We start from the raw sequence: 57,671 nt of genomic DNA on the forward strand, positions 1-57,671 counted from the left end.
GTGGATCCTCGGGGGCGTGGAGCGGAGGCTGGGCGGGGCGTACAACCTGGTCAGTCCGCGGGGGCATACGACGATGGGGGAACTCCTCGACGCGTGCGTCCAGGTCACCGGGGGTGAGGGGGATCTGCGGTGGACCGATGCCGAGGTGATTCTCGGGGCCGGGATCGAGCCGTGGACGCAGTTGCCGGTGTGGGTGCCGGGTGGGAGCGAGCTCCATGGGGCTCTTCATGGGGTCGGTGTGGGTCGGGCGGTCGGTGCCGGGCTGCGGTGCCGGCCCGTTCTGGAGACCGTCGCCGATACCTGGAGCTGGCTCCAGGGGCTCGGCGGGGTTGCGCCCGTGCGGGCCGACCGGCCTGCGGTGGGGCTTGATCCTGGGGTGGAGGCGAAGGTGCTCGGGTTGTGAGGAGTGTTCTCGCCCCCTCCGCCCCTACCCGTCCCTTGACCCTGGGGGCTGCCGCCCCCAGACCCCCGCTGTCGCGCTGAACGCGCTCGTCCTCAAACGCCGGACGGGCTGGAGTTGACCCCTCCGGCGTTTGAGGAGCGGGGTCTGGGGCGGAGCCCCAGGAACAAGGGACGGGTAGGGGCGGAGGGGGCGAAAGACAAAGAGGTGCACCCACCACCACCCCCCGCCCGGGGGCCCGGCCCAGTGACCGGCACCGGCGGGTCCGTGAGACTGAGCTCATGGAGACAGAGAACAGCAGCCCGGTGCGGGCGCGGGCGCAGGACGTTGTCGTGGCGGGGGCGCGGGGGCTTCTGGTCAGTGTGGTCGGGATCGTCGGGTCGGTGGTGCTGTTCGTGCTGACGGTCGTGTCGATCGCGCTGGTGCCGGTCGGCATCGGGATCGTCACGACGCCGTGGGTACTCAGCGGCGTACGCGCCTTCGCGAACTGGCGGCGGATCGTCGCGGCCCAGTGGTGCGGGGTGCGCATTCCGGCCAGGTACCGGCCGGTACCCGAGGGTGCCAACCCGTGGGAGCGGTGTTTCCGGATGCTCCGGGACCCGGCGACCTGGCGGGACCTGGCGTGGCTGCCGGTCGACATGACCGCCGGATTCGTCACCGCGCTGCTGCCGGCCGCCCTGCTGCTCTACCCCCTGGAGGGGTTCGCGCTCGCGCTCGGCCTGTGGCGCGTCCTGACGGACGGCACGAGCACCGGCTGGTGGTACGGGTTCGTGCCGGTCTCCGGGCAGGGCACGGCGCTCCTCGCGGGCGCGCTGGGCGTCGCCTTCCTCGGCGCCGCCTACCGCCTCACCCCGCCCCTGCTGCGCGTCCACTTCCTGCTCACCCGGGCCGTGCTCAGCCCGGGCGAGGGCGAACTCGCCGAGCGGGTACGCGTACTGACCGAGACACGGCGCGACGCGGTCGACACCTCGGCAGCCGAACTCCGGCGTATTGAACGGGACTTGCACGACGGGGCACAGGCGAGGCTGGTTGCCATGGGGATGGACCTGGGGACCATCGAGGCGCTGGTCGAGAAGGACCCGGCGAAGGCGAAGGAGTTGCTGGCGCAGGCCCGCAGGTCCTCCGCCGACGCGCTCACCGAGCTGCGGGACCTCGTCCGGGGCATCCATCCGCCCGTGCTCGCCGAGCGCGGACTCGGCGACGCCGTACGGGCGTTGGCGCTGCGGCTGCCACTCGTGAGCGAGGTGGAGGTCGAGCTCGACGGCCGGCCGGGCGAGCCGGTGGAGGCGGCCGCGTACTTCGCCGTCAGTGAGGTGCTGACCAACGCGGTCAAGCACTCGGGCGCCGAGCGCGTCTGGGTGGACGTCCATCACGCGGACGGCATGCTGCGCATCACGGTCACCGACAACGGCACGGGCGGCGCCCGGCTCGACGCGGGCTCCGGACTCACCGGGGTCGACCGGCGACTGGGTACATTCGACGGCGTCCTGGCCGTCAGCAGCCCCGCGGGCGGTCCCACCATGGTCACCATGGAGATCCCTTGCGAGTTGTCCTAGCCGAAGACCTGTTCCTGCTGCGCGACGGACTGGTCCGGATGCTCCAGGCGTACGACTTCGAGATCGCCGCGGCGGTCGAGACCGGGCCCGAACTGAGCCGGGCGCTGGCCGAGTTGGAGCCGGATGTCGCGGTGGTCGACGTACGGCTGCCGCCCTCGCACACCGACGAGGGGCTTCAGTGTGCGCTGGAGGCCCGCCGGAACCGGCCCGGGTTGCCGGTGCTCGTCCTCTCGCAGCACGTGGAGCAGTTGTACGCGCGGGAGTTGCTCGCCGACGGCACCGGCGGGGTCGGCTATCTACTCAAGGACCGGGTGTTCGATGCAGACCAGTTCATCGATGCCGTGCGCAGGGTCGCGGGAGGGGGTACGGCCATGGATCCGCAGGTGATCCAGCAGCTGCTGTCCCGGCGCTCGACCACCGACCAGCCGCTCGGGCGACTCACCCCGCGCGAGCGGGAGGTGCTCGAACTGATGGCACAGGGGCGTACGAACGCAGCGATCGCGGGTCAACTCGTGGTCACGGAACGGGCGATCGCCAAACACACCTCCAATATCTTCGCCAAGCTGGGACTGGAGGTCTCGGATGACGACAACCGGCGCGTACTCGCGGTGCTCGCCTATCTGGACCAAGGGCAGCGTTGACCCGTACTGACACCTGTTCAGCGGCGCTGAATAGCATTCAGGCCCGTCACCAAACCTGTTTTTCGAGATCAACTGCCGGAGAATCGCGGGGTTCTGTGCCCATTGTGCCGGAATCGACTTCACGAGGTTCTAAGATTTTCCGAGGTTTCTGAACACCACCCACGCCCCACGCGTATGAAATGGAGCCGCTTCACTCCTGTCGGGCGCCTCCTGCCCCGCAAGGAAGTCAGAGGAGTTCCATGGGACGCAACGTACGAAAACGCCGTTCGCCACTGGCCGTTCGCGCCGTGGCCGCATCCGCGGCCCTCGCGATCGGTGGAGGCGGTCTTGTCTGGGCGAACTTTTACGCCTCGGCTCACGAGGAGAACTCAGGGCAGAACAGCACCAAGGCCGCCACCGCTCAGGTGGCCACCATTTACTGCCCGGATGTCGGTCAGCAGCTCACCGATGTGCCCGACCCGGCGCGCGGGGAGGTCGACGGCGAGCTGGCCACGCTGGACCAGCAGATCACCGACGCCTACCAGCGGTTGGCGACCACCCGCGACGCGCAGGCCCAGGACGCGAGCTTCGTCCAGAACTCCGTTCTCCAGCCGCTCAAGGACAACCGAGCGGTGATCATCGACCGGATCCAGCTGGAGATATCCCGCGTCGGCGGCAACGCCCCGGGCACGCTGGACGGTCTCGCCTCCTGCACCGGGGAGGCCGTGGAACAGCCGCAGACCAACGACGGTCAGGCGGGGGACGGCCAGAACCAGAACGGTGGCGACCAGAACACCGAGAGTCCCGCTCCTGGTGGGGACGCCGCTGAGCCCGCTCCTCCGGCAGCAGGCGGCGGTCAGGGTGGCAACGGCCCGGTGGCGGCCGACTTCCAGGACATCACCACCGCCCAGGCCAACAACCAAAAGGGCGTGGGCGCGAACGGGCTCAGCGCGAGCGGGAAGACCGGTTCGACGGGCACCTTCACCACGAAGTGCGGCACCAACGGGAACGACAACCACAACACGGACAACGTGATCGTCGCCCCCGGTGTCACCAACGGCGCACACCACCTGCACGACTATGTCGGCAACCAGAACAACGACGCTTTCGCGAGCGACGCGGACCTGGCGGCGGCCGACACCACCTGCCAGAACCAGGGTGACAAGTCTTCGTACTTCTGGCCGGTGCTGCGTGTGCAGGACGGTACGCAGGACTTCGACCAGAACAACGCCGGTGGCGGCACCGAGGGCAACGTGGGCAAGATCCTCGAGCCCGTCGAGGCACAGATCAAGTTCCTCGGGAACAAGACGGGCGACGTCGTCGCGATGCCGACGGCCCTGCGCATCATCACCGGTGACGCCAAGGCCTTCATCAACGGCAATGCCAACGCCAACGCCAACTGGAGCTGCACCGGCTTCGAGAACAAGGTGCAGCTGGAGGACAAGTACCCGATCTGCCCCGAGGGCAGCAACGTGGTACGGACGACCCTCTTCCAGAGCTGCTGGGACGGCCAGAACATCGACAGCGCCAACCACCGCACACACGTGGCGTTCGTCCAGGCCGACGGCACCTGCGCCAACGGTTTCAAGGCGATCCCCCAGCTCCGGGTCCGTCTGGTCTATGACGTGCCGGCTCCGACCATCGAGAACGGCCAGGTCGTGAACCCGTTCGCGGTCGACTCCTTCCCGGAGAACCTGCACAAGCCGATCACCGACCACAACGACTTCATCAACTTCTTCGACACGAACACGATGAACAAGGTGGTCAGTTGCATTAACACGGGCAAGAAGTGCACGTGAGTGGCGATAGTGGCTCGCTGAGCAGGTGACCCACTGAGAAAGCCGGTGGCGGGAATCCCCGCCACCGGCTTTCTCTTGCCCCACCAGCTTTCGCTTGCCTCGGATTCTGATCGGCTCCGATCCGAGGCGGTCGCCCGGACCCGCGCGGTCAGCCCGTGTGACTGGCGTGCGAGGCCCCCACCTCCATGGTGCCGCCGAGCTGGTCGCGCAGCGCGGTGACCACCTTCTGCTCGCCGACGGCCACCCACTTGCGGCCGACGAGGTAGAACCCGCCGTAGTCCTTGGCTCCGTTGATCCACTCGCGCTGGCCGCGGTCGGTGGCGAAGGTCGCGAGGATGAACTGGCCGTCGGTGTTCTTGCAGGTGGCCTGGCGGATCTCGTCCGCGTCCGTCTGGAGCTCGGGGGCGCAGCCCGCCTCACTCGCGATGTGTTCCAGGCTGCCGGTCGCGGTGACGGGCACCGCGTCGGACGTGGCCGAGGTGTCCTCGGCCGCGCAGCCCGTGAGCGCCAGCACCGCCACGGCTCCGGCCACCGTGAGCTTCGGTCGCGTCAACCTCATACCTACGTACCTCCGGTCTGTGTCGGCGCCCATACCGCCGGGAGCCCCGTCGAGCGAGGGCCCTTGCCCTGGATACGGCTCCCAGGGGCCCAGCGCTCAATCAGCGGCCCCGGTGGGCCCCAATAGGCACACCTGTGCGAGGGTGAGCCTGTGAACGAAGACTGGGAAGAGCGTACGGCGGCGGCCTGGGCCACGTTCGACGACTATGACGAAGCCGACGCTGCGGATTTCCGGGCGGTGATCGACAAGCTGGTCGCCGAGCTGCCCGCCGCCAGCCCGCTCGGCCCCTTCGAGCAGGCGTGCGCCTGGGACTCGACGGGCCACTCGGACAAGGCCATACCGCTGTACCGGGAGGCGCTGGCCCGCGGCCTGGGCGGCTACCGGGGGCGCCGCACCAAGATCCAGCTCGCCAGTTCCCTGCGGAACCTCGGGAAACCGGAGGAGGGCGTGGACCTTCTCGGTCCGGAACTCGAAGCTCCGTCGGACGAGTTGGACGACGCGGTACGCGCCTGCCTCGCCCTCTGCCTGGCCGACCTGGGCCGCGAACGCGAGGGCCTGGCCCTGGTGATCGGCGCCCTCGCACCCCATCTGCCGCGCTATCAGCGGTCGATGGCGAACTACGCGAGGCTCCTGGTCGAACCCGAGTAGCGCGCGACGGGTGACGGGAGGCGGGTGACGCGCGATGGGTGACGGGTGACCATCCGACGGCTCGCTCGTTTTTCGCTGTGTGCAGTCACAGGATGTAGCCCCGCGCTCCGCACCCTCCTCAGGCCCGGTCGTCGATGTCGAGCAGGCCGAGGCGGCGCTCGTCGAGCACTATCCGCGACTGGTCCGGCTCGCCTATCTGGTGCTGCCGCCCAGCCTCGGCCGCAACCGCCGGGTGCTGACCGCGCACGCCCTCACCCAGCGCGCGCTGCCCCGGAGCCGCACGTCCGGTGACGCGACGGTCATCCCGGCCCAGCAGACGGGCGGCGGCCGCGACGGCGACCCCGGCTACGCCTTCGTACGCCTCCAAGTGGTGCGTACGGCGTTGGAGGCGGGCCTGCCGCTGACCCTGCGGGCGTGGCCCAAGCGGTCCCAGCTGCCGCCGCTGCTGCCCCAGGTGTGGGGCCTCAGGCTCTTCCCGCGGTCCGGCGGCGCCGACGAACTCGCCCTGGACCAGCGGCTGTCCGCGCTCTCCGGGCCGGCCCGTGCCGCGTATGTGCTGCGCGGTCTGGAGAAGCTGTCCGAGGCGGACGTACGGAAGGTCCTGACGGCGGCGGGTGTCGACGATCCGGGCGCGGCACTCGCGGTGGCCGCCGGTATGGAGGCGCAGGACTCCCTGCTCGGCTCCGCCGAGTTCGACCCCTGTTCGCTGCATGCCCGGCCCACCGACCTGATGCGGCGCAGGCAGCACGTCAAGGCCGCGATCGCCGCCACCGCGGCCGTCGTGGTGTGCGGTGCGCTGCTCGGTCTGCCCGGCGACGGGTGGGGGCCCGACGGCGCCGCGGCGCCACCGTACGCGCAGAACCCGGCGGCCCAGGCCGCGCTGGACCCGGCACAGCTGACGAAGGTGGCGGCAGGGGCCTGGCAGGCGTCCGCGCGTACCGACTTCTCCGTGTGGCCCGCGCGCGGAACCCTCACCGGGGACAGCGCCCTGCTGCGGCGGGCGCTCGCCGTGTGGGCGCGGCCCGGCGAGTCGGTGGCGGTGTCGGCGACCCCCGGCACCCCGTCCGGTGCCCCGCCCGGGCCGCCGCAGCTCCTGTACGCGGGCGTGGTCGACCAGGCCCGTGTGGTGCTGCTCTACGACGGTCTGCGCATCGCGCGGTATGCCGAGCCGATCGACGGCACGAACGGCGCGGCCCTCGACTTCGCGCGGGTCGACGGCGCGAAGGGGGCGGAGTCGGAGGCGGTGGTCCTCGGCCGGACCGACGGCAACGTCCGCTACCTGACGGCCCCTTGGGTGACGAAGGCCACCGAGCGGGACCTGATGAAGCCGTCCTCCGGCGCGATGGACCTCGCTCTCGCGGCCGACGGTGTCACCTCCCCGCTGGCCAGCCCGGCCCAGCGGTCCGGCGCGTGCACCTCGTGGAACGTACTGGAGCTGACGGACAACTCGGGCACCCGCCTGCTGACCGACCTCGGCGAGCTGACCCCGGCGCACCTCACCTCGGGACAGCCCTCGGGCCCCGGCGAGGTGTCCGGTGCCGAAGCGCTGCGGAACTGGGCGCCGTTCGCCTGCTCGCTGGCTTCCGTGCGCTCGCAGGGTGTGCGGTCCGTGAACGCCTGGCAGTACGCCCGGCAGGACCTGCCCGACGCCGGCGGCAGCGCGACCTGGGTGTGCACGCGGGCCGACACCTGGCGGGGCGGCGGCACCCGCGTGCTCGCGCAGTTCCGGACGCCGGGCGGTACGTACGGTGCGGTCGCCGCGAAGGCCGAGAACTCGCCCGCGTGCGGATCCCGCGACCCGCATGTGCTGGCGGGTGTGTTGTGGAAGTCGGGCACCGGAAGCTGGTACCTCATCGCGGCCGGCAGCAGGGACACGGCGTCTGTCGGCGCGACCGGCGGGGTCACCGGGTCGGCGCAGGGCTCTCTGCTCACCGTACGGGCCGAGCAGGGAGCACAGGCCGAGCTGAAGGGGAGCCTGGAGGACGGGCGGGAGATCAGCGGGCTGCGCTGAGCCGAGCCACAGGACCTAGCTGACATCTGCGTCAACAAGTCGCTGCGCGGGGGTTCTCCCCGCATCTACCCGTCAGTACATTGACGGCATGTCTCACACGCGTGCCGAGCTGCCCGAACCGGTCGACTCCGAGCGGATACCCCTCAAGGCGCGGAAGGTGTCGTTCTCCTGGGAGGACACGCCCCTGCACTGGGTGCCGGGCGAGCCGTTCGCCACGCACACCATCAATGTGCTGCATCTGCTGCTGCCGGCCGGTGAGCGCTGGTTCGTGCACGTGTACAAGCAGGTGCTGCCGTACATCCGGGACGAGCGGCTGCGCGAGGACGTCATCGGGTTCATCGGCCAGGAGGCCATGCACGCGCAGGCGCACGACGAGGTACTCCCCCACCTCAGGGAACTCGGGCTCGACCCGACGCCGTACACCGCCCAGGTCGACTGGCTCTTCGAGAAGCTGCTCGGCGACCGCACGCTGCCGCCGGGCAAGGCCCGCAAGTGGTGGCTGATGGAGCGGGTCGCGATCATCGCGGCGATCGAGCACTACACCGCGTTTCTCGGCAACTGGGTGCTGAACGCCGAGGAGTTGGACCGGCGTGGTGCCGATCCGACCATGCTGGATCTGCTGCGCTGGCACGGCGCGGAGGAGGTCGAGCACCGGTCCGTGGCGTTCGAGCTGTTCCTGCACGTCGACGGGGGCTACCGGCGCCGCGCGCGGACCTGGGCGACCGCGTTCACGGCCCTGGTCTTCCTGTGGCAGCGCGGGGCGCGGTTCTTCATGGAGAACGATCCGACGCTCACTGCGGGCCGGGCGAGCTTCAAGGACTTCCATCGGGCCGGGAAGGCGGGGGTACTGCCGTCGACCGGGGACATGCTCAGGTCCATTCCGCGCTATCTCAGCCGGGCCTATCACCCGTCCCAGGAGGGGTCGACCGCACAGGCCGTGGCCTATCTCGCCGCCTCGCCCGCGGCGACGGCCGCGGAGAAGGCCACGAAGGGGGTCGCGGAGAAGGCGACCGACGCTGCCGCGGAAAGGGGCGTGGCCTGATGCCCGGGCGACTGCGGACCTTCGTGGCCGTCGCCGGTACGGCCCTGCTCGTCAGGCGCGCGATGCGCCGCCGGATCGGGGCCTCGCCGCTGTGGCCGTTGCCCGCGCTGGAGAACCCGGTCTCCGGCCGGCCGCGCTCCCGGGCGCTACGGCTGTCGGTCGCCCGGCATGAGCGGGTCGCCGACGGTGTCGTACGACTCCGCCTGGTAGGGCGGAACCTGCCGCGCTGGGAGCCTGGCGCGCATCTCGACCTGGTGCTGCCCTCGGGGCTCGTACGGCAGTACTCGCTGTGCGGGGACCCGGAGGACACCTCGTCGTACACCGTCGCGACCCGGCTCGTCGGCGAGACGGCGGGCGGGCGCGGGGGTTCGCGCGAGGTGCACGAGGGGCTCCGGGAAGGCATGGAGGTCGAGGTGCGCGGGCCGCGCAACCGCTTCCCGCTCGTGGCCGCTCCCGCGTACGTCTTCGTGGTCGGCGGTATCGGGATCACGCCGATCCTGCCGATGCTGCGTTCGCTCCAACAGGGCGCCGAATGGCGGCTGTTGTACTGCGGACGTACGCGGGCCTCGATGCCGTTCCTGGAGGAGGTCGGGAAGCTGCGGGGCGGGCAGATCACCGTTGTCGCCGAGGACGAGGACGGACTGCCCTGCCTCGACGCGCTGTTGGCCGATGCTCCCGAGGACGCGGCGGTCTACTGCTGCGGTCCGGAGGGACTGATGGCCGCGGTCGAGGCCCGGCTCCCGGAGGGGGCGACGCTGCATCTGGAGCGCTTCGCGCCGCGTACGTCCAGTGCGGGGAACGGCGCCTTCGAGGTCGAACTGCGGCGCAGCGGACGTACGTTGGCCGTGTCCGCCGACTCCACGGTGCTCGCCGCGGTCCGCGCGGAGCTGCCGAACACCCCCTACTCCTGTGCGCAGGGATTCTGCGGAACCTGCCAACAGCGGGTACTGGAAGGGGAGATCGAGCATCGGGACGAACTGCTGACGGACGCGGAGCGTGGTGACTCGATGCTGATCTGTGTATCGCGGGCGCGTGGTGGGAGGATCGTCCTGGATATGTGAACCGCCGTGGCCGGACGGGGCCGTTCAGGCCGGATCCGATCGGTAAGGTGTTCGTATGACAACCGGGGTACGCCGCAGGATGGGTGTCGATGAACGGCGGCAGCAGCTGATCGGCGTCGCCCTCGAACTCTTCAGCAGACGCTCGCCCGACGAGGTCTCCATCGACGAGATAGCCGCGGCCGCGGGCATCTCGCGACCGCTGGTGTACCACTACTTTCCCGGCAAACTCAGCCTGTACGAGGCCGCGTTGCAGCGCGCTTCGGACGATCTCGCGGGGCGGTTCATGGTCTCCGCGGAAGGCTCGCTGGGGTCGCGGCTGCTGCGGGTGATGCGCCGGTTCTTCGACTTCGTCGACGACCACGGACCGGGTTTCGCGGCGCTGATGCGGGGCGGCCCGGCGGTCGGTTCGTCCACCACCAACGCGCTGGTCGACGGCGTACGGCAGGCGGCGTACCTCCAGATCCTCTCGCACATGAATGTCCAAAACCCGCCCGCCCGGCTGGAGTTGGTGATCCGCTCATGGATCTCGCTCGTCGAGTCGACGGCGTTGATCTGGCTCGACGGACGGCGCATCCCGCGCGGCGAGCTGGAGCGACAGCTGGTGCACGACTTCGCGGCGCTGGCGGCGGTGAGTGCCGCGTACGACGAGGAGTTGAGTGAACTGCTGCGCCGGTCGCTCAGGAACGAGCCGGGCGACGGGCCGTTCAGCGACCTCGTCGTCCGGCTGATCGCGTTGGCCTCGCCGCCGGCGTCGTAGAAACCACGGGTCCTACTTCTCGAACCTGTCGTACGACGGGTCGAGTTCGCGCACCTCCGCGGAGGCGTGCAGGGTGAGTCCGTCGGTGGGCTTGATGTGTGCGCTCAGTAGGTCCAGGACAGCCGCCGTGAGCGCGGCCTTGGTCTCGTCGGTGCGGCCCGGGAGCAGGGCGAGCGTGATGTACACGATGGCGTGCCCGTCCGCCTCGGCTCCCACCACGTTGTCCTCGGTCCGCCGGAACCGCGTCTTGCACGCCCCGAGGCGCGCGGCGGCCGTCTCGACGACCACCGGGTGCAGCGCGAGTGCGAAGCCGGGCCGGTCGAAGGTGCCGTCGAGTGACTCGGAGTATTCAACGGTGATCTGTGGCATGGGCACTCCTGTTCTAGGCGTATCCCGATCACCCTAGCCGCAGCGCGAGGAGCGCGATGTCGTCCTCCCGGTCGCGGCCGAAGTGCTCGAGGAGGGTGTCGCACAGGGCGTCCAGGCCGGGCAGGGCGCCGGCGGCGGCCGCGCGGAGCTGCTCCATCGACACCGAGAGGTCCGTGCCCCGGGTCTCGATCAGGCCGTCGGTGACCATGAGGAGCCGGTCGGTGGGTTCGAGGAACAGTTCGGTGGGCGGCGGGTGGGGCAGGCCCACGCCGAGCAGCGGGCCTGCGGCCTTGGCGTAGTCGGCGCTGCCGGTGTCCCGGATGATCAGTGGCGGGATGTGACCGGCGTTGGCGATGCGGGTGCGTCCGGTGGCGGGGTCGGTCAGGGTCAGGCAGACGGTGGCGGTGACGTCGGGGTGGTAGCGCCGGAGCATCCGGTCGAGGCGCTCGGCGAGGACGGCCGGGTCGCTCTCGTCGACGCAGTAGGCGCGCAGCGCGTGCCGGATCTCGACCATGACGGTGGCCGCCTCCAGCGAGTGCCCGACGACATCGCCGACCGCGGCGAGCACGCCCTCGTCGGTGCGCAGGGCCGCGTAGAAGTCGCCGCCGATCTCGGTCTCCTCCGACGCCGGCACGTACCGGACCACGACGTCCAGGCCCGGCAGTTCGGGCAGTCGGTGCGGCTGGGGCAGGAAGCTGTGCTGGAGGGTGAGGGCGACGTGCCGCTCGACCTGGTACATGAGCAGCGGCTCGGCGGCGAGCGCGGTGGCCTCGGCGAGGCGGGCCACCAGAGCCTCGCCCTCGGGGTTCACCCGGCGCACCCCGCGGGTGGGGGTGGCGAGGCACACCGCGGCCCTGCCGTCCTGGATGGGGATCAGCGCCATCCGGGCGTCGTGCTGCACTTCCGGCCGGAAGAACCCGGCGGGCCACAGCGGTGCGGGCACCGTGGTGATCCGCACCCCGGCCTGCCCGCGGGTGAGCCGCCGGAGCAGACCGGCCACGGTCCGGTGGGCGCCCTCGTCGGGCATCGCGAGCGAGGTGCGGTCGCGTGAGGTGGCGCGGTACAGCCTGTCGTCCGGGCCGAGGACGAAGACGGCCGCGGGACCGCCGGTGAGCCGGGCGGTGCCCTCGACGGCGGCGTCGGCGAGTTCCTGCGGGGAGCGCGCCGTCTGGATCTCGACGATCGTCTCCGAAACCTGCGTCAGCCGTCGGGCCACCGCCTGGTCGTCGGCCCGCAGCCGCGCGGCGCGCACCGCGGCCCGGATCACCGCGTCGATCTCCTCGGGCTCGGCGGGCACTGTCAGATAGGCCTCGCCGCCGGCGTCAAGGCCCTCGCTGCGGTCACCTGGCGCCACGGCTGCGGCCGAGAAGTGCACGACGGGCAGGCCGGCCATGTGCGGCCGGGCCTTGAGCCGACGGCACAGTTCGAAGCCGCTCATGTCCGGCAGGTGCACATCGATGAGCGCCACGTCGGGCAGGGTTCCCTTGCGCAGCCGTACGTCGAGTTCGACGAGGGCGTCGTGACCGGTGCCGGCCACGACGACCTGGTAACCGGCGCGGCGCAGCATGGCGCCGATCGCGTACCTGCTGGCCGCCACGTCGTCCACGACCAGCACGGTCGTGTCTGTCCGCTTGCCGTTGACGTCCATCTGCCAGCCCTTGGACACACCGATGGGGCAGACCGGAGTTCGAGGTCTGCCCCACCAAGGTAATGCCCTTTTCAGGAAGTCCGGAAGAATACCGCCACGGTGCGCCCCGGAACGGCGAACGTGCCCGTCTTCTCCGTATACGAGGAGGACTTGACGGTGGAGTCCGCGCCCGCCGCCTGCACCGGGTGCAGCGCGTACGCCGTCCCGGCCGACGCGTCGATCGTCTGCTCCTGCTTCTCGGGCGTCGCGTTGAAGACGACGACGAGATCACCGCGGTCGCCGAGTTCCATCGTGATCACACCGGGCGTCTCGTCCGTCCCCGACAGCGGGAAGGCCAGCTTCGACTGCACCTGGCCGGCCGTGGCGAGCGAGAACACGCTCTCGGTCCTGCGGATCCGCTGCAGATCCTGGTATGCCGCCGAACTGCCCTCGATCTGCCCGCAGCCCACTTTGACGGTCGTCAACAGCGGTGTGGCGTACGGCCACTTGGACGCGTTGTCGGACGCCATCGGCAGTCCGCGTCCGAAGCCGTTGCCGTCCCGGCAGTTCCAGTGGATCGCGTTGAACCAGTCGCCGCTGTCGAAGGAGTTGCGGTCGAGGGACTTGGAGCGCAGCAGGTCGGAGCCGGCCTGGGAGAGGGACGGGCCCTGCGAGAGGGTGGCTGTCGCCAGGGCCAGGACCTGCATACGGGCCCGGTCGCTCGCGCTCGTCGCGGCGGGCAGCTTGAAGGTGAGGGCGTCGTACAGCGACTCGTTGTCGTGGGCGTCGGCGTACGCGAGGGCGTCTCCGGGCGCGTCCGCGTATCCCGCCGCCTGGCCGTTGTAGTCGACCTCGGAGCCCTTGACCTCCTTGCCGCTGGTGTCGGTGAAGCTGTACTTCGCGAGGTTGCCGCTCAGCCCGACCTTGATGAGGTCCTGGTAGTGCAGCAGGCGGGTCTTCTGCTCGGCCGAAGTGCCGTTGCTGGTGGAGGAGTTGGGGTCGGTGTAGAGGCCGGATGCGAAGCCCTGGACGCCGGGGTCCTCGTCGAAGGGGCCACCGCCGCGTACGGCGTCACGCGCGCGGTCGGAGAAGGTCGCGATGCCGGTCCCCGCCATGTTCTTCTGGGTGGCCTGCGTGAAGCGGGCGTCGTCGGCGACCTCGCCGAAGTTCCAGCCCTCGCCGTACAGGATGATCTTCTTGCCGTCGACGCCGTCCTTCTTGAGGGTGAGCGCGTCGAGGGCCTTGCGGACCGCGAGGATGTTGGCCTTGGGGTGGTGCCCCATCAGGTCGAAGCGGAAGCCGTCGACCTTGTACTCCCTGGCCCAGGTGACGATCGAGTCCACCACCAGTTTGCCCATCATGGCGTTCTCGGTCGCGGTGTTGGCGCAGCAGGTGCTCGTCGCCACGGACCCGTCAGCGAGGAGCCGCTGATAGTAGCCGGGGACGACCTTGTCGAGCACGGAGGTGTCGGCCTGGCCGCTGGCGGCGGTGTGGTTGTAGACGACGTCCATGACGACCCGCAGGCCGTCCTCATTCAGCGACTTGACCATCTCGCGGAACTCGACCGTACGGTCCGTGCCGTCCGGGTCGGTCGCGTACGAACCCTCGGGGACCGTGTAGTGGTACGGGTCGTAGCCCCAGTTGTAGGCGTCCTTCGCGGCGGTCTTCGCCACGCACTCCTGCTGCTTGTCGGAGTCGGCCGGGTAGGAGGCGAGGTCGCAGTCGGTGGTCGACTGGTCCGACTTTTTCTCGGGGATGGTGGCGATGTCGAACGCGGGCAGCAAGTGCACATACGAAGTACCGGACTTGGCCAGTTCTCGCAGGTGCTTGGAGCCGTCGCTGTCCTTGTCGGCGAAGGCGAGGTAGGTGCCGGGGTTCTGGGCCGTGGGGTCCGCCACGGAGAAGTCCCGGATGTGCAGCTCCTGGATCTGGGCGTCCTTCAGCGCCACCGCCGCAGGCTTCTTGAGGGTCGACCAGCCGCTCGGAGCAAGGGACTTGGCGTCCAGGTCGACGACGAGGCTCTGCTGGGAGTCGGCGGTCAGGGCCACCGAGTACGGGTCGGTGACCGTGTTGCTGACGACCTTCTGGACGCTCGGCGCCCATACCTTGACGACGTACCGGTAGGGCTTGTTCGCCCAGGACTTCTTACCGGTGACGGACCAGACGCCGGTGGTGCTGTTCCGCTTCATGGCGACGGTCGAGCCGTCGAGGTCCAGGGACACGTTCTGCGCGGTAGGCGCCCAAACGGCAAGCGTGGGAACGCCGTTGCGGAACGTCGGACCGAGGTCCGCCTTCGTGGCGTCGTACAGATCGTCGAGTACGCCGGCGATCTGGACGCCGGTCGCCGCCAACACCGCTCCGTTCACGGCGCGTTGCGAGGCGACGACCTGGGCTCGCAGCGCTTCACGCACCCGGTCCCGGTCGCGCGGGTCGACGGTCCAGGCGGTGTAGTCCTTGAGGTGCGGGAAGGCGGCCTTCTGGGCGTCGGTGAGGACGGACTTCGACAGGCGAAGCCACTTGGCGTCACCGGTCAGCGCTCCGTCCTTCACCTCGATCGAGCCGTCGCGCGAGTAGAGCAGTTGCGTGGATACGGCCGCGTCGGAGCCGTTCCAGGCGACCGTGTTCCGGTCGATCCAGACCGCCTTGGAGGTGGTCAGGTCGAGCGCGGCGGCGCTGCCCGCCGGCTGCGGGAGCAGGTACTTCTCCTGGCCGTTCAACATCCACACCTCGTGGCCGTTGGCCGTGAGGTCGAGCGACTGGTCGGTGGGGAGGTCCTTCTCGTCGCCCTTGTGGAGGATGTAACTGAGGCTGGTGGCACCCTCGGCGAGCGGCACCTCGTACACAGCCCCATAGGCGTCGGTGTCCACCGGCTCCAGGGGCTTCGACCAGTCGGTGCCGGTCGCGGCGCCCGTCCAGACGTGCAGGCCCCAGCCGGTGTAGTCGCCGTCGGCGCGGTGGTAGTGCAGGACCGCCTTGGTCCTGTCCTGGGCCGGATAGTCGGGCTTTTCGGTGAGGACGGCTTCCTTGCCCTGTTCGACCCAGATCTCGCCTGTCCTGGTGACATCGATCGTGCGGTCGGCGGAGACGTCCTTGTTGCCGTCCTTGTCGATCACCAGATAGCCGACACTGGAGGCGCCGGGCTTCAACTTGACGTAGGCGAAGGCTCCGTAGGCGTCGCGGCCGATGAAGTCGTGGCCCTCGGGCCAGTTCGTCGCCTCGCCGTCGGCGAGGTCGCCCCAGGCGTAGAGCCGCCAGTCGGTGTAGTCGCCGTCGGTGCGCTTGTAGTGGACGATCGCGTAGTCGCGTGAGGAGGCGGTCGGGACCTCCTCGGCGGGCGGGGTGCCTGTGCTGCCGGTGGCCGGGGCGCTTGACGTGCGTCCGGCCGAGTCGATGACAACTGCCTTGTAGCGCAGGGTGGTTCCGGCCGGTACGTCCTTGGCGATGGCCTGGGTGACCTGGTACGGGGCGTGGTCGACGGAGCCGAGGGTCTGCCACTTGGCGTTGCCGACCTGGGCGGCGAAGACGACACGGTTGAGCTGACCGCCGGCGACGTCGGCGGAGAGCTCGACGGTGCCGGTGGCACCCGCCTCCGGTGCCTTCAGGGTGAGCGTCGGCTTCGAGACCGGTGCGGCGAGCTTGCCCGCCGCCTTGAGGACGACCGAGGAACCGGCCGGGACGGTGACGGTGACCTTGCTGTCGGCTCCGCTGGTGAGGCTGTCCTGCGTGCCGTAGATCCCGTGGAAGCTCATGTCCGCCGAGCCGGTCGCGAAGGTCGCGGTCTTCGCCTCGCCCGCGTTGTTCACGGCGACGACGTACTCGGTGCCGGTGGACGGATCCGTGCGGGAGAAGGCGTAGATGCCGGCGCCGTCGGCGGCGTAGCGCTCCGTCTGGACGCCGTCCGCGAGGGCGGGGTTGGCCTTGCGGAACTTCGCGAGAGCACTGATCTGTCGGTAGAGCGGTGCACTCGTGTCGTAGGCGTCGCTCGCGTGGGTGCGGTCGGTGCCGAGCTCGTCGTCGTCGAGGTAGTCGGCGGTCTTGGAGGCGAACATCGTCTGGCGGGCGTCCTTGTCGCCGCCCGCGCCGGTGAAGCCCTGTTCGTCGCCGTAGTAGACGACCGGGTTGCCGCGGCTGAGGAACATCAGCTCGTTGGCGAGTTTGTCCTTCTTGAGGAGCTCGGCGTCGCTCGCGCCGGGGTTGTCATGGTTCAGGAAGTACCCGAAACGGCCCATGTCGTGGTTGCCGAGGAAGGTGACCTGCTCGTACGCGTTGGCCTTGTCCGTCGTGTACTTGTAGTCGTCGCCGAAGACCGAGGCCAGCTTCTGCGCGCTGCCGCCCTGGGAGGCGTACTGGCGGGCCGCTTCCTGGAAGGGGAAGTCGAGCGTGGAGTCGAGGCGGCCCTCGGTGACGTACGGCGAAGTGATCGACGTGTCGGCGGAGTAGACCTCGCCGAACATGAAGAAGTCGTCGCGGCCCTGCTTCTTCGCGTACGCGTCGAGGGCGGTGGCCCACTGCGTCCAGAACTCCATGTTGACGTGCTTCACGGTGTCGATCCGGAAGCCGTCGATGTCGAAGTCCCGAACCCACTTCTCGTAGATCTTCTCCATACCGCTGACGACCTCGGGACGCTCGGTCCACAGGTCGTCGAGGCCGGAGAAGTCACCGTTCTCGGAGCTTTCCCCGGCGAAGGTGGAGTCGCCGCGGTTGTGGTACATCGTCGTGTCGTTGAGCCAGGAGGGGACCTTGGCGTTCTGCTTCGCGACCGGCACGGTCGGCGTGCGCGGGAAGGAGTCGGCGTCGACCTCGGGGAAGTCCTCGGCCCCGTCCGCGTAGTCCGCGTCGTCGAAGGGCTCTCCGTCCTTCGTCAGATACGGGAAGGCACCCTTGGAGAGGTAGCCGTAGGACTTCTCCTCGTAGTCGACGACGTCGGCGGTGTGGTTGGTGATGACGTCGAAGAAGACCTTCATGCCCTTGGCGTGGGCCTTGGAGATCAGCGTCTGAAGGTCCTTGTTGGTGCCGAAGTGCGGGTCGACCTGCGTGAAGTCGGTGATCCAGTAGCCGTGGTAGCCGGCCGAGGCGTTGTCGCCGGTGCCCTGCACGGGCTGGTTCTTGAAGATCGGCGCCATCCAGATGGCGGTGGTGCCGAGGTCCTTGATGTAGTCGAGCTTCTTCGTCAGGCCCTTGAGGTCGCCGCCCTGGTAGAAGCCCTTGTCGGTGGGGTCGTAGCCGGTCGACAGGCGTGAACCGGTCAGACCGCCCTCGTCGTTGGAGGTGTCACCGTTGGCGAAACGGTCCGGGAGGACGAAGTAGAACTGCTCGCGCGTCGCGTCGTTGCGTGCGGCCGTCTTCGCGAGGGCCGCGTCGGACGGGGGCGCGGGCGGGGTCGCGGCGCGGGCCGCCAGGGGCTGGACGAGCGCTGCCGCGAGGGCGACCACGGCGACGGCCGCGATTCTGCTGCGTTGCGTGGTGCGGCGCACCCGGGGCGCCGGCCATCTCGGTATCAGGGCCACAGACGTGAACTCCTTGCGATTACGGCTCATTTGGGTCCGACCCCACGCCGCGGCTCGGCCTCTTTGCCGGGCGCCGGCGTGACCGTATCGCTTACGCAAGGTTTACAGCAAGAGCCCTGAAACCGATGGCAAGAACTTTCACATCTGCTCGAAACCGCGGGCCCGTTCACCGGGGGATCGGTGAACGGGCCTTCCGCTGCGGCCACTCAGCAGCTGGACTTGCCCGAGTAGATCGCCAGCGCCGTGTTGGCGCCGAGGGTCGCCGTGAACTGGCCCGAACTGTTCACCGTGACGGTCGTGTTGCTCTGGACATTGCAGTAGGTACCCGCCGCGAGGGAGGTCTGGTAGGTGCGGGCCAGCGAGGACGACTCGTGGTTGATGGCCACGAAGCCCTTGGAACCGCGGCCGAACGCGATGGCGTCGGCGCCGTTGTCCCACCAGTTGGTGACCGACTCACCGCGGGTGGTGTTACGGAAGGCGACCATCCGCTGGATCTCCGGCCAGGCGTGCTGGCACTTCCAGCCGTCCTGCCAACAGGCGTTGACCGTACCGTCGTTGGGCGGTCCGGCGTCGGTGGAGGAGAACTCGTAGCCGGAGTTGATGTCGGGCGCGCCGTATGGCCAGGCCAGCATGAAGACGTTGGCGAGCGTGTAGTTCGCCCCGTCCTTGTAGCTGAGCGTCGAGCCGTTGCGCTCGGTGTCGTGGTTGTCGACGAAGACACCGGAGACGCCACTGCTCATGTAGCCCCAGCCCTCGCCGTAGTTCTTCAGGTAGGCGAGGTTCTCGTTGTTGAAGACCCGCTTGAGGTCGTATGCGTACCGGAACTCCTGGACATCGCCGTTGCCGGTGTACTCGGTCGGCTGAACGGCCTCGCCCGATCCGTAGATGACCTCCTGCTTCCAGTACACGCTCGGGCTGCTCAGCCGGGACTTGATGTTGGCGAGGTCGGCCGCCGGCATGTGCTTGGCCGCGTCGATGCGGAAGCCGTCGACGCCGTAGCCGAGGAGGCTGTTCAGGTAGCCGGCGATGGCGGAACGGACGTACGACTCACCCGTGTCCAGGTCCGCGAGACCGACCAGTTCGCAGTTCTGGACGTTGGTGCGGTTCGTGTAGTCGCTGATGGAGGCGGTGCAGTCGTCGAAGTCGTACGAGGAGTACAGGCCCGGGTAGTTGTACTTCGTGTACGAGGAGCCACCGGTGCCGGTGCCGCTGCCCGCCGACATGTGGTTGATGACCGTGTCGACGACCACCTTCACGCCCGCGTTGTGGCAGGCCGTGACCATGTCACGGAAGTCGGTGGCATTGCCGAGCCGCCCGGCTATCTGATAGCTGACCGGTTGGTACGAGGTCCACCACTGCGAGCCCTGGATGTGCTCGGCGGGCGGGGAGACCTGGACGAAGCCGTACCCTGCGGGGCCAAGGCGGCTCGCGCACTCCGTCGCCACGGAGTCGAAGTCCCACTCGAAGAGGACGGCGGTGACGTCCTTGGTGCCGGGTGGAGACGCCTGCGCCGTGCCCGCGGGGACGGCGAGCGCGACCGACGCGGCCGCCGTGAGAGCAAGGGCACCGGAGAGAGTTCTGCTGGCCATGTGTGGTTCCTTCTCCATTGAAGGTCCATTGAAGGTTCTTGCTGAAAGATTGCAAGATGTGCGGTGCCGCAGATAGTAGAGGCCCGCCTCCCGAAGCGGAAGGCGGGCTTCTGAAAGTGCCGGAAACTCCTTGTGGAGCCTCTCAATTGACGAGACGTCAGTTAGTGGGCTCTCAGCCGGTGGTCCACCACACGGTGACGTCCGCCGGCAGCTTCGCCTCGCCACCGTCCTGCGAGAGGGTCACCTCGCCACTGGCAAGCAGCACCCGGCCGTACGCCGGGACGGTCACCGCCTCGGTGCCGGTGTTCGCGGTGCAGGTGAACTCGCCGCGGCGGAAGGCGAGTACACCTTCCGGAGCCTTCAGCCAGCCGACGGAGTCACCGGCGCCCAGGTCGGGCTGCTCGCGGCGGACGGCGAGCGCGTCACGGTACAACTCCAGGGTGGAGCCCTCCGCGCCGGTCTGTGCCTCGATGCTCAGCTCGGCCCACTCGGCGGGCTGCGGCAGCCAACTGCCCCCGCCGCCGAAGCCGTACGACGAGCCCTCGCGGGTCCACGGGATCGGCACCCGGCAGCCGTCGCGGAAGCCGTCCTGGCCCGCGCCCCGGAAGTAGGCGGGGTCCTGGCGCACCTCGTCCGGCAGGTCCACGACGTCCGGCAGGCCGAGCTCCTCGCCCTGGTAGAGGTACGCGGAGCCGGGCAGCGCCAGCATCAGCAGGGTCGCGGCCCGTGCCCGGCGCAGGCCGAGGGCGCGGTCACCCGCGGTGCGGATCTGCGTACCGAGCCCGGCCTCGTTGGCGAAGCGGGTGGCGTGCCGGGTCACGTCGTGGTTGGACAGCACCCAGGTGGCGGGGGCGCCCACCGGGCGCATCGCGTCCAGCGTGCGGTTGATGCAGTCGCGCAGCTCGGCCGCTTCCCAATGGGTGCTCAGATACTGGAAGTTGAAGGCCTGGTGCAGCTCGTCGGGGCGCACGTAGTTGGCGGTGCGCTCGATGGTCGGGGTCCACGCCTCCGCCACGAAAATGCGCTCTCCGGAATACTCGTCGAGGATCGTGCGCCACTGGCGATAGACGTCGTGCACACCGTCCTGGTCGAAGAACGGCATGACATCGTTGCCCAACAGCTTCAGCTGCTCGTGGGATCCAAGGTCCGGCAGGCCCGCCGCCTTCACCAGACCGTGCGCCACGTCGATGCGGAAACCGTCGACGCCCATGTCGAGCCAGAACCGCAGGATGGAGCGGAACTCGTCGCCGACGGCCGGGTGTTCCCAGTTGAAGTCGGGCTGCTCGGGCGCGAAGAGGTGCAGGTACCACTCACCGTCCGGCACGCGCGTCCAGGCGGGCCCGCCGAAGATGGACTCCCAGTCGTTGGGCGGCAGTTCGCCGTTCTCCCCCTTGCCGGGCCGGAAGTAGTAGCGCTCACGCAGCGGCGAACCCGGCCCCTCCGCGAGGGCGCGCCTGAACCACTCGTACTGGTCGGAGGAGTGGTTGGGGACGAGGTCGACGATGATCCGCAGGCCCAGCCCGTGGGCGTCGCGGATCAGGGCGTCGGCGTCCAGCAGACTGCCGAACATGGGGTCGACAGCCCGGTAGTCGGCGACGTCGTAGCCGGCGTCGGCCTGCGGCGAGGCGTAGAAGGGGCTCAGCCAGACGGCGTCCACGCCGAGGTCGCGCAGATACGGAAGTCGGGAACGTACGCCCTCCAGGTCGCCCATGCCGTCGCCGTTGCTGTCGGCGAAGCTGCGCGGATAGACCTGGTAGATCACCGCGTCGCGCCACCAGTCGCGGTGCGTGGCGACGGTGGCGAGAGCGGAGGTCGGTGCCTGGTCGGCGGAGTGCTGGCTCATGGCGTCCTTGATGCGATGGGAGTCCCCCCGGTCGAGCGAAGCCGAGTGTGGGGGAAGGGTCGGGTCGTGGGAGCAGGGTTCGGGTCGTGGGCGTAGGCGGAGTGGCGGAGTGGTTGGACGAGGCGGCCGCGGTGACAGCGGGGTCGGACGGCCACCGCGGCCGCCACCCGCGCGACAGAGCGCGCGGGAGTCACTGGGCGGGCGTCAGCCCTTCGTGCCACCGGCGGTGAGGCCGGCCACCAGGTTCTTCTGTACAAGGTAGAAGAACGCGGAGACGGGTATCGCCACCAGCACGGCGGTGGCGGCCATCAGGTTGCGCTGTGCGTCGTGCTCGCTGACGAAGCTCTGCAGACCGACGGCGAAGGTGTACTTCGTGTCGGACAGCATGAACGTCGAGGCGAAGGCGACCTCGCCGAACGCGGTGATGAAGCTGTAGAAGGCGGCAACTGCCAGGCCCGGCTTGGCAAGTGGCAGGATCAGCCGCGCGAACGTGCCGAAGGGGTTCAGCCCGTCGACGCGCCCCGCCTCGTCGATCTCGAACGGGATCGTGTCGAAGTAGCCCTTGAGCAGCCAGGCGCAGTACGGCACGGCGGTCGAGCAGTAGACGAGGATGAGGCCGAAGTAGTTGTCGATGAGCCGGAGTTCGGAAAGGATCTCGTACATCGGCACCATCAGGACGGCGACCGGGAACATCTGGGTGACCAGCAGGACCCACATGAACTTCCGGTAGCCGGGGAAACGCATGCGGGAGACCGCGTAGCCCGTGGTGGCGGCGACGAGCACACCGATGAAGGTGGTGCCGAGCGACACGACGAGTGTGCTCCACAGCCAGTCGAAGAACCGCGTGTGCTGCAACACGAACGAGTAGTTGTCGAGCGTCATCTTGCCGAAGATGCGCCCGGGGTGCAGATAGTCGTCCTTGTCCGGGCCGAGGGACAGATAGACCAGCCAGGCGATCGGGAACAGCGCGACGAGGCTGGCGACGCTCAGGATGCCGTGCGAGGTGATCGTCCCGGCGAGGCTGTTCTCGCCACGCCGCCGCGGCCTGCGTACCGGCTCGGTGTCCGTGGGGACCTCGTCCGCCGAGGCGGAACTCTGCAGTGTGGTGGTGCTCATGGGGGCTCCTGCCTCAGTTCGCGAGCTGCTGCTCATTGCGGGCCAGCCAGCGGCGGTAGACGGAGGTGAAGACGATCAGGATGGAGAGGAGCAGGACGCCGTACGCGGCCGACTGGGCGTAGTCGCGCGGTTGTTGGCCGAAGCCCAGGTAGTAGGCCCAGGTGACGAGGATCTGCGCGTCGGGGGCGGTGTCGCCGAAGAGCAGGAAGATGACGGCGAACTGGTTGAAGGTCCAGATGACACCGAGGAGTACGACGGTGGAGCTGACGGGCCGCAGTCCGGGCAGCGTGACGTGTCTGAAGCGCTGCCAGGCGTTGGCGCCGTCCATCTCGGAGGCCTCGTACAGCGTCGAGTCGATGGACTGTAGACCGCCGAGCAGCGAGACCATCATGAACGGCACACCGCACCAGGTGTTGACCATGATGGCGGAGGTGCGCTGCCAGAAGGTCTCCTCCAGCCACAGCGGCGACGGCAGATGCAGCGCGTCGAGGGCGGAGTTGATGATGCCGGAGTCGGCGAGCATGAAGCGCCAGCCGAAGACGGTGACGAAGGTGGGCACGGCCCACGGCAGGACCAGGATGAGCCGGTAGAAGGTGCGGCCGCGCAGCTTCTGGTTGAGCAGCAGGGCGAGGCCGAGCCCGATGGCGTAGTGGAGCAGCACGCACAGCGCCGTCCATACGATCGTCCAGATGAAGTGCGACCAGAAGCGGTCGTAGGAGGTCGGGCCCCACAGGATGTCGGCGTAGTTGTCCAGGCCGATGAACTTGTAGGTGGCGTCGATGTGGTTGACGCCGATCTGGCGGGCCGAGTTGAGGCTGTTGGCGTCCGTGAACGTCAGGTAGATGCCCCGCACCAGCGGGTAGAGCACCAGCGCGCCGAGCACGACGACCACCGGGGCGATCATCGCGTACGCGTACCAGTACTTCTGGTACCCGTGCTTGAGGCGCTGGAGCGGCCCGGGGCGCGGCCCCCGGTCACCGCGGCGCTTGCCGGTCGCGCGGTCGATGACGACTGTCATGGTTCGACACCTTCTGGAAGATCAGGGGTGGGGCGCTCGCAGGCCGATGGCCGCCGGATCTGTCCCCCCAATTCAGGCAGATCCGGCGGCCACGACGGTCACTTGCTGAAGTCGGGGACCAGCTTGGCGATCGCGGTTTCCGCGTTGCCCAGCCCCTTGTCCAGCGATTCGTTGCCGGCGGCGACCTTGTTCAGCTCGGTGTCGAGCGGGCCCCACAACGAGCTGTACTCGGGCAGCGCCGGGCGCGGCTGGGCGGCGGCGAGCACCGTCTGGTAGCCGGCGATGCCCGGGTCGGCCTTGACCTCCGCGGTGTAGGCGTCGTCGCGGGTCGGCAGCGTGGAGTTCTTGAGGGCGATCGTCTCCTGGGACTTCGCCGAGGTCATGAACTTCAGGAACTTCAGCGACGCTTCCTGGTGGGCCTTGTCCGAGCCCGCGTAGACGGACAGGTTGTGGCCGCCGGTCGGGGCGCCCGCCTTGCCGGTGGAACCGGCCGGGACGCTGACGATGCCGAGGTTGGCCTTGTCCTTGAAGGCCGAGCCCTGGTAGAAGTTCGTGATCTCCCAGGGTCCCTGGATGATCGAGGCGACCTTGCCGCTGACGAACGCCTCCTGGATGTGGGCGTACGCGTCGACGGTGGTGTCGGCCTTGTGCAGACCGTCGCCGTCGAACAGGCCTTCCCAGGTCTCGTAACCCTTGACCGCGGCGGCGGAGTTGACGGTGATCTTCTTGGCGGCGGCGTCGACCGTGTCGGTGCCCTCGCCGTAGAGGAAGGACTGGGCGTAGTACGCCTGGGTGGAGCCCCAGTAGCCGTCGACGCCGGTCTTCTTCTTGATCGTGGCGGCGGCGGCCTTGAGCTCGTCCCACGTCGTGGGTGCCGCAACGCCGGCCTGCTCGAAGATCGCCTTGTTGTAGACAAGGGCGAGCGTGTCGGTCACCAGCGGTACGCCGTACGTCTTGCCGTCGTACTTGGCCTGCTCGATCAGGCTGGGCTGGAACTTGCTCTCGTCCGCGAGGGCCTCGGTGCCGTCCAGCGGCAGGAAGAAGCCCTTCTTCGCGAAGGCGGGGGTCCAGCCGACCTCGGAGCGCAGGATGTCGGGGGCGCCACTGGCACCGGCCGCCGTGTCGAACTTGTTCTGCGCCTGGTCGAAGGGGACGTTGACGTAACTGACCTTGACGTCGGGGTTGGCCGTCTCGAATTCCTTGACCAGGGCCTGGTACGTCGGTGCCTCATTGGTGGCGTTGGAGGTGTCCCACCAGGTGATGGTGGTGGGTCCTTCCGACTTGTCGCTGCCGCTGTCACTGCCGCCGCAGGCCGTCGCCGCGAGGGCGAGGGAAGCCACCAGAGCGGTGGCCGCTATGCCACGCCGCATGAGATCTCCTTGAGGGTGAAAGCCCGAGTGGGTGAGGCAGCGGTCCCGCCCGCTCCCCCTGCCGACTTGCCGACTGCGCCGTTGCGTCCGCCGGGCGACGTGAACGTAACAGCGTTGTAAGCGCCGCGAAAGACCTTGCAGCAAAAAAGTGCAAGGACTGCCCGGAGTTACGTGCCCGTGACCTCTCATCGACCCCCGGAAGCCCCCGAACAAGGCCGCTCAGCAGACACGGGACCCCTGTGCAAGACTCTGCAAGCTCTTGCCACACCTGCCGGGTACGAGGATCATCGCCCCGTCAGCGCCTTGCAGAAGCCACCCCTTCCCGCGGCGCAGGCCCGGGACGCCGAGCCGACCACTACACGAGGGAGCGCGATGACGCAGCAGCCCGGAGCGGGCCGTTCAACCGCCCGCACACGGCGTCTGGTTGGTGGGCACGGCGAGAACCGGCCGGTACAGTCCACTCCCGTGACCACACGGCTTGCCGACATCGCAGCCCAGGCGGGCGTCAGCGAGGCGACCGTCAGCCGCGTCCTGAACGGGAAGCCGGGCGTCGCCGCGACCACCCGCCAGACCGTCCTGGCCGCACTCGACGTCCTCGGCTACGAGCGCCCCGTACGACTGCGACAGCGCAGCGAGGGCCTGGTCGGTTTGATCACGCCGGAGCTCGAGAACCCGATATTTCCCGCGCTTGCGCAGGTCATCGGCCAGGCACTGACACGGCAGGGCTACACGCCGGTCCTCGCGACCCAGACCCCGGGCGGCTCCACCGAGGACGAGCTGACGGAGATGCTGGTGGACCGCGGCGTCGCCGGCATCATCTTCGTCTCGGGCCTGCACGCGGACACCTCGGCGGACATGCAGCGCTACGACCAGTTGCGCGCCCAGGGCGTCCCGTTCGTCCTCGTGGACGGTTTCTCGCCGAAGGTCCAGGCGCCGTTCATCTCACCGGACGACCGCGCGGCGATGGCTCTGGCCGTCACCCACCTCGTCTCGCTCGGCCACACCCACATCGGGCTCGCGCTGGGCCCCAAGCGGTTCGTGCCCGTGCAGCGCAAGATCGAGGGCTTCATACGCACGATGCAGGACCTGTTGGGGCTGACCGCCGCCGACATCGAGGAGCGACTGGTCCAGCACTCGCTGTACACGCTGGAGGGCGGCCAGGCCGCGGCCTCCGCGCTGATGGACCGCGACTGTACGGCCGTCGTGTGTGCCAGCGACATGATGGCGCTGGGCGCGATAAGGGCGGCGCGGCAGCGTGGTCTGGACGTCCCGAAGGACGTCTCGGTCGTCGGCTTCGACGACTCCCCCCTCATCGCCTTCACCGACCCGCCGCTCACGACGGTCCGCAAGCCGGTGCCCGCCATGGGACAGGCGGCGGTTCGGACACTGCTGGAGGAGATCGGCGGGACGCCCGCGCCGCACAGCGAGTTCGTGTTCATGCCGGAGCTGGTGGTGCGCGGTTCGACGGCTTCGGCCCCCGGGGACCGAAATCGTGCCTAATCCTCCCTAGGGAGGAGCCCGTACGGCACCCGCCGGAGTCCTCTCGCCGTAGAACATGCGGCCCGGACCCGACCAGGGGATGATCTGTGAGGCAAGGCTTTTCTGGCAGACTCTGTGCCTATGGGTGAGACAACCGTGACGACACTGGAAGGCCGGGAGCAGAGCGCTTCGGGGCCCGTCGCGGAGGAGAAAGCGGGGCGGCGTTTCCTGCGTCGGCTGCGGACCCCGCGTCGCCCCCGCCTCTGGTTCGAGATCCTGCTCATCGCGGTCAGTTACTGGACGTATTCGCTGATCCGGAACGCGGTCCCGGAGCAGCGAGGCCAAGCCCTGCGCAACGCCGACTGGATCTGGCACACGGAACACCAACTCGGCATCGCCTTCGAGGAATCCGTCAACCACGCCGTGAACTCGGTGACTTGGCTGATCATCGGCATGAACTACTACTACGCGACGCTGCACTTCGTGGTGACGCTGGGTGTTCTGGTGTGGCTGTACCGCAGTCACCCCGGCCGCTACGCGGCGACACGTCTGGCCCTCTTCGCCACCACGGCGGTGGCCCTCGTCGGCTACTACTTCTACCCGCTGGCGCCGCCCCGCCTGATGAACGGCGGCACCTTCGTCGACACCGTGCTGGTCCACCAGACCTGGGGCTCCATGGCCTCCGGCGACCTGAAGCACATGTCGAACCAGTACGCCGCGATGCCGTCCATGCACATCGGCTGGTCCCTGTGGTGCGGCCTCACCATCTTCGCCCTGGCCTCCGTCCCCTGGGCCCGCATCCTCGGCCTCCTCTACCCGGCGGCCACCCTGCTCGTCATCGTCGCCACGGCGAACCACTTCTGGCTCGACGCGGTGGGCGGCATGCTCTGCCTGGCCTTCGGCTTCACGGTGGCACGGCTCTGGTACGGGGCACTGCCGTACGCACTGCCGCGGTGGGTACCGAGCTCACGCAAGGCACCACTGCTGCCCGTCAAAGCCTGAGGCGCCGCTGCCCCTTCGGTCACATGTCCGCACGGGCCGCTTCCCGCAGGGCGTCGATCAGCCCCCGCAGCGCCGGCTGCTGCGGCGCCGTCTCCCGCACCGCCAGGTAGATCGCCCGCTGCGGCTCGGGAGAACGCACCTTGCGGATGACGACGTCCGGATGGAGCCCCCCGAGCCCGAGACGCGGAATGAGGCTGACACCCAGCCCGGCCGCCACGAAGCCCTGGGCGGTCACATAGTCCTCGCTCTCGACCACGAACCCGGGCCTGAACCCGGCCGCGGCGCAGGCGTCGAGCTGGGCGTCGAGACAGGACCCCGGCCACTCGCTCCCGACCCACGGCTCATCGGCGAGGTCGGCCAGTTCGAGCGAGCGCCTCCCGGCGAGCCGGTGCCCCTTGGGCAGCACGGCGCGGTAGGGATCGTCGAGCAGATGCAGCAGCTGTACGCCCTCGGGGCCGCCCGAGTCATGGGGCGGCCGCACGACGAGCGCCAGGTCGGCCCGCCCCTCCTTCACGTCGGGCAGCGGATCCTCGGGATCGACGAGCTTCAACTCGACCTCGACATCGGGATGTCCGACCCGGAACCGGGCAATGGCAGGAGCCACCAGCGAAGCCCCCGCCGTGGCGAAGTACCGCACCGCGAGCCGCCCCGTACGCCCGGCACGCAGATCGCCGAGGGCGGTCTCCGCCTCGGCGACCTGCCGCCCGATGACATCGGCGTACTCGGACAGCAACCGCCCCGCCGCGGTCGGCCGCACACCACGCCCCACCCGCTCCAACAGCTCGACCCCGGCCTGCTTCTCCAGGGCGGCGATCTGCTGACTGACCGCGGACGGCGTGTACCCCAGATCCGCCGCGGCAGCGGTAACCGACCCGCACCCCACCACGGCCGACAGAACCTGCATACGCCTCACATCAAGCATGTAGCTCAGCTTAACAGTGCATGCAACACTCTTCACTTGTCCTCACGAGTCACTTCCAGGACCGTGGACCCATGCCAAGCTCCCGCTCCCTCGCCTCCTCCCTCCGCATGGGCGCCCTGGCCCTCCTGTGGGGCTCGGGCTTCCTCTGGATCAAACTGGCCCTGAACCACGGCCTGTCCCCCACCCACATCACGGTCACGCGCTGCGCCCTGGGCACAGCGGTCCTCCTGCTCCTGGCCCGCAGGGCGAAACAGCACCTCCCCCGCTCCCGCAGGCTCTGGGCCCACCTCGCCGTCGCGGCACTCTTCTGCAACGCCATCCCCTTCGCCCTCTTCGCCATCGGCGAGCAGACGGTGGACTCCGGCATCGCGGGCGTCCTGAACGCGACGACCCCCCTCTGGTCCCTCCTCATCGGCTTCTTCCTCGGCACCGACCGGGGCCTCCACCCGCTACGCCTGACCGGCCTCTTCCTGGGCTTCGCCGGCGTACTCCTGATCTTCGCCCCCTGGCACCAGGAGGGCCTCGCCAGCTGGGGAGCCCTGACCCTCCTGGCCGCCGCGGCAAGCTACGCGATCGCCTTCGCGTACATGGCCCGCCACCTCACCACCCACGGGGCCCCCTTGGCCGTCTCGGCGGCCCAACTCCTCACCGCCACGGCCTGGAGCACCCTGGCCCTCCCCGCCGGGGGCTCCCTCGGCGACATCGACGCCACAGCCGTACTCGCCGTCACCACCCTGGGCATCTTCGCCACCGGCATCACCTTCTACCTCAACTACCGCATGATCGCCGAAGAGGGCCCCACCAGCGCCGCCACAGTCGGCTACCTCCTCCCCGTCGTCTCCGTAGCCCTCGGCGCCCTGATCCTCGACGAACAGATCGGCCTCCGCGTGATCGTCGGCATGGCCGTAGTCCTGACGGGCGTAGCCCTGTCCCGCAAAAAGCCGCAGCCAAAGCCGGAACAACAAGCAACGGCCCCCGTCGCACCCGCACCGGCAACCGGCCGATAGGGCCCGGGGCCGACCCGCAGCCGCAAACGGCGGCAAAGGACCCGGGGACCGACACGCACCCGCAGCCGCAAACGGCGGGAAGGGGCCGGGGGCCGGTACATCACATGCCCGTCGCGTACGTCCGCGTCACCGGACGCCCGCTTCCTGCCCAAGGTCTGATCCGTCGGCGACGGGCGGATGTACCGGCCCCCGGCCCCGACCCACCACCGGACCGCAGGCGCGTGCTGGCGCGTGCAGGCGCGTGCAGGCGCGTGCAGGCGCGTGCAGGCGCGTGCAGGCGCGTGCAGGCGCGTGCAGGTGTGGCTCACGCCCCGTAGAACAACTCGTCCACCAGCCCCCGAGCCCGCCGGGTAATCCGCCGATAGTCATCGAGCATGTCCCCCACATGCCCCGACCCGTACCCCAAGTACCGCCCCACCGCAGCCAGTTCCCGCCCATCCGAAGGAAACGTATCCCCCGCCCGCCCCCGCACCAGCATCACCGCGTTCCGCACCCGCGTAGCCAACACCCACGCCTCGTCCAGAACCGCCGCGTCCTCCCCCACCAACAGCCCCGCCGCACACGCCGCGGCAAGCGCCTCCCGCGTCCGCGTGGTCCGCAACCCCGGCTCCGCCCACCCATGCCGAAGCTGCATCAACTGCACGGTCCACTCGACGTCGGACAGCCCGCCCCGCCCGAGCTTGGTGTGCAGCGTGGGATCGGCCCCGCGCGGCATCCGCTCCGACTCCATACGTGCCTTCAGCCGCCGGATCTCCCGTACGGCATCGTCCCCGAGCCCCTCCGCCGGATACCGCAGCGGATCGATCAGCTCGATGAACCGCAGCCCCAAGTCCGCATCCCCGGCGACGACTTCGGCCCGCAGCAACGCCTGCGCCTCCCACACCAGCGACCAGCGCCGGTAGTAGGCCTCATAGGACCGGAGCGTCCGCACAAGCGGCCCGGACTTCCCCTCGGGCCGCAGATCGGCGTCGATCAACAGCGGCGGATCCGCACTCGGAATCTGAAGCAGCCGCCGCATCTCGGAGACAACGGCGTTGGCGGCCCGGGACGCCTCCTGCTCATCGACCCCGTCCCGGGGCTCATGCACGAACAGCACATCGGCATCGGACCCGTAGCCCAGCTCATGCCCCCCGAACCGCCCCATGCCGATGACCGCGAACCGCGTCGGCAGGGTGTCCCCCCACCTGTCCCGCACCACGGCCCGCAGCGTCCCCGCGAGGGTCGCCGCCGTCAGATCGGACACCGCCCCGCCGACCAGGTCCACCAGCGCGCCCTGGTCGGCGACGACGGGGATCTCCTCGGTGCCGTAGGAGGCGACGATGTCCATCGCCGCCGTACGGAACAACTCACGCCGCCGCACGCCACGCGCCGCCGTGACGGCCTGCTCGCCCCCGTCGGCCCGCCCCACGGCCGCGAGGATCTCCTGTTCCAGATGGGCGCGGGACCGCGGTTCGAGCCCGCCCCTCCCGCCGTCCCCGTCACCGAGCAGCGCGACCGCCTCCGGGGCACGCAACAACAGGTCGGGCGCGAGCCGCCCGGCGGACAGCACCCGCGCCAGATTCTCGGCGGCGGCGCCCTCGTCCCTCAACAGCCGCAGATACCAAGGGGTCTTGCCCAACGCGTCGGACACCTTGCGGAAGTTGAGCAGCCCCGCATCCGGATCGGCGGAATCCGCGAACCACCCCAACAGCACGGGCAACAGCGTCCGTTGAATCGCGGCCTTGCGCGACACCCCGGAGGCCAGCGCCTCCAGGTGCCGCAGCGCCGCCGCCGGATCGGCGTACCCGAGCGCGACCAGCCGCTCCCGGGCCGCGCCGGCACTCAACCGCGTCTCTCCCGGCGCGAGTTGGGCGACGGCATCGAGCAGCGGCCGGTAGAAGAGCTTCTCGTGCAGTCGCCGTACGACGGCGGCGTGCCGCTTCCACTCGCGGTTCAGCTCGACGACGGGATCGGCGCGCAGGCCCAAGGACCGCCCGATGCGCCGCAGATCGGCGTCCTCCTCGGGCACGAGGTGGGTCCGCCGCAGCCGGTAGAGCTGTATCCGGTGCTCCATGGACCGCAGAAACCGGTAGGCCTCATCGAGCTGTACGGCATCCGCACGGCCCACATACCCGCCGGCAGCCAGCGCCTTCAGCGCGTCAAGGGTGGTCCCACTCCTCAGCGAGGTATCGGCCCGCCCGTGCACCAACTGCAGCATCTGCACGGCGAATTCGACATCCCTCAAGCCCCCGGGCCCGAGCTTCAGCTCACGCTCGACCTCTGCGACGGGGATGTTCTCCACCACCCGGCGCCGCATCTTCTGCACGTCGGGGACGAAGTTCGTGCGCTCGGCGGCGTGCCAGACGAGCGGCGCGAGGGTGGCGACGTACTCCTCACCGAGCTTGAGGTCGCCGGCCACCGGACGCGCCTTGAGGAGCGCCTGGAACTCCCAGGTCTTGGCCCACCGTTGGTAGTACGCGAGGTGGCTGCTGAGGGTCCGCACCAGCGGCCCGTTCCGCCCCTCGGGCCGCAGGTTCGCGTCGACGGGCCAGATACTGCCTTCAACGGTCGTCTCGGAACAGATCCGCATCAGGTGCGAGGCAAGCCGGCCGGCAGCCTGGACGGCCTTGCCCTCATCGGCCCCGTCCACCGCCTCCCCCACAAAGATCACGTCGACATCGGAGACGTAATTGAGCTCGTGGCCACCGCACTTGCCCATCGCGACGACGGCGAGCCGGCACAGCGCGGCATCGTCGGGCGCGGCGGCCTGCGCGATGGCGAGCGCGGCCCGCAGGGTCGCCGTCGCGAGATCGGCGAGCTCGGCGGCGGTCTGGGCGAGATCAGTGGTGCCGCACACATCACGGGCGGCGATGGACAGCAGGCAGCGCCGGTAGAAAACCCGCAGGGACACGGGATCGGTCGCCGGGGCGAGCCCCCGTTCGAACTCCTCCACCCCTGGGTGCAGATCCCGCGGCTCGTACCTCACGAGCTCCTGCCAGTCGCTCGGGTGCCGGGCGAGATGGTCACCGAGCGCGGCGGAGGCGCCGAGCACACCGAGCAGCCGGTCCCGCAGCGGCTTCGCCGCGATGAGCGTGTCGAGCAGCTCCCGCCGCGCCGCCGGCCCCTCCTGCGCCTCGACGAGCCGTACGAGCCCGAGCAGCGCCAGATCCGGGTCGGCGGTGGCCCCGAGCGCGTCGAGAAGTACCGGATCGGCCTTTATCGGCGCCAGCTCCGCACTCTCCAGGAGCCGCTCGGCCCCCGACGGATCAGTGAAACCGTGCCGCAGCAGCCGCGTGAAGGTACTGCTCCTGCGCCCCGGCGCCGTCATCCCCGGCCCTCCCATCGGATCAAGGTCGTACGACCTTGAGCGTAACCGGAGAGCCCGGCACGAGCGCCGGGAGCGCAGCAGGGGTGCGGTCAGCGGGTCACCACGATCGTCGCCGGACGGCCCGGGTCCACCCGCACCGTGCTGCCGGGGGTGCGGCCCGGGACCTCGATGCCGTCGGGAGGCGGTAGGACCGCCACGGCGAGCGGCTGCCCGGCGAGCGGAACCTGGATCTGTCGTACGGTGCCGGGCCGTGCACCGCCCGGGTGCGACACGTACTGGACCTTGAGGCACTGCGACCGCAGGCTCGCCAGTACGTCCGTGACGGGCGCACCCGTCGCGACCGCCGGGAGCACCACATTGCGGTTGGTCCGCTGGTCCTGGCCGGCGCACGCGGGACCGCTCGGCGGCGAGGTGGGCTGCCCGGACCGACCCCCGTGCGGTGCGGACAGTGTGAGCCCGACCAGCCGGCTTCCGCTCCCGGTGGAGTCCCACAGGTCCCCGGCAGCGGGGTTCGTGGTGTCGATGCGAATCGTGTCGCGGCGGAGCCACTGCACGGGGTGGCCGTCGAGATCGGCTCGCACCCACTGCGCGGTGTCCACGAGGAATCCCGTCTCGGCCTGGACCTCATCGGGTGGCGGCATCTCGGGTGCCCTCGCCGCCGCCCGGGAGGCCCGTTCCGTCCGTGCCTGAGGCCAGTGCCGCAGTACGACCAGCAGCTTGCCGGCGGGCCTGGCGAAGGGGTGGGTGCGGCCCGCGGCCACCACGTGCGTGCCCGCCGGAGCGACAGTGGTCCGGGAGGCCCCGGAGACCTGGATGCCGCCGCGCGCGTCGGCCTCGAAGCGCACGGCGGAGAACGCCGCACCGGCTCCCTTCGTCTCGTCGGCCGCAGTGGTGGGCGCCGATGTGCACCCCGTGCCCAGCAGGGCGGCGACCAGGGAGGCGGCGCCCGCGACGAGGGTCGCGGGATGGCGCGGGTGGGCGTGCGGGTTGCGGTGCCGGTGGGTACGCACAACATGAGTGCGCAGGTGAGAACGCATGAGTGCCTCTGTCTCTCCCGATGTCTCTCCCGACGGCCGGATGACCGTCTCTGTCGACACTGCGCCTGTCAACGGGCGTAGCCCATTCGGCATTTGACGAATCTCCGGGCCGCCGCGGCACCGTGGAGGCGTACATTCGCAGCAGACGAAGACCGGCCCCGGGAGGCCGCCATGTCAGCAACCGGTACGACGGCCGAGGCCCATCTGCGGCGCATGGCGGACGTCCTGGACGAGGCCAGGCACCACCTGTCGGACGGGGTGCCTCCGACGTGCCTGTTGTTCGGGCTGCAGAGCCTCGTCCCCTGTGACGGCGTCAGCTTCTCCGAGCTGGACATCCCGACCAGGAAGGAGCTCAACGAGCAGGCCACGATGGACGACGAAGGCGAATGCTCGATGGACGGGTACTGGCGCTGGCGCCACCAGTACCTTCAGTGTCTGCAGGTCTCACGGCCGCACAGCAATCCCGAGACCACGCAGATGGCGGACTTCATGTCGGTGCGCCGGCTGACGAGCCTGGCGATCTACACCGAGTTCATCTCCCCGTTCAAGACCATCGCGTCCATCGCCCTGCCCACCGCCCCGAACCGCACGCGCGTCATCCAGCTCTTCCGCGAGGGCCCGAAACCGTTCAGCGACCACGAGATGACCACGCTGAGCCTGCTGGCGCCGCATGTGTACGCGCTCTACCGCGAGGCGGCCGACCGGCGCCGGCCCCCCGTGCGGCTCACCCTGCGCGAACTGGAAGTGCTGCGCTGCGTGGCCCGCGGCCTGACCACCCCGCAGATAGCCGAACAGCTCGTCGTCTCCCGCAGCACCGTCCGCAAGCACCTGGAGAACGCCTTCAACCGCCTCGGGGTGTCCAGCCGGACGGCGGCGGTGGCCCGGGTGTTCCCGCAACCCGAGGCGCCCTGAGCCGAGCGGCCGGAGATTTCCCGCGGGCACCGATGAGTCCCGCTGCCGTGCGAGGTCTTTCCTGTGCAGGGACCATGTCGTTCCAAGGAGGAGAGCCCATGTCCGATGTGGCACCGCACACCGAGCTCGACCCGCGCTACGGCAGTCCCGGAGCGACGCCGACTCCCTGGCCGCAGGCCCTGGCGCGGCTGGTCGCGGCCGAGCTGTACTGGCTGTCGACGGTACGGCCGGACGGGCGGCCGCATGTGACGCCGCTGATCGGCGTCTGGCAGGACGGGGCGCTGCACTTCACGACGGGCGCGCAGGAGCGCAAGGCGCACAACCTCGCCGAGAACCCCGAGGTCGTCCTCACCACGGGCACCAACACCTGGGCCGAGGGCTACGACCTCGTCGTCGAGGGCGAGGCGGTCCGCGTCACCGACGACGCCCGCTTGCGCGGTCTGGCCAAGGCGTGGGAGGAGAAGTACGGCGTCGAGTGGCATTTCGACGTACGGGAGGACGGGACGTTCGACGGTGGCGGCGGCCCCGCTCTCGTCTTCGCCGTGGCGCCCCGCACCGTTTTCGGATTCGGTAAGGGGGAGCCGTTCAGCCAGACACGCTGGCGGTTCGAGTGAGCCCGCAGATCGGGCAGACCCAACAGATCGAGTAGCTCAAGCAGATCAAGTGCGTGACGTCGTACGACAAAGGAGTCGTCCCATGGACATGACCCTCGAAGTGATCATGCTGCCGGTCACCGACGTGGACCGGGCCAAGGAGTTCTACCGCGACAAAGTCGGCTTCCACGTCGACCTCGACGGAGAGGTGATGGAGGGCGTACGGATCGTGCAGCTGACGCCGCCCGGTTCCGGGTGTTCCATCGCCCTCGTCGACGGCCTCCCGATCCCGACGGGGACGCCGCAGCCGGGGACGTACCACGGGATGCAGCTGTGCGTGGAGGACGCCAAGGCCGCGTACGAGGAACTGAGGGAGCGCGGTCTCGACGTCAGCGAGCCGCAGGCGTTCTCGCCGCAGGACGGCGCCACGTTCATGTACTTCAAGGACCCCGACGGCAACGGCTGGGCGATCCAGGAGTACCGCCAGCGGGCTACGCGGCCCCTGCACCAGCTTCTCAGCGAACTGGCCACGCAGCGCCAGTAGTTCGCCGGCGACGACAGGCCGCTGCCACCGGAATCCGCGGCGGGGAGGGACGAGACACTTTGAGCCCAGTTTCCGGCGGGACCGAACTCACCGACTCCCAACTCACCGACCAGCTCACTGAACTGGGAGTCGGTGCGGGCGGCGTCCTGCTGGTGCACGCTTCCCTGCGCTCTCTCGGAAAGGTCGAGGGAGGAGCGGCCTCCGTGCTGCGCGCGTTACGCCGCACACTCGGCCCCGACGGCACCCTGGTCGTTCCCGCGTTCACCTCGGACAACTCCGATACGTCGGCCGCACACGGGGAACGTGTCCGCGGCCTGAGCGACAGAGCCCGAACCGCCTTCCGGGAGCGCATGCCGCCGTTCGACCCGGCGACCACCCCGGCGACCGGCGTGGGCATCCTGGCCGAGACGACCCGCCTCCACCCGGACTCACTGCGCAGCGCCCACCCCCAGACCTCGTTCGCCGCCCTGGGCCCCCGGGCGGCGAAGGTCATCGACGACCACCATCTCGACTGCCACCTGGGCGAGAGGTCACCACTGGCCCGGCTCTACGAGCTCCGTGCCCGGATCCTCCTGCTCGGCGTCGGCTTCGAAAGCTGCACCGCTTTCCATCTCGGCGAGTACAGAGTCGACTCCCCGCCGCGGCGGTCCTACAGATGCGTGGTCCGGCTGGACGGCCGACGTCAGTGGTGGGAGTACGCCGATGTCGCCTTGGACGACAGCGATTTCGGCTCCCTGGGCGCGGAGTTCGAGCGCGCGGCCTCGGGGACGGCGACCGTGCGCGTCGGCACGGTGGGGGCGGCAGGGTGCCGCCTGGTGGGCTTCGTGGACGCGGTCGATTACGCGCAGGGGTGGTTTCCCGGGCATCGCGTCGTCGGCCGCTAGTTTTCCGGGAGGGAACACCGTAGGGCCACGGTCCTACGTGGCGTTCTGGCACGATGCCAGGCCAAGTTGCGTCACAGCCCCGGACGGGCGCAGATGGAATCCTCAACTCCCTTTTAATTTCGCTGCGTTACCCACATCAGCCCCTGTCTCCCCTGCCTCAAATTTCCCTCAGATCACTGTGCCGTGAGTGATCACACGACGTAGGTTTGACCTGACCCCATCAAGTGGATCGGGGTACGGGGCGCGTGGTTCCTCCCAAGGAATTGCCACGCAGGGTGAAACGGGGAAACAACCATGAGTAAAAGACTGGCTTCGATAGCTGTGGCTACTGGTATCGCTGCGGCCTCGATCGTGGTGCTCGGGCCGGTGACCTCGGCCGGCGCAGCACCGATTGTCTGTGAGCCGGGGTACAAGCACGGCACCTGGACCGGTATGAGCAAGAAATGGGTGATCACTCACGCCAAGCAGCTGAGTATCCCCAGTGGCGGCACGGGCACTCTCACGAAGTCCGCGACCTACCGCAAGACGGAGAGCTCGGGCCGGGAGGTGACCGCCGGTGCCTCGTATTCCGCCAGCTGGGTGATCTCCAGTATGGACGCCCAAGTCTCCGGGACACTCACCAAGGCCGGAGAGAAGACGAAGGAAAAGAGCGAGTCGGTCACCTACAACTTCAACAAGTCGGGGGTCTACGTCGTCTTCAGCGGGGTGAAGAAGGCCTCTGGTTACTACACGGCCAAGACCTGCAATTCGTCCGGTACAGGCTGGACGAAGTCGGGGAGCGGGAAGGCCAGGAGCTGGAATATTCAGGGCGAGGGTGCGGTGAAGTGCACCGAGGCGCCTGCGGCGGGCACCGCGAAGCGTGCGGCCAAGGCGTACTGCTGACCCCCTGCCGGTCAGACCGTCCGACCCGGTGACGGGCCGACCGCCGAACCAACTCCGGTGATTACGGCCGGGCCTCCGACCCGAGGCCCGGCCGTTCTGCGTCCCCAGCAGTATCGGGACAGATGAGTCCGGCCACTATGCCGATCGACGTGATCGCCCTGCTTTTCCCTCGGCCACCCGGAGCCTTGAGACGACGTAGGGCCGACGGTCGCTGACCGTCGGCCCTACTGTGTCGTTCCCGCGCGAGAGTCCCGCTGATCCGCGCCTACAGCACCGGCAGGTTCTTCCGGAGTTCGAACGCCGTCACCTCGGAGCGGTACTCCTCCCACTCCTGGCGCTTGTTGCGGAGGAAGAAGTCGAAGACGTGTTCGCCGAGGGTTTCGGCGACGAGTTCGCTGCGTTCCATGAGGGTCAGGGCCTCGCCGAGGTTCTGGGGCAGGGGCTCGATGCCCATGGCGCGGCGCTCGGCGTCGGAGAGGGCCCAGACGTCGTCGTCGGCGCCGGGCGGGAGCTCGTAGCCCTCCTCGATGCCCTTGAGGCCGGCGGCGAGGAGCATCGCGTACGCCAGGTAGGGGTTCGCGCCCGAGTCGAGGGAGCGGACCTCCACCCGCGCGGAGCCCGTCTTGCCCGGCTTGTACATCGGGACGCGGACGAGGGCCGAGCGGTTGTTGTGGCCCCAGCAGATGTACGAGGGTGCCTCGCCGCCGGCGCCCGCGGTGCGCTCCGAGCCGCCCCAGATGCGCTTGTAGGAGTTGACCCACTGGTTGGTGACCGCGGAGATCTCCGCGGCGTGCTTCAGCAGGCCCGCGATGAAGGAGCGGCCGACCTTGGAGAGCTGGTACTCCGAGCCGGACTCGTAGAAGGCGTTGCGGTCGCCCTCGAAGAGCGAGAGGTGGGTGTGCATGCCCGAGCCGGGGTGCTCGGAGAACGGCTTGGGCATGAAGGTGGCCTGGATGCCCTGCTCCAGCGCGACCTGCTTCATGACCAGGCGGAACGTCATGATGTTGTCCGCCGTGGACAGCGCGTCGGCGTAGCGGAGGTCGATCTCCTGCTGGCCGGGCGCGCCCTCGTGGTGGGAGAACTCGACGGAGATGCCCATCGACTCCAGCATGGTGATCGCCTGACGGCGGAAGTCCATGCCGACGTTCTGCGGGGTGTGGTCGAAGTAGCCGGAGTTGTCCGCGGGGGTGGGCCGCGTACCGTCCAGCGGGCGGTCCTTCAGCAGGAAGAACTCGATCTCCGGGTGGGTGTAGAAGGTGAAGCCCAGGTCGGAGGTCTTGGTGAGGGTGCGCTTGAGGACGTAGCGCGGGTCCGCGAAGGACGGGGAGCCGTCCGGCATCAGGATGTCGCAGAACATCCGGGCCGTGCCCGGGGCCTCCGCGCGCCACGGCAGGACCTGGAAGGTCGAGGGGTCCGGCTTGGCGATCATGTCGGACTCGTATACGCGGGCGAAGCCCTCGATCGCCGAGCCGTCGAAGCCGATGCCCTCGTCGAAGGCCTGTTCCAGCTCCGCCGGGGCCACGGCCACCGACTTGAGGAAGCCGAGTACGTCCGTGAACCACAGGCGTACGAACCGGATGTCACGCTCCTCCAATGTCCGGAGCACGAACTCCTGCTGCTTGTCCATCTTCCGCTTCCACCCATCGTTGCTGGTCAGGCCGCCTGCTCCCACGCCTCGGGGACGGTCGGGGCTCCTGAGCATCCCACCACAACACCATTTCATGCGCGTTGCGGACCTTGATCGCCCGGCCTACCGGCGCCTTAACGCCTCGCATACGCCAGGTGTCCTGCTCTGATTCTGCTTCCGGGCCCTGCTCCGAGTCCCGCCGGAGGGTCTGCTGCGGGTCCGTCCTGATCCTGCCCCGCTGTCCATCTTGCCTGCTCGGGGGCTCATCCGTAATGGGCGGCCCCCGGCCCACTACGATCAGCTGTCCCAACCGTCCCTCCAGGTATAAGGACTCACCATGGGTTCCGCGAAGAACACCGGAAACGCCTCCCGGCAGGCGCGCATAGCGGAGATGCGCCGCGCGGAGCAGTCCCGCGAGCGCCGCAATCGGATTCTCGTGATCGGCGCCAGTGTGGTCGTCGTCGCCGGGCTTGCCGTGGGTGGTGTCGTTCTCGTCCGGTCGCAGTCCGGCAAGGAGGACACGGCGAGCGACTCCAAGGGGACCGCGGGGCACTTCGTGACGGGCTCGGACGGGGTGAAGACCTGGAGCGCGAAGCTCTCCCAGACGCATGTCACCAAGACCGTGGACTACCCGATGGAGCCCCCGGTCGGCGGTGACCACAACCAGGTCTGGATGAACTGCAACGGCGACGTCTACACCAAGGCGATCAACAACATGAACGCCGTGCACTCCCTGGAACACGGCGCGGTCTGGGTGACGTACAACAGCAAGGCCGCGGATGCCGACGTGCAGGCACTCGCGGAGAAGGTCAAGAAGACCCCGTACACGCTGATGAGCCCCGTCGAGGACCAGAAGGACCCGATCATGCTCAGCGCCTGGGGCAAGCAGCGCACGGTGACGAGCGCGACCGACGCCAATGTCGACAAGTTCTTCGAGTCCTTCGTGCAGGGCGACCAGACACCGGAGCCGGGCGCCGCCTGCACCGGCGGTCTGTCCCAGTGAGCCGAGGGAACGGGATCGCGGGAATGAAACGGATCGGGTGGATCTCGGGGGCCGCGGCTGCGGTGCTCGTCGCGGCCGGGGCGATCACGTACGCGGTCGCCGACGGTTCCGGTGCCGACTCGGCGGTGGAGATTCCCGCCGCCGACTCCGCGGACGCGGGGTTCGCCCGGGACATGGCCGTCCATCATCAGCAGGCCGTCGAGATGTCGTACATCGTGCGGGACCGCACCAAGGACACGGAGGTACGGCGTCTCGCCTACGACATCGCGCAGACGCAGGCCAACCAGCGGGGCATGCTGCTGGGCTGGCTCGATCTGTGGGGCCTGCCGAAGATGTCGGCGGACGGGCCGATGACCTGGATGGGCATGGGTGGCATGGCCTCAGGCGAGGACGGTGCGCTGATGCCGGGCATGGCGACCGACACCGACCTGGAGAAACTGAACACGCTGAGCGGCAGGCCGGCCGAGGTCCTCTACCTCCAGCTGATGACCGAACACCACGAGGGCGGGATCCACATGGCCGAGGGCTGCGTGGAGAAGTGCGAGGTCGAGGTGGAGCGCAAGCTCGCGACCGGGATGGTCGCGGCGCAGCAGTCGGAGATCGGCCTGATGGCGGATCTGCTGAAGGAACGGGGGGCGAAGCCACGTTGATGGACACAAGTCGCGCGTAACCCCCAAATCCCCTGCGCATACGGTTCCTTGGGCTCTTCTTGGCCCACCCATGGTCCGCCCATTCCCCTGGCATGGACGGTTCGTCGCAAGAGTGACCCCTGCGTGATCCATTCCCTGTGCACCCATATGGCACGGGGAGTTCACGGATCACCGGCCGACCACTACATGCGACGAACCGCATCGCAGGGGGTTACATGAGATCCAACCGCGCAGCGCTGCGCGCCGGAGTGAGCATGGCAGCGACACTGCCGCTGCTCGCCGGAGCGCTGGCGTTCGGCATACCCGCGGCCCAGGCCGCGGACGGCCCGAGCCGGGACACCCTCGCGGGCACGAAGCCCACCTGGGCGACGGCGAAGGCGGACAAGGGCGCCACGGCCGACGGTTCCCAGGTCTCCGCCCGGGTCTACCTCGCCGGCCAGGACGCCTCGGGTCTGGCCGCGTACGCCAAGGCCGTGTCCGACCCGGCGTCGGTCTCCTACGGGAAGTACCTCAGCGCCGCACAGGTGCAGGAACGCTTCGGCGCCAGCAAGGCGCAGGTCACCGCGGTGACCTCGTGGCTGAAGTCGGCGGGCCTGACGGTCACCGGCAGCACGGAGCACTACATCTCCGTGACAGGTGATGTCGCCGCCGCCGAGAAGGCGTTCGCCACCCAGCTGCACAACTACACCAAGGGCAGCAAGACCTACCGGGCGCCGTCGAAGACGGCCTCCGCTCCGGCCGCCCTGGACGGCGCCGTCCTCACCGTCACCGGCCTGGACAACGCCCCGCACAAGGCGAGCCACAGCGACACGCTGCCGCCGCCGGACGCCGTGTTCAACAACTCCGGGCCGTTCTCCTCGTACTACGGCTCGAACATCGCGAGCACCCTGCCGGACGCGTACGGCACGAAGATCCCGTACGCCGTCCAGGGCTACACCGGCGAGCAGTTGCGGGCCGCCTACGGAGCGGGCACCAGCACCGGCAAGGGGGTGCGGGTCGCCATCACCGACGCGTACGCCTCGCCGACCATCGCGTACGACGCGGCCACCTACGCCAAGAAGCACGGTGACGCGAAGTACAGCAGCGGTCAGCTGCACCAGGCGCTGCCCAGCACCTACACGAGGACCGAGGAGTGCGGGGCCTCGGGCTGGTACGGCGAGGAGACCCTCGACGTCGAGGCCGTGCACGCGGTCGCACCCGCCGCGAGCATCACCTACGTCGGCGCCGCCTCCTGCTACGACGACGATCTGCTCGACTCGCTGGGCAAGATCGTCGACGGGCATCTCGCCGACATCGTCTCCAACTCCTGGGGCGACATCGAGGCCAACCAGACGCCCGACATCGCGGCTGCCTACGACCAGGTCTTCCAGCTCGGCGCGGTCGAGGGCATCGGCTTCTACTTCTCGTCCGGCGACAACGGCGACGAGGTCTCGCACACCGGTACGAAGCAGGTCGACACCCCGGCCAACTCGGCGTGGGTGACGGCAGTCGGCGGTACTTCGCTGGCGGTCGGCAAGGGCGACAAGTACAAGTTCGAGACCGGCTGGGGCACCGAGCGGTCCCCGCTGTCCACGGACGGCACCAGCTGGGTGAACTTCCCCGGCTCGTTCACCTCGGGCGCGGGCGGCGGCACCAGCAGCACGGTGGCGGAGCCCTACTACCAGAAGGGTGTCGTCCCCGGCTCGCTGGCCACGGCCAACAGCGCCGCGGGCAACCGTGTCGTGCCGGACATCTCGGCCGTCGCCGACCCCAACACCGGTTTCAAGGTCGGCCAGACGCAGACCCAGACCGACGGGACGCAGGCGTACAGCGAGTACCGGATCGGCGGCACCTCGCTCGCCGCGCCGGTGATCGCGGCCGTCCAGGCGCTGGCCCAGCAGACGCGCGGCGGCAAGCCGATCGGCTTCGCCAACCCGGCGATCTACGCCAAGTACGGCTCGAAGGCGTACCACGACGTCACGGACAACCCCACGGGGTCCGGACTCGCCGTGGCACGCGTCGACTTCGCCAACGGCTACGACGCCACGGACGGTCTCCTCACCTCCGTACGCAGCCTCGGCAAGGACAGCTCACTGTCCGCCGTGAAGGGCTACGACGACGTCACCGGGGTGGGTACGCCCGCGAGCGGCTACATCCAGTCGTACGGCCGCCACTGAGATCCACGCGGTCACGCGGCAGTTCCCCGCGCCCGCCCCCGACGGAGGTCTCGTCGGGGGCGGGCGTGCGTGCGCCGACGGGCTTCTCGTCGGGGCACCACGGGCGTACGTACACTGACGAGCCTCCCGTCAGGGACGCGGGCGCATCTTCACCGACGGCCCCCTCGTCCGGGCCCGTGTCCGGGAGGCGCGAGGTGCTGCCCGGCGCCCGCCACCCCATCGCGTCGCTCTGACGATTACACTGACCCTTGTGCCTCCACTGAACTTCCGGTCGCTCTACCAGCACGGCTTCGCACGCGTAGCCGCCTGTACGGGCCACACCGTCATCACGGACCCGCACGCCAACGCCGATGCGGTGCTGCGCCACGCGCGCAGGTGCGCCGCGGAGGGCGTGGCCGTCGCCGTCTTCCCCGAGATGGTGCTGTGCGGCTACTCGATCGAGGACCTGCTGCTCCAGGACGCGCTGCTCGACCAGGTCGAGGACGCGCTCCAGGAGGTGGTGGCGGGGTCGGCCGACCTGCTGCCGGTCCTGCTCGTCGGCGCCCCGCTGCGCCACCGCGGCCGTGTCTACAACTGCGCGGTGGTCGTGCACCGCGGCCGCGTCCTCGGTGTCGTGCCGAAGTCGTACCCGCCGAACTACCGCGAGTTCTATGAGCGTCGGCAGATCGCCGCCGGCGACGACGAGCGCGGCGGCACGATCCTGGTGGGCGGGGAGTCGGTGCCGTTCGGCGTGGACCTGCTGTTCGCGGCGGAGGATGTCCCCGGTCTGGTGCTGCACACGGAGATCTGCGAGGACATGTGGGTGCCGGTGCCGCCGAGCGCCGAGGCGGCCCTGGCGGGCGCGACCGTCCTCGCCAACCTCTCCGGCAGCCCGATCACCGTCGGCCGCGCCGAGGACCGCAAACTGCTGTGCCGCTCGGCGTCCGCGCGCTGCCTCGCCGCGTATGTCTACGCGGCGGCCGGCCTTGGCGAGTCGACCACCGACCTGTCCTGGGACGGCCAGACCCTGATCTACGAGAACGGGGTGCTGCTGGCCGAGTCCGACCGCTTCCCGCTCGACGACCAGTTCGCCATCGCCGACATCGACCTCGACCTGCTGCGGCAGGAACGGCAGCGGATGGGCACCTTCGACGACAACCGGCGCACGCACGGCGCCCGTACGGCCGACTTCCGGACCGTGTCGTTCCAACTCGCCCCGCCCACCGGAGATCTGGGCCTGCGGCGGCGTATCGAGCGCTTCCCGTTCGTGCCCGCGGACCCCGACAGGCTGGCCCTGGACTGCTACGAGGCGTACAACATCCAGGTCGCGGGGTTGCAGCAGCGGCTCGCGTCGATCGGTGGCGCGAAGGTGGTCATCGGGGTGTCCGGCGGGCTCGACTCCACGCACGCGCTGATCGTCGCAGCCCACGCGATGGACCGCGCAGGGCGTCCGCGCAGCGACATCCTGGCCTTCACGATGCCCGGCTTCGCCACCAGCGACCACACCAAGGACAACGCGCACAAGCTGATGGCCGCCCTCGGTGTCACCGCGGCCGAGCTGGACATCACGCCGACCGCCCGGCTGATGCTGAAGGAGATGGGCCACCCGTTCGCCTCCGGGGAACCGGTGTACGACGTCACCTTCGAGAACGTCCAGGCCGGACTGCGCACCGACTACCTGTTCCGGCTCGCCAACCAGCGCGGCGGCATCGTGCTCGGCACCGGTGACCTCTCGGAGCTGGCGCTCGGCTGGTCCACGTACGGCGTGGGCGACCAGATGAGCCACTACAACGTCAACTCGGGCGTACCGAAGACGCTGATCCAGCATCTGATCCGCTGGGTCATCGGCAGCGGGCAGTTCGGCGAGGAGGCCGGCAAGATCCTCACCGCGATCCTCGACACCGAGATCAGCCCGGAACTCGTACCGGGTGAGGAGATGCAGTCCACCGAGTCGAAGATCGGCCCGTACGCGCTGCACGATTTCACGCTCTTCCACGTGCTGCGCTACGGCTTCCGGCCCTCGAAGATCGCCTTCCTGGCCTGGCACGCCTGGCACGACGCAGACGCCGGTGCCTGGCCGCCGGGCTTTCCCGAGGCCAAGCGAGTGGCGTACGAGCTGCCGGAGATCCGGCGCTGGCTGGAGGTCTTCTGCCGTCGCTTCTTCGCGTTCGCGCAGTTCAAGCGCTCGGCCATGCCGAACGGGCCGAAGGTATCGGCGGGCGGTTCGCTGTCACCGCGGGGCGACTGGCGAGCACCGTCGGACAGCTCGGCGACGGTCTGGCTGCGGGACCTGGCCCGGTTCGACTAGGCAGGTTTTCGCCCCCGCCGCCCCTGCCCGTCCCCTCTCTGGGGGCTGCCGCCCCAGACCCCCGCTTCGGCCCTGAAGGGGCCTCGTCCTCAAACGCCGGACGGGCTGAAAACCTCTACCCCGCCGGGGAGAGATTCAGCCCCTCCGGCGTTTGAGGAGCGGGGGTCCAGGGGCGGAGCCCACTGGTGGGGTCGAAGGGGCGGAGCCCCTGGGGATGGGACGGGCAGGGGCGGCGGGGGCGAAAACTCAGTGGTGCACCGAATCCGCGTGCTCAGGCACGTACGAGGTCACCACACGCTCCCGGCCGACCCCCGAAACCGGGCCCCGGCGACGGTCCACTACGAACGCCACCCCGGCAACGCCCAGTCCGAGCACGGCCAGCGCCGCCCCAGCCAGCGCCGGAGACGTCACGCCGAACCCGGCGGCCAGTACGAGCCCCCCGATCCACGCGCCCCCTGCGTTCGCCAGGTTGAACGCCGCCTGGTTCGCCGAAGACGCCAAGGACGGGGCCGAAGACGCCTTCTCCATGACCATCATCAGCAGCGGCGTACTGGTCACGAACGCCGCCGTACCGAGCAGGACCACCGCGAGCGGCGCGCTCCACGCCGCCCCCATCAGTACCGGGAACAGCGCCAGGACCACCGCGAGCGAGACCAGGCCGCCGAAGAGCGTGCCGCGCATCGACCGGTCCGCCAGGCGCCCGCCCAGCAGGTTGCCCGCCGTGGCGCCGACGCCGAACAGCGCCAGCAGCAGGGTCACGCTGGAGTCGGCGTATCCGGCGGCGTCCGTCAGCATCGGCGTGATGTAGCTGTACGCGGCGAACAGCGCGCCGAAGCCGGCGACCGTCGTGCCGAGGGCCAGCCAGACCGGGAGCGAGCGCAGGGCGGCCAGTTCGCCACGCAGACCCGCGGCGGGCGCGTGGGTGCCGTCGTGCGGGACGAGGAACGCCAGGGACACCACGGCCAGCAGACCGATCACGCTGACGCCGAGGAAGGTGGAGCGCCAGCCCAGCTGCTGGCCCATGAGCGTGGCCACGGGGACACCCACGATGTTGGCGACCGTGAGACCCAGGAACATCAGGGAGACGGAGCGCGCCTTGCGTTCGGGGGCGACCAGGCTGGTGGCGACGACGGCGCCCACGCCGAAGAAGGCGCCGTGCGGCAGGCCGCTGAGGAAACGGGCGGCCAGCAGCCAGTTGTAGTCGGGGGCGAGGGCGGAGAGCGCGTTGCCCGCGACGAAGAGCAGCATGAGGGCGATCAGTACCTTGCGGCGGGACATCCGTGCCGTGGCCGCGGCCAGGAGCGGGGCGCCGATGACGACACCGAGCGCGTACGCGGAGACCAGGTGACCGGCGGTGGGGATCGATATGTGCAGGTCACCCGCGACGTCGGGCAGCAGGCCCATCATCACGAACTCGGTGGTACCGATGCCGAAGGCGCCCACGGCTAGGGCAAGCAGGGCCAGGGGCATGAGGGGCCTTTCAGGGGAGCGGAGGGCACGGCGCGCGGGGGTTGCGTGGGGACGTACGTGCGCGCAGGGTCGCGCCTGTGCACACCGATGTACACAGGACGCGTAAGTTCATCTGTGGAACAAAGCCTCTCAGGCTCAGTATTCCAAGAGGTTAAGACCCGGTTGCGGAGATCTTCACGCGGGCGGCGACCGGAAGGTGATCGCTGGCGGTCCTGGGCAGGGTCCAGGAGGTCACCGGCTCGATCCCCTTGACCATGATCTGGTCGATCCGGGCCATCGGGAACGCCGCGGGCCAGCTGAAGCCGAAGCCGCTGCCCGCCGCGCCCTGCGTGGAGCGCATCTGCGCGGTGACGGCGTTGAGCGCGCGGTCGTTCATCGTGCCGTTCAGGTCGCCGAGCAGGATGACCTGCTTGTTCGGGTCGTCGGCGATCGCCTCGCCCAGCGCGTCGGCGCTCGTGTCACGCTGGCGGGCGGTGAACCCGGCCTCCAGCTTCACCCGTACCGAGGGCAGGTGGGCGACGTACACGGCGATCGGGCCCTCCGGTGTCGTCACCGTGGCCCGCATCGCACGCGTCCAACCCAGCTTGATGTCGACGGGCAGGGAGTCGGACACCGGGTACTTGCTCCACAGGCCGACGGTGCCCTGCACCGAGTGGTACTTGTACGTCGAGGCGAGCGCCTCCTCGTACGTCGGGACCGCGGTGGCCGTCAGCTCTTCGAGGGCCACCACGTCGGCGCCGGAGGCGGCCACGTCACGGGCGGTGCCCGAGGGGTCCGGGTTGTCGGCGTTGACGTTGTGCGTGGCGACGGTCAGGTTCCCGCCGCTGCCGTGCTTGTCGCTGATGAGCCCGCCGAAGAGGTTCAGCCAGACGATCGCGGGCAGCAGCACGGCGATCAGGGCGGTCGCCGACTTCCGTACGAAGGCGAGGACCAGCAGCACCGGCACGGCGAGGCCGCACCAGGGCAGGAAGGTCTCGGTGAGGCTGCCGAGGTTGCCGATCACGTTCGGGATGCGTGAGTGCAGCAGCATGACCAGCGCGAGGATCACCGCGAGCGCGGCGAGGATCGCGCCCCGGCGCCAGATGCCACGGTCACCGCGCCAGCCGTCGACCAGGCGCCGAAGCCGGGACCCTCTGCGGTCCGGCCCCTGGCCGCCGCTGCCCGTCTCCGTCATATACGCCTGCGCCATACCTTCGCCTCACAACTTGCCGTGCACACCGTCCGCCCCGCGGTTACGACCCTAGGGGATGATCCGTGTCCGTCCTGCCGTCCCATGACGGCCGTACGGGCACGAAGACGTGCAACCTCGCGTCCGGAGTTCCGAATGCGGAGGTGGAACGCGTCCCCTGTGACAGAACGCGCACATACGGCCCGTCAGAAAACGGCTGAACCGTCGGGTGAACGGCCACGTGGACTACGGCTTGGCGTGGCTCAGTCCCGCCAGCAGCGCGTCCACGATCCGTTCCGCGAGGTTTTCGGGGAGTTCGGCGTCGGGGCGCAGGATTGCGCGGACGAGCATGGGCCCGACGAACATGTCGTTCAGCAGTTCGATGTCGATGTCTTCGCGGAGTTCGCCGTTGCGCTGCCCGCGGCGCAGGACTTCGAAGGCCATCAGGCGGCGCGGTTCGACGACGGTCGTGTGGTACGCGTCCCAGACCTTGGGGCTGCTCTTCATCTGCGCGTAGACGTTGTGCAGGATCAGCGACGAGCGGCTGGCCAGGCCGCGCCGGCGCATCTGCTCCAGGAGGACGATCAGGTCCTCGCGCATCGAGGTGCCGGGGAGTTCCGCGTCCGGCGGCTCGGCGGCGCGCAGGACGTCGACGAAGAGGGCCTCCTTGCCGCTCCAGCGGCGGTAGATGGTCGCCTTGCCGACACCCGCGGTGCGGGCGACGCGCTCGATGGAGACCTCCCCGAGCGGTACGCCCTCCTCCAGGAGCCTCATCACGCCCTCGATGATGGAGCGTTCCACGGCCTCGCTGCGGGGGCGCCCCCTGGGGGGACCCTCGTGCCTGTCCTGGCTTTCAGCGAGGTCCACTTCGAACTCCGTCCGCTCCTTGATCGCGCCTGGGGTGATTCTCCCCGGTCTCCACCTGCGTTGCCTGTGGTTACGACCCCGTCTTCACCAACTCCGTCTCCTTCTCGTCCTCCTGCGGTGCCGGAGTGCGGCCCGGCAGGAAGAGGAAGACGATCAGCGCGCCGATGACGGCGACGCCCGCGCCGCACAGAGCGGTGACGTGCATGGCGTGCAGGAAGGCGTCGTTGGCGGGGGTGATGAGGCTCTTGCCCTCGGGGCCGAGCCGGGCGGCGACGCCGAGGGTGGCCTCGATGGATTCGCCGGCGGTGTGGCGGAGGCCGGCCGGGACCAGGGTGAGCTTGTCCTCGATGCTGTTGCGGTAGGCCGCGGACAGGACGGAGCCGAGGACGGCGATACCGAGGGCGCCGCCGACCTGGCGGAAGGTGTTGCTGAGGGCGGAGGCGGAGCCCGCCTTCTCACGCGGCAGGGCCTGCATGATCACGACGCTGGTCGGGGTCATGATGTGCGCCATGCCGGTGCCCATGAAGAAGAAGATGACTTCCAGGATCCAGATCGGCGTGTCCGCGTCCAGCGTGGCGAACGCGGCCAGCATCGCGGCGATCATCAGCAGCCCCGCCGTGCAGGTGGCCTTGTTGCCGAAGCGGTCGACGACGAGACGGGCCCGCGGCGCGAAGATGAGCTGGGCGACGGCGAGCGGCAGCATCAACAGGCCGGTCTGGAGCGGCGAGTAGCCGCGCACGCTCTGCGTGTAGAAGACCGAGAAGAAGGTCACGCCCATCAGCGCGAAGAAGACGAGCGCGATGGCGGACATCGCCGCCGAGAAGACCTTGTTCTTGAAGTAGGTGACGTCGATGGACGGGTGGTCGCTGCGCTTCTCGAACACGACGAAGCCGACGAGCACCGCGATTCCGGCCCCGATGGTCGCCAGGACCGTCGGGTCGGTGAAGTCGGCCAGCTGACCGCCCTTGATGATGCCGTAGACCAGCAGGACGAGACCGATGACGGACAGGACCACGCCGATCGGGTCGACGCGTCCGGGGTTCGGGTCGCGGGAGTCCGGGACCAGCCAGACCATCAGGACCAGCGCGATGAGCACGATCGGTACGTTGACCAGGAAGACCGAGCCCCACCAGAAGTGGTCCAGGAGTACGCCGCCGGTGATCGGGCCGATCGCGATGGCGAGGCCGACGCCGCCGGCCCAGATGCCGATGGCCTTGGGCTGCTCGTCGCGCTCGAAGACGTTCATCAGGACAGAGAGGGTGGCGGGCATCACGAACGCCGCGCCGAGGCCCATCACCGCGCGGAACACGATGAGCTGGACCGGTGAGCCGGACTCGGCGGCCAGCGCCGAACCTATGCCGAACACGGCGAGGCCGGCGAGCAGCACCCTCTTGCGGCCGAGCCGGTCACCGAGGAGGCCCGCGGTGAAGAGCAGCCCGGCGAAGACGAGGGTGTAGGCGTTGATGGCCCACTCCAGCTCACCCTGGGTGGCGCCCAGGCCGATGGGCTCGGGGGTCGAGATCGTCTTGATCGCGACGTTCAGGATCGAGTTGTCGAGCACCACGATCAGCAGGCTCAGCATCAGCACGCCGAGGATGGCCCAGCGGCGCCTGTGCACCGCCTCGGGCACATGTCGTTCAGAAGCGGGAGCGGAAGTTGTCATGGCGACCAGCCTAACCACATTCGATACGACACCGTCTCGTATCGAAAATGCTTTACGGAGACCTTACACAGGGACCTAGGTCGCAGGGCGGAGGCCCCGGAACCCGGTCCCTGGGGCGTCTGCGGGCCCGGTCTAGCCGCGCGTGGCACGAGGTGCCACCATGGAGGTGATCCGGGGACGCCGTCAGGGCGCCTCGAGATGACAGAAGGAGCCGTTGCGATGACGCAGATTTCGGCTGCCGCAAAGCAGCCTGCGGAGGGTGTCCGCCCGTCCACCGACAGCAGCAAGGCGCTGTACGGGGGCAAGAGCACCCGCCGCATCACGGTGCGTGACATCACCTCCGCCAAGGAGCGCGGCGAGAAGTGGCCCATGCTCACCGCGTACGACGCGATGACCGCGTCCGTCTTCGACGAGGCCGGCATCCCGGTCATGCTCGTCGGCGACTCGGCGGGCAACGTCCACCTGGGATACGAGACCACCGTGCCCGTCACCATGGACGAGATGACCATGCTGTCGGCCTCGGTCGTACGGGGCACCTCACGTGCCCTGATCGTGGCGGACCTGCCCTTCGGGTCCTACCAGGAGGGTCCGGTCCAGGCGCTCCGCTCGGCCACCCGCCTCGTCAAGGAGGCCGGGGTCGGCGCGGTGAAGCTGGAGGGCGGCGAGCGCTCGCACCGCCAGATCGAGCTCCTGGTGGAGTCCGGGATCCCGGTCATGGCGCACATCGGCCTGACCCCGCAGTCCGTGAACTCCATGGGCTACCGGGTGCAGGGGCGCGGAGAAGAAGCCGCCCAGCAGCTGCTGCGCGACGCCAAGGCGGTCCAGGACGCGGGCGCGTTCTCCGTCGTCCTCGAACTGGTCCCGGCGGAGCTGGCCGCCGAGGTCACCCGCACCCTGCACATCCCGACGGTCGGTATCGGCGCGGGCCCCGACACGGACGCGCAGGTCCTCGTCTGGACCGACATGCTCGGCCTGACCGGCGGCAGGATGCCGAAGTTCGTCAAGCAGTACGCCAACCTGCGCGAGGTCATGGGCAACGCGGTGAAGGCGTTTGCGGATGACGTCATCGCCGGAACGTTCCCGCTGGACGAGCACTCCGTGCACTGAGATCACCTGAGGACCTGAGGTCCACTGAAGCCACTGCGGCACCGAGGCGACCCGTCGAACATCCCCCGTCGACGGGTCGCTGCCGTTTTTGCGCCTGAACCGGCGCCGCTCTCGCGGACCAAATTGCTCGCCGTGGGGGTTCCTCAATTGATGGTTGCGGTGCGTACTTGCTTCAACAGGCGCGCCCCGCCCCCCAGCCGCGAGGCGGGCTGTCGGTGGTGTGTAGGCGGCCGTGGGCGGGCTGTCGGTGGTTTGTCGGTGGGGGCTGGCACCTTGATGGTCATGACGCGAATCGACAACAAGCCCCGAAGCGGCCAGAGCGCCGTCACCGTACGGGGGCTGGTCAAGCACTACGGCGAGACCAAGGCGCTGGACGGTGTGGACCTGGATGTGCACGAGGGCACCGTCCTCGGTGTGCTGGGTCCCAACGGCGCCGGCAAGACCACCCTCGTCCGGGTGCTGTCCACCCTCATCACCCCCGACTCCGGCCAGGCGACGGTCGCCGGCTACGACGTACTGAAGCAGCCCCGGCAGCTCCGCCGCGTGATAGGCCTCACCGGCCAGTACGCCGCGGTCGACGAGAAGCTCTCCGGCTGGGAGAACCTGTACATGATCGGGCGGCTGCTCGATCTGCCCCGCAAGGACGCCCGCCGGCGTGCCGACGAGCTCCTTGAGCGCTTCTCGCTCACCGAGGCCGGCAAGCGCCCGGCGGCGACGTACTCCGGTGGTATGCGCCGCCGCCTCGACCTCGCCGCCTCCATGATCGGCAGCCCGGCCGTGCTGTACCTGGACGAACCGACGACCGGCCTCGACCCGCGCACCCGCAACGAGGTGTGGCGCGAGGTCAAGCGGATGGTCGCCGACGGCGCCACCGTGCTGCTCACCACCCAGTACATGGAGGAGGCCGAGCAGCTGGCCTCCGAGCTGACGGTCATCGACCGCGGCAAGGTCATCGCCAACGGCCGGATCGACGAGCTGAAGGCGAAGGTCGGCGGCCGCACCCTGCGCGTCCGTCCGGTGGATCCGCTGGAACTGCGCCCGCTGGCCGCGATGCTCGACGAGCTGGGCCTCACCGGCCTCGCCACCTCCGTCGTCGACACCGAGACCGGCACCGTCCTGGTCCCGATCCTCAGCGACGAACAACTCACCGCCGTGGTCGGCGCGGTCACCGCGCGCGGCATCACCATCGGCTCGATCAGCACCGAACTGCCCAGCCTGGACGAGGTGTTCCTGTCCCTCACCGGCCACAAGGCCAGTACCCCGCAGGACAACACCCCGGCCCGCGCCTACGAGGAGGTCTCCGCATGAGTACCGCAGTCATCGATGTCCCCCTCGCCGCGAAGGACGAGGGCCGCATCAGCCCCCGCGCGCACGCGCGCCACATCGGCGCCCTGGTCCGCCGCAACCTGCTGTGGATCCGTCAGGACCCGGAGTCGATGTTCGACGCCATCCTGATGCCGGTCGTCTTCACCCTGCTGTTCGTGTACGTATTCGGCGGCTCCATCGGGCAGTCGCTGGGCGGCGGCCAGGAGGCGTACGTCCAGTACGTGGTGCCCGGTCTGATGGCCATGACGGCGATGAACATCGCGATGGCCGTCGGCACCGGCTTCAACGAGGACTTCCAGAAGGGGGTGATGGACCGGTTCCGCACCCTGCCGATCGGCCAGGGCTCCGTGCTCTTCGCCAAGATCGTGGTGGAGCTGATGCGGATGCTCGTCGCGACGACGGTCCTCCTGGTCGTCGGCGTGCTGGTGGGCTTCGACATCACGAACTGGCCGGGCCTCTTCGCCTCCGTGGGGCTCGCCGCCCTCTTCGGCACCTCCCTGATGTGGATCTTCCTGGCGCTCGGTGTGACGCTGAAGAACGCGCAGTCGGTGCAGGCGCTGGGCTTCCTGGTCCTGATGCCCCTACAGTTCGGTTCGTCGATCTTCTCGCCGACCCAGACCATGCCGGGCTGGCTCCAGGCCTTCACCGACTACAACCCGCTGTCCTCGCTCGCGGACGCCTCGCGCGGACTGATGGTGGGCGGCCCCGTCGCACACGATCTGTGGGTGACCCTCGGCTGGACGGCGCTGATCACCGTGGTGATGGCGCCGTACGCGATCCACAAGTTCCGTACCAAGTCCTGACCTTGGGCACGCCGAGCGACTGCCCGGTCCGGTCCGCGTCAGATGAGGGCGGCGGCCTCCTCCATGGAGAGCCCGCCGCCCTCGGCGTACGCGGCCTGGTACGCCGCGTCGTCCAGTACGGCCCGCAGACCGGCCTCCGCCAGGGTGCGCATCTCGTCCTCCATCGGGGTGACGAAGTGGCCCGGCGGCAGGAAGTGGTAGGCCGCGCCGAGAAGTCGGGCCGCGTCGCGGGCGCGGTCGGCACCGTACAGGCCGGTGAGGGCGATGGCGGCGGTGGTCAGATGGGTGGAGATCAGGTTCGGCGTCATCATCCGCGACAGCGGGTCCAGGGACCGCTCCACGGCCCGCCGCGCCTTGTCCCGGGAGTCCGCGTACCGTCCGTCGACCGCGTCCAGCCAGGCGTCCACCCCGATCACATACCCGTCGAAGATCACGAATGTGCTGGCCCCGAACTCCTCACGCAGCAGTCGCAGTTGCTCGCGCGCCTCGGCGATCCGGCCGGTGCGGCCGAGCCGCATGGTGAGGAAGAGCCGGCCCGCGGGCATGGCTTCGTTGACGGCGCCGAAGCCCTGCGCGAGCACCTCGCGCAGCATCCGTTCGCCCCGCTCGGGCTCGCCCAGCTCGATGTACATACTGCCGAGGCGGACACTCAGTACCGCCGCCTGGGCGCGGGCGCCGAGCCGTTCGGCGTACGCCATCGCCTCCGCGTAGTCCGCGGCGGCCGGCCCGTACTCACCCCGGCGCTCATGGGCCTCACCGCGTGCCGAGAGCGCCTCGGCCGCGCCCCAGGCGTCGCCGACCCGGCCGAAGATCTCCAGCGCCTCGTCGGCGTCACGGGTCGCGTCGCCCGCCCAGTCGGCGCGGTTGGCAAGGATGTTGGCGCGCACCTGGAGGGCAACGGCGAGTTCCCAGTCGAGGCCGAACTCACGGCAGGCGCTGACGGTCACGTCGATGACGGAACGCAACCGCTCCATGTCGCCGGTGAGCAGGACGGCGTAGAACCAGAGGCTGCCGGGGCTGCGGCAGGTCTGCGGGAGGCCAGGCCGGTAGGTCCCGGCGATGACGCGCAGCCTCGCCTGCGCGTCCGGGGTCATCCAGGCCTCCATGTCCATGTCCATACCGGCGAGATGGACGAGATGCACACCGCGCCGCGCCTCTTCGAGGACCTCCGGGCGCAGCGGCGGCGGGGTGGCGGTGACGCTCTCGTACAGCGGGGCGACGGGGCGCGCGGGCGGGGTGAACGGGTCGGGGCCGAGGGCCATGACCTCGGCGGACCAGCTGCGGGCCTCGATGCGCTGGTCGCGCATCTGCCAGTACCAGTTGAGTGACAGGACGAGGCAGATGGCCTCCTGCTCGTCACATTCGGTGACGGCGTGCCGCAGGGCGGTGCGCAGGTTCTCGTACTCGCGTTCAAGGAGCGCGATCGCCGCGGCCTGGCCGTGGCCGCGCAGTTCGGGGTCGGTGGTGCGGGCGAGTTCGCGGTAGTACGTGAGGTGGGCGCGCTCGGCGCCGGCGCGGTCGTCCGACTCGTCGAGGCGCTCGCCCGCGTACTCGGCGACGGTCTCCAGGAGCCGGTAGCGCATCCCGCCGTCCGCCGAAGGGGCGGCCACCACAAGGGACTTGTCGACGAGGGAGCCCAGCGACTCCAGCGCGGCGGGTCCGCAGACGGCCTCGGCTGCGGCGAGATCGCAGCCGCCGGCGAAGACGGACAGCCGCCGCAGTACGTCGCGTTCGTCCTCGTCGAGCAGGTCCCAGGACCAGTCGACGACCGCGCGCAGGGTCTGCTGCCTGGGCAGGACCGTGCGCGCGCCCGAGGTCAGCAGGCGGAACCGGTCGTCGAGGCGGTCGGCGATCTGCCGTGCGGTGAGCAACCGGAGCCGGGCGGCGGCGAGTTCGATGGCGAGCGGCAGTCCGTCCAGGCGCAGGCAGATCTCGGCGGCCGCCGCCGGATCGTCCTCGATCCGGAATCCCGGCCGGGCCGCCGCCCCGCGGTCGGCGAGCAGCCGCAGCGCTACCGGCTCCGGCAGCGGCTCCACCGGGCGTAGCAACTCCCCTGGTACGCCGAGGGGTTCACGACTGGTGGCGAGTACCGTCAGTCCGGGGCAGCGCTCAAGGAGCTCCTCGACGAGGTGCGCGGCGGCGTCCACGACATGCTCGCAGTTGTCGAGGATCAGCAGCATGCGGCGCTTGGCGCAGTGCTCGGCGAGCCGGTTGAGGGGGTCGTCGATCCGGTCCGAGACCGCCCGCATCTCCTCGGCGCCGGCGCCGCGCAGCACGGTCTCGCGCGCGCCGACGGCGGTGAGTACCGCCTCGGGCACGGCCTTCGGGTCGTCCACCGGGGCGAGTTCGGCCAGCCACACCCCGTCCCGTGCCGCGTACGCCACGGCCTCCGCCGCCTCCTGCGAGAGCCGTGTCTTTCCCGCTCCGCCGGGTCCGAGCAGGGTCACGAGCCGGGCCGCCGCGAGGTCGCCCCGGATGGTGTCGATGTCGGCCTCGCGTCCGACGAAGGAGGTGAGGCGGGCGCGGAGGTTGCCGGGGCGGGCGACGGGTTGCGGCGCGGGGGTGCTCCGGGGCGCCGGGGTCAGCAACTCGGTGTGCAGGGTGCGTAGTTCGGGTCCCGGGTCCGAGCCGAGGCGGTCGGCAAGAAGCTGTCGTACGGACTCGTACGCGGCCAGCGCCTCCGCCGGGCGGCCCGCGTCGCGCAGGGCGCGCAGGCGCAGCGCCTGGAGGGGTTCGTCGAGGGGGTGAATGTCGCAGAGGGCGGTGAGTTCGGGCAGCGACTGTTCGGCGCCGCCGAGAGCGAGGGCCGCGGTGAAACGGGCGCGGCGCACGTCGAGGCGACGGGTCTCCCAGCGGGCCGCCTCGGCGGTGCGGTCGGGGAGGTCGGCGAGGGCCGGGCCGTGCCACAGCGCGAGGGCGTCGTCGAGGACGACCGCCGCCTTCGCGCTGTCGCCGTCGGCCAGCGCGCGGGTGCCCTCGCCCGCCAGCCGCTCGAAACGGTGCAGGTCGATGTCGTCCCGGCCCGCGGTCAGCCGGTAGCCGCCCTCGTCCGAGTCCACCGCCTCCGCGCCCAGCGCCCTGCGCAGCCGGCCGACCAGCGCCTGGACCGCGCCGGGCGCGTCCGCGGGCTGGTCGCCGTCCCACACCTCGTCCACCAGGACGGACACCGGCACGGTCCGTCCCGCCCGGAGCGCGAGCACGGTCAGCAGGGCACGCAGCCGCGCCCCGCCGACCGGGACGGGCGTGCCGTCGGAGCGGAGTGCCTGGGTGGTGCCGAGGATGCGGTAGCGCACGGGGTCCATTGTCACTGGTGAGGGCCCGGCTCCGCTTCCGGGTTTCGAACCCGCGTGATCCGGGAGAAGTTGAGGAGGAGGGTCTGCGATCATCACGGCAGCTCCTCAGGGGAATCGCTTGCAGCGTAGCGAGTGTCAGGAACCTCTGGCCGTCCGCAGGACGTTCTTCACAGACCACCGGTACGGTCGACCGCACACCCCCCAGCCCACCCCAGGAGCCCCACCTCATGACCACCACAGCCTCCCGGCGCAGTGACCGGAGGATCAGCCCCGTCTTCATCGGGATCGTGGCCGTGACGGCGGTGACCGGCTGGGCGACCTGGACCGGGTTCGCCGACAAGCCCCGTCTGGCCGTGTTCCTGTTCGTGACGGCCGCGTGGATCGTCTCGCTCTGTCTGCACGAGTACGCCCACGCGCGCACCGCCCTGCACAGCGGGGACATCTCGATCGGCGCGAAGGGTTACCTGACGCTCAACCCGCTCGCCTATACGCACGCGCTCCTGAGCATCATCCTGCCCGTCGTCTTCGTGATCTTGGGCGGGATCGGTCTGCCGGGCGGTGCGGTCTTCATCGACCGGAGCAGGATCCAGGGCCGCTGGAAGCACAGTCTGATCTCGGCGGCGGGCCCGCTGACCAACGTCCTCTTCGCGATCGTCTGCACGGCGCCGTTCTGGCTGGGCGCCCTGGACGGAGTGCCGGACCCGTTCCGCTACGCGCTGGCGTTCCTCGCGATGCTCCAGATCACGGCCGCGATCCTGAACTTCCTGCCGGTGCCGGGCCTCGACGGCTA

The 57,671-nt window shown here is 69.6% G+C and carries 43 protein-coding genes (2 of these 43 cut by a window edge); 25 read left to right on the plus strand and 18 right to left on the minus strand.

Annotated elements, in window-relative coordinates; all coding sequences use genetic code 11:
- From ACIPC1_RS01560 to ACIPC1_RS01575, 4 genes are all read left to right on the plus strand, one after another.
- A protein-coding gene (locus tag ACIPC1_RS01560; RefSeq protein WP_402512329.1) for an NAD-dependent epimerase/dehydratase family protein crosses the window boundary here: on the plus strand, window positions 1-403 show its final stretch. The gene continues 590 nt to the left of window position 1, outside the view; only the last 403 of its 993 coding nucleotides appear in the window; its start codon lies off the left edge, out of view; its stop codon occupies window positions 401-403.
- Between the two features lie 278 nt (window positions 404-681).
- A complete protein-coding gene (locus ACIPC1_RS01565; RefSeq protein WP_402512331.1) occupies window positions 682-1,956 on the plus strand; it encodes a sensor histidine kinase in 1,275 nt (424 codons plus the stop codon).
- The gene (locus ACIPC1_RS01570) at window positions 1,941-2,597 is read left to right on the plus strand and encodes a LuxR C-terminal-related transcriptional regulator (RefSeq protein ID WP_402512333.1); all 657 of its coding nucleotides are present in this window, start codon (window positions 1,941-1,943) and stop codon (window positions 2,595-2,597) included. The genes ACIPC1_RS01565 and ACIPC1_RS01570 overlap by 16 nt, the downstream gene beginning before the upstream one ends.
- Before the next feature lie 239 nt (window positions 2,598-2,836).
- Window positions 2,837-4,375 carry a DUF1996 domain-containing protein gene (locus tag ACIPC1_RS01575; protein ID WP_402512335.1) on the plus strand — a complete coding sequence of 513 codons (1,539 nt, stop codon included), beginning with the start codon at window positions 2,837-2,839 and terminating at the stop codon, window positions 4,373-4,375.
- A 148-nt stretch (window positions 4,376-4,523) separates the two neighbouring features.
- On the opposite strand, the gene ACIPC1_RS01580 is transcribed toward ACIPC1_RS01575, so the two are convergent.
- On the minus strand, window positions 4,524-4,934 hold the full coding sequence (locus ACIPC1_RS01580) for a hypothetical protein (protein WP_402512336.1): 411 nt from the start codon (window positions 4,932-4,934) through the stop codon (window positions 4,524-4,526).
- A gap of 132 nt (window positions 4,935-5,066) precedes the next feature.
- Here ACIPC1_RS01580 and ACIPC1_RS01585 point away from each other — a divergent pair, with 132 nt between their 5' ends.
- The 5 genes from ACIPC1_RS01585 (at window position 5,067) to ACIPC1_RS01605 (ending at window position 10,453) form a co-directional block, all read left to right on the plus strand.
- A complete protein-coding gene (locus ACIPC1_RS01585; RefSeq protein WP_402513350.1) occupies window positions 5,067-5,582 on the plus strand; it encodes a tetratricopeptide repeat protein in 516 nt (171 codons plus the stop codon).
- A 79-nt stretch (window positions 5,583-5,661) separates the two neighbouring features.
- Entirely contained in the window at window positions 5,662-7,593 is a 1,932-nt protein-coding gene (locus tag ACIPC1_RS01590; RefSeq protein WP_402512338.1) for a hypothetical protein, read from the plus strand.
- 88 nt (window positions 7,594-7,681) lie between these two features.
- Entirely contained in the window at window positions 7,682-8,635 is a 954-nt protein-coding gene (locus tag ACIPC1_RS01595; RefSeq protein WP_402512340.1) for a metal-dependent hydrolase, read from the plus strand.
- Entirely contained in the window at window positions 8,635-9,696 is a 1,062-nt protein-coding gene (locus ACIPC1_RS01600) for a PDR/VanB family oxidoreductase (protein WP_402512342.1), read from the plus strand. The genes ACIPC1_RS01595 and ACIPC1_RS01600 overlap by 1 nt, the downstream gene beginning before the upstream one ends.
- Window positions 9,697-9,751: 55 nt before the next feature.
- Window positions 9,752-10,453 (plus strand): TetR/AcrR family transcriptional regulator, encoded by a 702-nt coding sequence (locus ACIPC1_RS01605; RefSeq protein ID WP_402512344.1) that lies wholly within the window; start codon window positions 9,752-9,754, stop codon window positions 10,451-10,453.
- A gap of 12 nt (window positions 10,454-10,465) precedes the next feature.
- On the opposite strand, the gene ACIPC1_RS01610 is transcribed toward ACIPC1_RS01605, so the two are convergent.
- The 8 genes from ACIPC1_RS01610 to ACIPC1_RS01645 form a co-directional block, all read right to left on the minus strand.
- Window positions 10,466-10,822 carry a 5-carboxymethyl-2-hydroxymuconate Delta-isomerase gene (locus ACIPC1_RS01610; RefSeq protein ID WP_402512346.1) on the minus strand — a complete coding sequence of 119 codons (357 nt, stop codon included), beginning with the start codon at window positions 10,820-10,822 and terminating at the stop codon, window positions 10,466-10,468.
- A 28-nt stretch (window positions 10,823-10,850) separates the two neighbouring features.
- The gene (locus ACIPC1_RS01615) at window positions 10,851-12,470 is read right to left on the minus strand and encodes a SpoIIE family protein phosphatase (RefSeq protein WP_402513352.1); all 1,620 of its coding nucleotides are present in this window, start codon (window positions 12,468-12,470) and stop codon (window positions 10,851-10,853) included.
- Window positions 12,471-12,541: 71 nt separating this feature from the next.
- Window positions 12,542-17,950 carry a pullulanase-type alpha-1,6-glucosidase gene (pulA, locus tag ACIPC1_RS01620; RefSeq protein ID WP_402513354.1) on the minus strand — a complete coding sequence of 1,803 codons (5,409 nt, stop codon included), beginning with the start codon at window positions 17,948-17,950 and terminating at the stop codon, window positions 12,542-12,544.
- A 212-nt stretch (window positions 17,951-18,162) separates the two neighbouring features.
- Complete coding sequence (locus tag ACIPC1_RS01625; protein WP_402512348.1) at window positions 18,163-19,545, minus strand: alpha-amylase family protein; 1,383 nt, start codon at window positions 19,543-19,545, stop codon at window positions 18,163-18,165.
- Between the two features lie 172 nt (window positions 19,546-19,717).
- Entirely contained in the window at window positions 19,718-21,388 is a 1,671-nt protein-coding gene (locus ACIPC1_RS01630; protein WP_402512350.1) for a glycoside hydrolase family 13 protein, read from the minus strand.
- Between the two features lie 204 nt (window positions 21,389-21,592).
- A complete protein-coding gene (locus ACIPC1_RS01635) occupies window positions 21,593-22,504 on the minus strand; it encodes a sugar ABC transporter permease (protein WP_384384892.1) in 912 nt (303 codons plus the stop codon).
- 13 nt (window positions 22,505-22,517) lie between these two features.
- Window positions 22,518-23,522: a carbohydrate ABC transporter permease gene (locus ACIPC1_RS01640; RefSeq protein WP_402512352.1), complete on the minus strand. Its 1,005-nt coding sequence runs from the start codon at window positions 23,520-23,522 to the stop codon at window positions 22,518-22,520.
- A gap of 98 nt (window positions 23,523-23,620) precedes the next feature.
- Window positions 23,621-24,892: an extracellular solute-binding protein gene (locus ACIPC1_RS01645; RefSeq protein WP_402512354.1), complete on the minus strand. Its 1,272-nt coding sequence runs from the start codon at window positions 24,890-24,892 to the stop codon at window positions 23,621-23,623.
- A 465-nt stretch (window positions 24,893-25,357) separates the two neighbouring features.
- Between ACIPC1_RS01645 and ACIPC1_RS01650 the strand changes: the two genes are divergently transcribed.
- Window positions 25,358-26,392, plus strand: coding sequence for a LacI family DNA-binding transcriptional regulator (locus tag ACIPC1_RS01650; protein ID WP_402512356.1), 1,035 nt, complete (start codon window positions 25,358-25,360; stop codon window positions 26,390-26,392).
- 120 nt (window positions 26,393-26,512) lie between these two features.
- The gene (locus ACIPC1_RS01655) at window positions 26,513-27,373 is read left to right on the plus strand and encodes a phosphatase PAP2 family protein (protein ID WP_402512358.1); all 861 of its coding nucleotides are present in this window, start codon (window positions 26,513-26,515) and stop codon (window positions 27,371-27,373) included.
- A gap of 19 nt (window positions 27,374-27,392) precedes the next feature.
- On the opposite strand, the gene ACIPC1_RS01660 is transcribed toward ACIPC1_RS01655, so the two are convergent.
- The gene (locus ACIPC1_RS01660) at window positions 27,393-28,295 is read right to left on the minus strand and encodes a LysR family transcriptional regulator (protein WP_402512360.1); all 903 of its coding nucleotides are present in this window, start codon (window positions 28,293-28,295) and stop codon (window positions 27,393-27,395) included.
- A 71-nt stretch (window positions 28,296-28,366) separates the two neighbouring features.
- Here ACIPC1_RS01660 and ACIPC1_RS01665 point away from each other — a divergent pair, with 71 nt between their 5' ends.
- Window positions 28,367-29,302 (plus strand): DMT family transporter, encoded by a 936-nt coding sequence (locus ACIPC1_RS01665; protein WP_402512362.1) that lies wholly within the window; start codon window positions 28,367-28,369, stop codon window positions 29,300-29,302.
- A gap of 304 nt (window positions 29,303-29,606) precedes the next feature.
- On the opposite strand, the gene ACIPC1_RS01670 is transcribed toward ACIPC1_RS01665, so the two are convergent.
- Both ACIPC1_RS01670 and ACIPC1_RS01675 read right to left on the minus strand, forming a co-directional pair.
- A complete protein-coding gene (locus ACIPC1_RS01670) occupies window positions 29,607-32,609 on the minus strand; it encodes a bifunctional [glutamine synthetase] adenylyltransferase/[glutamine synthetase]-adenylyl-L-tyrosine phosphorylase (RefSeq protein WP_402512364.1) in 3,003 nt (1,000 codons plus the stop codon).
- An 89-nt stretch (window positions 32,610-32,698) separates the two neighbouring features.
- A complete protein-coding gene (locus ACIPC1_RS01675) occupies window positions 32,699-33,619 on the minus strand; it encodes a hypothetical protein (RefSeq protein ID WP_402512366.1) in 921 nt (306 codons plus the stop codon).
- Window positions 33,620-33,817: 198 nt separating this feature from the next.
- Here ACIPC1_RS01675 and ACIPC1_RS01680 point away from each other — a divergent pair, with 198 nt between their 5' ends.
- The 5 genes from ACIPC1_RS01680 (at window position 33,818) to ACIPC1_RS01700 (ending at window position 37,461) form a co-directional block, all read left to right on the plus strand.
- Entirely contained in the window at window positions 33,818-34,558 is a 741-nt protein-coding gene (locus tag ACIPC1_RS01680) for a helix-turn-helix transcriptional regulator (RefSeq protein ID WP_402512368.1), read from the plus strand.
- Between the two features lie 98 nt (window positions 34,559-34,656).
- Entirely contained in the window at window positions 34,657-35,172 is a 516-nt protein-coding gene (locus ACIPC1_RS01685; protein ID WP_402512370.1) for a pyridoxamine 5'-phosphate oxidase family protein, read from the plus strand.
- An 82-nt stretch (window positions 35,173-35,254) separates the two neighbouring features.
- Window positions 35,255-35,695: a VOC family protein gene (locus ACIPC1_RS01690; protein ID WP_402512372.1), complete on the plus strand. Its 441-nt coding sequence runs from the start codon at window positions 35,255-35,257 to the stop codon at window positions 35,693-35,695.
- A 59-nt stretch (window positions 35,696-35,754) separates the two neighbouring features.
- Complete coding sequence (locus ACIPC1_RS01695; RefSeq protein WP_402512374.1) at window positions 35,755-36,579, plus strand: aminoglycoside N(3)-acetyltransferase; 825 nt, start codon at window positions 35,755-35,757, stop codon at window positions 36,577-36,579.
- A 432-nt stretch (window positions 36,580-37,011) separates the two neighbouring features.
- A complete protein-coding gene (locus ACIPC1_RS01700; protein ID WP_402512376.1) occupies window positions 37,012-37,461 on the plus strand; it encodes a hypothetical protein in 450 nt (149 codons plus the stop codon).
- A gap of 265 nt (window positions 37,462-37,726) precedes the next feature.
- Here the strand turns inward: ACIPC1_RS01700 and ACIPC1_RS01705 are convergent, their stop codons facing one another.
- A complete protein-coding gene (locus ACIPC1_RS01705; RefSeq protein WP_365439817.1) occupies window positions 37,727-39,088 on the minus strand; it encodes a glutamine synthetase family protein in 1,362 nt (453 codons plus the stop codon).
- 337 nt (window positions 39,089-39,425) lie between these two features.
- Here ACIPC1_RS01705 and ACIPC1_RS01710 point away from each other — a divergent pair, with 337 nt between their 5' ends.
- The 4 genes from ACIPC1_RS01710 to ACIPC1_RS01725 all read left to right on the plus strand — a co-directional run bounded on the left by ACIPC1_RS01710 (window position 39,426) and on the right by ACIPC1_RS01725 (window position 45,184).
- Entirely contained in the window at window positions 39,426-40,091 is a 666-nt protein-coding gene (locus ACIPC1_RS01710) for a DUF3105 domain-containing protein (protein WP_402512378.1), read from the plus strand.
- A gap of 23 nt (window positions 40,092-40,114) precedes the next feature.
- The gene (locus ACIPC1_RS01715) at window positions 40,115-40,741 is read left to right on the plus strand and encodes a DUF305 domain-containing protein (RefSeq protein ID WP_402512380.1); all 627 of its coding nucleotides are present in this window, start codon (window positions 40,115-40,117) and stop codon (window positions 40,739-40,741) included.
- Window positions 40,742-40,956: 215 nt separating this feature from the next.
- Window positions 40,957-42,897 (plus strand): protease pro-enzyme activation domain-containing protein, encoded by a 1,941-nt coding sequence (locus ACIPC1_RS01720; protein WP_402512382.1) that lies wholly within the window; start codon window positions 40,957-40,959, stop codon window positions 42,895-42,897.
- A gap of 259 nt (window positions 42,898-43,156) precedes the next feature.
- On the plus strand, window positions 43,157-45,184 hold the full coding sequence (locus ACIPC1_RS01725; RefSeq protein ID WP_402513355.1) for an NAD(+) synthase: 2,028 nt from the start codon (window positions 43,157-43,159) through the stop codon (window positions 45,182-45,184).
- A gap of 246 nt (window positions 45,185-45,430) precedes the next feature.
- Here ACIPC1_RS01725 and ACIPC1_RS01730 read toward each other — a convergent pair whose 3' ends face one another.
- The 4 genes from ACIPC1_RS01730 to ACIPC1_RS01745 form a co-directional block, all read right to left on the minus strand.
- Window positions 45,431-46,654 (minus strand): MFS transporter, encoded by a 1,224-nt coding sequence (locus ACIPC1_RS01730; protein ID WP_402512384.1) that lies wholly within the window; start codon window positions 46,652-46,654, stop codon window positions 45,431-45,433.
- Window positions 46,655-46,805: 151 nt separating this feature from the next.
- Window positions 46,806-47,843, minus strand: coding sequence for an endonuclease/exonuclease/phosphatase family protein (locus ACIPC1_RS01735; RefSeq protein ID WP_402512385.1), 1,038 nt, complete (start codon window positions 47,841-47,843; stop codon window positions 46,806-46,808).
- 225 nt (window positions 47,844-48,068) lie between these two features.
- Window positions 48,069-48,689, minus strand: coding sequence for a TetR/AcrR family transcriptional regulator (locus tag ACIPC1_RS01740; RefSeq protein ID WP_402512387.1), 621 nt, complete (start codon window positions 48,687-48,689; stop codon window positions 48,069-48,071).
- Window positions 48,690-48,759: 70 nt separating this feature from the next.
- Window positions 48,760-50,352 (minus strand): MFS transporter, encoded by a 1,593-nt coding sequence (locus tag ACIPC1_RS01745; RefSeq protein WP_402512388.1) that lies wholly within the window; start codon window positions 50,350-50,352, stop codon window positions 48,760-48,762.
- A gap of 219 nt (window positions 50,353-50,571) precedes the next feature.
- Between ACIPC1_RS01745 and panB the strand changes: the two genes are divergently transcribed.
- From panB to ACIPC1_RS01760, 3 genes are all read left to right on the plus strand, one after another.
- A complete protein-coding gene (gene panB, locus ACIPC1_RS01750) occupies window positions 50,572-51,459 on the plus strand; it encodes a 3-methyl-2-oxobutanoate hydroxymethyltransferase (protein ID WP_402512390.1) in 888 nt (295 codons plus the stop codon).
- A gap of 282 nt (window positions 51,460-51,741) precedes the next feature.
- On the plus strand, window positions 51,742-52,767 hold the full coding sequence (locus ACIPC1_RS01755) for an ATP-binding cassette domain-containing protein (protein WP_402512392.1): 1,026 nt from the start codon (window positions 51,742-51,744) through the stop codon (window positions 52,765-52,767).
- A complete protein-coding gene (locus ACIPC1_RS01760; protein ID WP_402512393.1) occupies window positions 52,764-53,588 on the plus strand; it encodes an ABC transporter permease in 825 nt (274 codons plus the stop codon). The genes ACIPC1_RS01755 and ACIPC1_RS01760 overlap by 4 nt, the downstream gene beginning before the upstream one ends.
- Before the next feature lie 38 nt (window positions 53,589-53,626).
- On the opposite strand, the gene ACIPC1_RS01765 is transcribed toward ACIPC1_RS01760, so the two are convergent.
- Window positions 53,627-56,890 carry a BTAD domain-containing putative transcriptional regulator gene (locus ACIPC1_RS01765; RefSeq protein WP_402513356.1) on the minus strand — a complete coding sequence of 1,088 codons (3,264 nt, stop codon included), beginning with the start codon at window positions 56,888-56,890 and terminating at the stop codon, window positions 53,627-53,629.
- Window positions 56,891-57,108: 218 nt separating this feature from the next.
- Here ACIPC1_RS01765 and ACIPC1_RS01770 point away from each other — a divergent pair, with 218 nt between their 5' ends.
- Window positions 57,109-57,671 carry the 5' portion of a site-2 protease family protein gene (locus ACIPC1_RS01770; RefSeq protein WP_402512395.1) on the plus strand. The gene runs 238 nt beyond the window's last position, so the window shows 563 of its 801 coding nt (coding positions 1-563); the start codon lies at window positions 57,109-57,111; its stop codon lies off the right edge, out of view.

This window comes from Streptomyces sp. NPDC087263, from assembly GCF_044744645.1.
Lineage (GTDB): Bacteria > Actinomycetota > Actinomycetes > Streptomycetales > Streptomycetaceae > Streptomyces.

What these genes read in the sequence shown, in the direction of transcription:
- ACIPC1_RS01765 (WP_402513356.1), bottom strand. Translation starts at nt 56,890, where the DNA reads ATGGACCCCGTGCGCTACCGCATCCTCGGCACCACCCAGGCACTCCGC.
- ACIPC1_RS01630 (WP_402512350.1), bottom strand. Translation starts at nt 21,388, where the DNA reads ATGAGCCAGCACTCCGCCGACCAGGCACCGACCTCCGCTCTCGCCACC.
- ACIPC1_RS01600 (WP_402512342.1), top strand. Translation starts at nt 8,635, where the DNA reads ATGCCCGGGCGACTGCGGACCTTCGTGGCCGTCGCCGGTACGGCCCTG.
- ACIPC1_RS01745 (WP_402512388.1), bottom strand. Translation starts at nt 50,352, where the DNA reads ATGACAACTTCCGCTCCCGCTTCTGAACGACATGTGCCCGAGGCGGTG.
- ACIPC1_RS01715 (WP_402512380.1), top strand. Translation starts at nt 40,115, where the DNA reads ATGAAACGGATCGGGTGGATCTCGGGGGCCGCGGCTGCGGTGCTCGTC.
- ACIPC1_RS01575 (WP_402512335.1), top strand. Translation starts at nt 2,837, where the DNA reads ATGGGACGCAACGTACGAAAACGCCGTTCGCCACTGGCCGTTCGCGCC.
- ACIPC1_RS01660 (WP_402512360.1), bottom strand. Translation starts at nt 28,295, where the DNA reads ATGCTTGATGTGAGGCGTATGCAGGTTCTGTCGGCCGTGGTGGGGTGC.
- ACIPC1_RS01645 (WP_402512354.1), bottom strand. Translation starts at nt 24,892, where the DNA reads ATGCGGCGTGGCATAGCGGCCACCGCTCTGGTGGCTTCCCTCGCCCTC.
- ACIPC1_RS01665 (WP_402512362.1), top strand. Translation starts at nt 28,367, where the DNA reads ATGCCAAGCTCCCGCTCCCTCGCCTCCTCCCTCCGCATGGGCGCCCTG.
- ACIPC1_RS01755 (WP_402512392.1), top strand. Translation starts at nt 51,742, where the DNA reads ATGACGCGAATCGACAACAAGCCCCGAAGCGGCCAGAGCGCCGTCACC.
- ACIPC1_RS01730 (WP_402512384.1), bottom strand. Translation starts at nt 46,654, where the DNA reads ATGCCCCTGGCCCTGCTTGCCCTAGCCGTGGGCGCCTTCGGCATCGGT.
- ACIPC1_RS01615 (WP_402513352.1), bottom strand. Translation starts at nt 12,470, where the DNA reads ATGGACGTCAACGGCAAGCGGACAGACACGACCGTGCTGGTCGTGGAC.
- ACIPC1_RS01710 (WP_402512378.1), top strand. Translation starts at nt 39,426, where the DNA reads ATGGGTTCCGCGAAGAACACCGGAAACGCCTCCCGGCAGGCGCGCATA.
- ACIPC1_RS01565 (WP_402512331.1), top strand. Translation starts at nt 682, where the DNA reads ATGGAGACAGAGAACAGCAGCCCGGTGCGGGCGCGGGCGCAGGACGTT.
- ACIPC1_RS01595 (WP_402512340.1), top strand. Translation starts at nt 7,682, where the DNA reads ATGTCTCACACGCGTGCCGAGCTGCCCGAACCGGTCGACTCCGAGCGG.
- ACIPC1_RS01700 (WP_402512376.1), top strand. Translation starts at nt 37,012, where the DNA reads ATGAGCAAGAAATGGGTGATCACTCACGCCAAGCAGCTGAGTATCCCC.
- ACIPC1_RS01680 (WP_402512368.1), top strand. Translation starts at nt 33,818, where the DNA reads ATGTCAGCAACCGGTACGACGGCCGAGGCCCATCTGCGGCGCATGGCG.
- ACIPC1_RS01640 (WP_402512352.1), bottom strand. Translation starts at nt 23,522, where the DNA reads ATGACAGTCGTCATCGACCGCGCGACCGGCAAGCGCCGCGGTGACCGG.
- ACIPC1_RS01635 (WP_384384892.1), bottom strand. Translation starts at nt 22,504, where the DNA reads ATGAGCACCACCACACTGCAGAGTTCCGCCTCGGCGGACGAGGTCCCC.
- ACIPC1_RS01690 (WP_402512372.1), top strand. Translation starts at nt 35,255, where the DNA reads ATGGACATGACCCTCGAAGTGATCATGCTGCCGGTCACCGACGTGGAC.
- ACIPC1_RS01580 (WP_402512336.1), bottom strand. Translation starts at nt 4,934, where the DNA reads ATGAGGTTGACGCGACCGAAGCTCACGGTGGCCGGAGCCGTGGCGGTG.
- ACIPC1_RS01625 (WP_402512348.1), bottom strand. Translation starts at nt 19,545, where the DNA reads ATGGCCAGCAGAACTCTCTCCGGTGCCCTTGCTCTCACGGCGGCCGCG.
- ACIPC1_RS01760 (WP_402512393.1), top strand. Translation starts at nt 52,764, where the DNA reads ATGAGTACCGCAGTCATCGATGTCCCCCTCGCCGCGAAGGACGAGGGC.
- ACIPC1_RS01685 (WP_402512370.1), top strand. Translation starts at nt 34,657, where the DNA reads ATGTCCGATGTGGCACCGCACACCGAGCTCGACCCGCGCTACGGCAGT.
- ACIPC1_RS01705 (WP_365439817.1), bottom strand. Translation starts at nt 39,088, where the DNA reads ATGGACAAGCAGCAGGAGTTCGTGCTCCGGACATTGGAGGAGCGTGAC.
- ACIPC1_RS01605 (WP_402512344.1), top strand. Translation starts at nt 9,752, where the DNA reads ATGACAACCGGGGTACGCCGCAGGATGGGTGTCGATGAACGGCGGCAG.
- ACIPC1_RS01735 (WP_402512385.1), bottom strand. Translation starts at nt 47,843, where the DNA reads ATGGCGCAGGCGTATATGACGGAGACGGGCAGCGGCGGCCAGGGGCCG.
- ACIPC1_RS01720 (WP_402512382.1), top strand. Translation starts at nt 40,957, where the DNA reads ATGAGATCCAACCGCGCAGCGCTGCGCGCCGGAGTGAGCATGGCAGCG.
- ACIPC1_RS01670 (WP_402512364.1), bottom strand. Translation starts at nt 32,609, where the DNA reads ATGACGGCGCCGGGGCGCAGGAGCAGTACCTTCACGCGGCTGCTGCGG.
- ACIPC1_RS01610 (WP_402512346.1), bottom strand. Translation starts at nt 10,822, where the DNA reads ATGCCACAGATCACCGTTGAATACTCCGAGTCACTCGACGGCACCTTC.
- ACIPC1_RS01655 (WP_402512358.1), top strand. Translation starts at nt 26,513, where the DNA reads ATGGGTGAGACAACCGTGACGACACTGGAAGGCCGGGAGCAGAGCGCT.
- panB (WP_402512390.1), top strand. Translation starts at nt 50,572, where the DNA reads ATGACGCAGATTTCGGCTGCCGCAAAGCAGCCTGCGGAGGGTGTCCGC.